This window comes from Zunongwangia sp. L-65 (assembly GCF_056859415.1).
This window is the reverse complement of record NZ_JBSXOK010000041.1, coordinates 1-57,671: the sequence shown is the minus strand read 5'-3', so window position 1 is coordinate 57,671 and position 57,671 is coordinate 1. Positions and strand designations below refer to the sequence as shown.

At 36.8% G+C, this 57,671-nt stretch carries 45 protein-coding genes, 1 tRNA gene and 4 pseudogenes (1 of these 50 running past the window's edge); 28 read left to right on the top strand and 22 right to left on the bottom strand.

Going from position 1 to position 57,671, the window contains the following annotated elements; all coding sequences use genetic code 11:
- The 7 genes from AC13DP_RS04660 to AC13DP_RS04630 all read right to left on the bottom strand — a co-directional run.
- Positions 1-501: the 5' portion of a type I restriction-modification system subunit M gene (locus AC13DP_RS04660; RefSeq protein WP_347406459.1), read on the bottom strand. 1,026 nt of this gene lie to the left of the window's left edge; 501 of the gene's 1,527 nt are visible here — the first part of the coding sequence; its start codon is at positions 499-501; the stop codon falls past the left edge of the window.
- On the bottom strand, positions 491-1,057 hold the full coding sequence (locus tag AC13DP_RS04655; protein ID WP_347406460.1) for a restriction endonuclease subunit S: 567 nt from the start codon (positions 1,055-1,057) through the stop codon (positions 491-493). Before AC13DP_RS04655 ends, AC13DP_RS04660 begins: the two co-directional genes overlap by 11 nt.
- Before the next feature lie 180 nt (positions 1,058-1,237).
- Complete coding sequence (locus AC13DP_RS04650) at positions 1,238-2,302, bottom strand: DNA polymerase beta superfamily protein (protein ID WP_347406461.1); 1,065 nt, start codon at positions 2,300-2,302, stop codon at positions 1,238-1,240.
- The gene (locus AC13DP_RS04645; RefSeq protein WP_347406462.1) at positions 2,292-3,068 is read right to left on the bottom strand and encodes a nucleotidyltransferase domain-containing protein; all 777 of its coding nucleotides are present in this window, start codon (positions 3,066-3,068) and stop codon (positions 2,292-2,294) included. The genes AC13DP_RS04650 and AC13DP_RS04645 overlap by 11 nt, the downstream gene beginning before the upstream one ends.
- Before the next feature lie 358 nt (positions 3,069-3,426).
- On the bottom strand, positions 3,427-4,158 hold the full coding sequence (locus AC13DP_RS04640) for a LytR/AlgR family response regulator transcription factor (RefSeq protein WP_347406463.1): 732 nt from the start codon (positions 4,156-4,158) through the stop codon (positions 3,427-3,429).
- Complete coding sequence (locus AC13DP_RS04635; protein ID WP_483067381.1) at positions 4,155-5,219, bottom strand: sensor histidine kinase; 1,065 nt, start codon at positions 5,217-5,219, stop codon at positions 4,155-4,157. The genes AC13DP_RS04640 and AC13DP_RS04635 overlap by 4 nt, the downstream gene beginning before the upstream one ends.
- Before the next feature lie 11 nt (positions 5,220-5,230).
- A complete protein-coding gene (locus AC13DP_RS04630; RefSeq protein ID WP_272958494.1) occupies positions 5,231-5,725 on the bottom strand; it encodes a hypothetical protein in 495 nt (164 codons plus the stop codon).
- Between the two features lie 686 nt (positions 5,726-6,411).
- On the opposite strand from AC13DP_RS04630, the gene AC13DP_RS04625 reads away from it, so the two are divergent.
- Positions 6,412-6,873: a mobile mystery protein A gene (locus AC13DP_RS04625; protein WP_347406465.1), complete on the top strand. Its 462-nt coding sequence runs from the start codon at positions 6,412-6,414 to the stop codon at positions 6,871-6,873.
- Positions 6,864-7,460 carry a mobile mystery protein B gene (locus AC13DP_RS04620; RefSeq protein ID WP_228251999.1) on the top strand — a complete coding sequence of 199 codons (597 nt, stop codon included), beginning with the start codon at positions 6,864-6,866 and terminating at the stop codon, positions 7,458-7,460. Before AC13DP_RS04625 ends, AC13DP_RS04620 begins: the two co-directional genes overlap by 10 nt.
- Before the next feature lie 13 nt (positions 7,461-7,473).
- On the opposite strand, the pseudogene AC13DP_RS04615 reads toward AC13DP_RS04620, so the two are convergent.
- Positions 7,474-7,782: pseudogene (locus tag AC13DP_RS04615) on the bottom strand (transposase); the annotation flags it as partial.
- Positions 7,783-8,315: 533 nt separating this feature from the next.
- Here AC13DP_RS04615 and AC13DP_RS04610 point away from each other — a divergent pair.
- The 3 genes from AC13DP_RS04610 (at position 8,316) to AC13DP_RS04600 (ending at position 12,176) form a co-directional block, all read left to right on the top strand.
- A complete protein-coding gene (locus AC13DP_RS04610; RefSeq protein ID WP_483067380.1) occupies positions 8,316-9,512 on the top strand; it encodes a site-specific integrase in 1,197 nt (398 codons plus the stop codon).
- A gap of 201 nt (positions 9,513-9,713) precedes the next feature.
- Positions 9,714-10,796 carry an SGNH/GDSL hydrolase family protein gene (locus AC13DP_RS04605; protein ID WP_483067379.1) on the top strand — a complete coding sequence of 361 codons (1,083 nt, stop codon included), beginning with the start codon at positions 9,714-9,716 and terminating at the stop codon, positions 10,794-10,796.
- Positions 10,797-10,799: 3 nt separating this feature from the next.
- Positions 10,800-12,176 carry a sialate O-acetylesterase gene (locus AC13DP_RS04600; RefSeq protein ID WP_483067378.1) on the top strand — a complete coding sequence of 459 codons (1,377 nt, stop codon included), beginning with the start codon at positions 10,800-10,802 and terminating at the stop codon, positions 12,174-12,176.
- Here AC13DP_RS04600 and AC13DP_RS04595 read toward each other — a convergent pair.
- The 5 genes from AC13DP_RS04595 to AC13DP_RS04575 are packed head-to-tail and all read right to left on the bottom strand — an operon-like array spanning position 12,173 to position 18,804.
- On the bottom strand, positions 12,173-13,435 hold the full coding sequence (locus tag AC13DP_RS04595; RefSeq protein WP_057482368.1) for a glycoside hydrolase family 26 protein: 1,263 nt from the start codon (positions 13,433-13,435) through the stop codon (positions 12,173-12,175). The genes AC13DP_RS04600 and AC13DP_RS04595 overlap by 4 nt on opposite strands.
- The gene (locus AC13DP_RS04590; protein WP_483067377.1) at positions 13,432-14,625 is read right to left on the bottom strand and encodes an AGE family epimerase/isomerase; all 1,194 of its coding nucleotides are present in this window, start codon (positions 14,623-14,625) and stop codon (positions 13,432-13,434) included. The genes AC13DP_RS04595 and AC13DP_RS04590 overlap by 4 nt, the downstream gene beginning before the upstream one ends.
- Positions 14,626-14,629: 4 nt before the next feature.
- The gene (locus tag AC13DP_RS04585) at positions 14,630-15,820 is read right to left on the bottom strand and encodes a glycoside hydrolase family 130 protein (protein WP_282016999.1); all 1,191 of its coding nucleotides are present in this window, start codon (positions 15,818-15,820) and stop codon (positions 14,630-14,632) included.
- A 10-nt stretch (positions 15,821-15,830) separates the two neighbouring features.
- Complete coding sequence (locus tag AC13DP_RS04580; RefSeq protein WP_483067376.1) at positions 15,831-17,669, bottom strand: sodium:solute symporter family protein; 1,839 nt, start codon at positions 17,667-17,669, stop codon at positions 15,831-15,833.
- Between the two features lie 13 nt (positions 17,670-17,682).
- A complete protein-coding gene (locus AC13DP_RS04575; protein WP_483067375.1) occupies positions 17,683-18,804 on the bottom strand; it encodes a glycoside hydrolase family 26 protein in 1,122 nt (373 codons plus the stop codon).
- A 210-nt stretch (positions 18,805-19,014) separates the two neighbouring features.
- On the opposite strand from AC13DP_RS04575, the gene AC13DP_RS04570 reads away from it, so the two are divergent.
- The 7 genes from AC13DP_RS04570 (at position 19,015) to AC13DP_RS04540 (ending at position 30,849) form a co-directional block, all read left to right on the top strand.
- A complete protein-coding gene (locus tag AC13DP_RS04570; protein ID WP_208223738.1) occupies positions 19,015-19,887 on the top strand; it encodes an AraC family transcriptional regulator in 873 nt (290 codons plus the stop codon).
- A 12-nt stretch (positions 19,888-19,899) separates the two neighbouring features.
- Positions 19,900-20,868, top strand: coding sequence for a glycoside hydrolase family 5 protein (locus tag AC13DP_RS04565; protein WP_483067374.1), 969 nt, complete (start codon positions 19,900-19,902; stop codon positions 20,866-20,868).
- Positions 20,869-21,141: 273 nt separating this feature from the next.
- Positions 21,142-24,312: a SusC/RagA family TonB-linked outer membrane protein gene (locus AC13DP_RS04560; RefSeq protein WP_483067373.1), complete on the top strand. Its 3,171-nt coding sequence runs from the start codon at positions 21,142-21,144 to the stop codon at positions 24,310-24,312.
- Positions 24,313-24,320: 8 nt separating this feature from the next.
- Entirely contained in the window at positions 24,321-25,904 is a 1,584-nt protein-coding gene (locus tag AC13DP_RS04555) for a RagB/SusD family nutrient uptake outer membrane protein (RefSeq protein WP_483067372.1), read from the top strand.
- Positions 25,905-25,920: 16 nt separating this feature from the next.
- Positions 25,921-26,994: a hypothetical protein gene (locus AC13DP_RS04550; RefSeq protein ID WP_483067371.1), complete on the top strand. Its 1,074-nt coding sequence runs from the start codon at positions 25,921-25,923 to the stop codon at positions 26,992-26,994.
- A 76-nt stretch (positions 26,995-27,070) separates the two neighbouring features.
- Positions 27,071-29,560 (top strand): glycan-binding surface protein, encoded by a 2,490-nt coding sequence (locus AC13DP_RS04545; protein WP_483067370.1) that lies wholly within the window; start codon positions 27,071-27,073, stop codon positions 29,558-29,560.
- A gap of 77 nt (positions 29,561-29,637) precedes the next feature.
- Positions 29,638-30,849, top strand: a complete 1,212-nt coding sequence (locus AC13DP_RS04540) for a glycoside hydrolase family 27 protein (protein ID WP_483067369.1) — start codon at positions 29,638-29,640, stop codon at positions 30,847-30,849.
- A gap of 348 nt (positions 30,850-31,197) precedes the next feature.
- Here the strand turns inward: AC13DP_RS04540 and AC13DP_RS04535 are convergent.
- Positions 31,198-31,334, bottom strand: a pseudogene (locus AC13DP_RS04535) (IS256 family transposase); the annotation flags it as partial.
- Positions 31,335-31,427: 93 nt separating this feature from the next.
- Positions 31,428-32,801, bottom strand: coding sequence for an AGE family epimerase/isomerase (locus AC13DP_RS04530; protein ID WP_483067368.1), 1,374 nt, complete (start codon positions 32,799-32,801; stop codon positions 31,428-31,430).
- A 159-nt stretch (positions 32,802-32,960) separates the two neighbouring features.
- On the opposite strand from AC13DP_RS04530, the gene AC13DP_RS04525 reads away from it, so the two are divergent.
- The 7 genes and pseudogenes from AC13DP_RS04525 (at position 32,961) to AC13DP_RS04495 (ending at position 40,020) form a co-directional block, all read left to right on the top strand.
- Positions 32,961-35,441 carry a glycoside hydrolase family 9 protein gene (locus tag AC13DP_RS04525; RefSeq protein ID WP_347406479.1) on the top strand — a complete coding sequence of 827 codons (2,481 nt, stop codon included), beginning with the start codon at positions 32,961-32,963 and terminating at the stop codon, positions 35,439-35,441.
- A 16-nt stretch (positions 35,442-35,457) separates the two neighbouring features.
- Positions 35,458-36,447, top strand: a complete 990-nt coding sequence (locus tag AC13DP_RS04520; RefSeq protein WP_347406480.1) for a glycosyl hydrolase — start codon at positions 35,458-35,460, stop codon at positions 36,445-36,447.
- Between the two features lie 35 nt (positions 36,448-36,482).
- Positions 36,483-38,414: a glycoside hydrolase gene (locus AC13DP_RS04515; RefSeq protein ID WP_347406481.1), complete on the top strand. Its 1,932-nt coding sequence runs from the start codon at positions 36,483-36,485 to the stop codon at positions 38,412-38,414.
- A 33-nt stretch (positions 38,415-38,447) separates the two neighbouring features.
- Entirely contained in the window at positions 38,448-38,906 is a 459-nt protein-coding gene (locus AC13DP_RS04510; protein WP_347406482.1) for a family 43 glycosylhydrolase, read from the top strand.
- Positions 38,891-39,151, top strand: a complete 261-nt coding sequence (locus AC13DP_RS04505) for a family 43 glycosylhydrolase (protein WP_347406483.1) — start codon at positions 38,891-38,893, stop codon at positions 39,149-39,151. Before AC13DP_RS04510 ends, AC13DP_RS04505 begins: the two co-directional genes overlap by 16 nt.
- A pseudogene (locus AC13DP_RS04500) lies at positions 39,145-39,276 on the top strand (hypothetical protein); the annotation flags it as partial. The gene AC13DP_RS04505 and the pseudogene AC13DP_RS04500, both read left to right, overlap by 7 nt.
- A 3-nt stretch (positions 39,277-39,279) precedes the next feature.
- Complete coding sequence (locus AC13DP_RS04495) at positions 39,280-40,020, top strand: beta-xylosidase family glycoside hydrolase (RefSeq protein WP_483067367.1); 741 nt, start codon at positions 39,280-39,282, stop codon at positions 40,018-40,020.
- Positions 40,021-40,463: 443 nt separating this feature from the next.
- Here AC13DP_RS04495 and AC13DP_RS04490 read toward each other — a convergent pair whose 3' ends face one another.
- Positions 40,464-41,996, bottom strand: a complete 1,533-nt coding sequence (locus tag AC13DP_RS04490; protein ID WP_483067366.1) for a RagB/SusD family nutrient uptake outer membrane protein — start codon at positions 41,994-41,996, stop codon at positions 40,464-40,466.
- Positions 41,997-42,006: 10 nt separating this feature from the next.
- A complete protein-coding gene (locus AC13DP_RS04485) occupies positions 42,007-45,147 on the bottom strand; it encodes a SusC/RagA family TonB-linked outer membrane protein (RefSeq protein WP_483067365.1) in 3,141 nt (1,046 codons plus the stop codon).
- A 645-nt stretch (positions 45,148-45,792) separates the two neighbouring features.
- On the opposite strand from AC13DP_RS04485, the gene AC13DP_RS04480 reads away from it, so the two are divergent.
- The 7 genes and pseudogenes from AC13DP_RS04480 (at position 45,793) to AC13DP_RS04450 (ending at position 51,886) form a co-directional block, all read left to right on the top strand.
- Positions 45,793-46,998, top strand: a complete 1,206-nt coding sequence (locus tag AC13DP_RS04480) for a primase-helicase family protein (protein WP_483067364.1) — start codon at positions 45,793-45,795, stop codon at positions 46,996-46,998.
- A 309-nt stretch (positions 46,999-47,307) separates the two neighbouring features.
- A complete protein-coding gene (locus tag AC13DP_RS04475; protein WP_347406488.1) occupies positions 47,308-48,162 on the top strand; it encodes a toprim domain-containing protein in 855 nt (284 codons plus the stop codon).
- Between the two features lie 146 nt (positions 48,163-48,308).
- Positions 48,309-48,605, top strand: a complete 297-nt coding sequence (mbpA, locus tag AC13DP_RS04470; RefSeq protein ID WP_347406489.1) for a mobilization protein MbpA — start codon at positions 48,309-48,311, stop codon at positions 48,603-48,605.
- Positions 48,602-49,474, top strand: a complete 873-nt coding sequence (locus AC13DP_RS04465; RefSeq protein WP_347406490.1) for a relaxase/mobilization nuclease domain-containing protein — start codon at positions 48,602-48,604, stop codon at positions 49,472-49,474. Before mbpA ends, AC13DP_RS04465 begins: the two co-directional genes overlap by 4 nt.
- Positions 49,475-49,485: 11 nt before the next feature.
- On the top strand, positions 49,486-49,947 hold the full coding sequence (locus AC13DP_RS04460) for a DUF6730 family protein (RefSeq protein WP_347406491.1): 462 nt from the start codon (positions 49,486-49,488) through the stop codon (positions 49,945-49,947).
- Positions 49,948-50,312: 365 nt separating this feature from the next.
- Positions 50,313-51,513 (top strand): annotated as a pseudogene (locus tag AC13DP_RS04455) (IS3 family transposase).
- Positions 51,514-51,709: 196 nt separating this feature from the next.
- Entirely contained in the window at positions 51,710-51,886 is a 177-nt protein-coding gene (locus AC13DP_RS04450) for a hypothetical protein (RefSeq protein ID WP_347406492.1), read from the top strand.
- Here AC13DP_RS04450 and AC13DP_RS04445 read toward each other — a convergent pair.
- From AC13DP_RS04445 to mce, 4 genes are all read right to left on the bottom strand, one after another.
- A complete protein-coding gene (locus AC13DP_RS04445; protein ID WP_347406493.1) occupies positions 51,883-52,902 on the bottom strand; it encodes an AAA family ATPase in 1,020 nt (339 codons plus the stop codon). The genes AC13DP_RS04450 and AC13DP_RS04445 overlap by 4 nt on opposite strands.
- A gap of 382 nt (positions 52,903-53,284) precedes the next feature.
- A complete protein-coding gene (locus tag AC13DP_RS04440) occupies positions 53,285-53,806 on the bottom strand; it encodes a hypothetical protein (protein ID WP_347406494.1) in 522 nt (173 codons plus the stop codon).
- 187 nt (positions 53,807-53,993) lie between these two features.
- Positions 53,994-54,067 (bottom strand) — tRNA-Ile (locus AC13DP_RS04435).
- Between the two features lie 221 nt (positions 54,068-54,288).
- On the bottom strand, positions 54,289-54,690 hold the full coding sequence (gene mce / locus AC13DP_RS04430; protein WP_347406495.1) for a methylmalonyl-CoA epimerase: 402 nt from the start codon (positions 54,688-54,690) through the stop codon (positions 54,289-54,291).
- A gap of 102 nt (positions 54,691-54,792) precedes the next feature.
- On the opposite strand from mce, the gene rbfA reads away from it, so the two are divergent.
- Both rbfA and AC13DP_RS04420 read left to right on the top strand, forming a co-directional pair.
- Positions 54,793-55,185, top strand: coding sequence for a 30S ribosome-binding factor RbfA (gene rbfA, locus AC13DP_RS04425; RefSeq protein WP_013074048.1), 393 nt, complete (start codon positions 54,793-54,795; stop codon positions 55,183-55,185).
- A gap of 1 nt (position 55,186) precedes the next feature.
- Positions 55,187-56,383 carry an ABC transporter permease gene (locus AC13DP_RS04420; protein WP_347406496.1) on the top strand — a complete coding sequence of 399 codons (1,197 nt, stop codon included), beginning with the start codon at positions 55,187-55,189 and terminating at the stop codon, positions 56,381-56,383.
- A gap of 10 nt (positions 56,384-56,393) precedes the next feature.
- Here AC13DP_RS04420 and AC13DP_RS04415 read toward each other — a convergent pair whose 3' ends face one another.
- A complete protein-coding gene (locus AC13DP_RS04415; protein ID WP_347406497.1) occupies positions 56,394-56,837 on the bottom strand; it encodes a hypothetical protein in 444 nt (147 codons plus the stop codon).
- Positions 56,838-57,671 lie beyond the last annotated feature (834 nt).

Genomic DNA, 57,671 nt, shown 5'->3' with positions numbered 1-57,671 from the left:
ATCTCCTAAGACATCCTGACCATCTAAGGATGAAGGTTTTAAATCGAGTTTATTATAATCGGTCAACAGATTTTTAAGACGCGCGTTTTTATCTTTTTTATCTCCCAGGTTACTGCTGTTAAAACTGATATTTCTAAAAATACCCGCGCCATCACTACTGGTTAACTTTTCACGGTTGGCCTCCTCAAGATCAGCCAGAGCAATATCAATAAGTTCTCCTATATTAGATTCGTTACGTTTATCGTATAAAGATTTAAAATGACTATGTTCCGGAATGATAAAGCGTTCAGAAGACATCGCACGCTTTGCTCTTGCTTCATCACCATCATATTGCGCTAAGTACTGCTCATACTTTTCTGTATGTGTATCAGAAACATATTTTAAAAATAACATAACCAGAATATAATCTTTGTATTGACCTGGATCTATAACACCCCTAAAGGTGTCACAGGCTTGCCAAATGATACGATTGATATCTGCCGACTGTACTTTATTTTTCATTGTTTTGGATTTTAGTTTTAAGCAAGAACTCAAGTTGTGTAGTTTTTAAATCATCTAATTTTTGAATAAGCCGGGATTCTTCTTTTTTTAATCGGCTTAGGGAAACAATATCCTGCTGTATAGACAACGAAGGCATATCAATTTTTAAATCACCTAAGATAGTACGGTTGATAGCAGGTAATGCACTACCCCTGGCATAAGCTTTTAGTTGGCTTTGCGTACTTTCCAGGTTAATATACCAAACGAGATATTCTGGTAAAACCTCTGCCTGTATCTCACGTAATACCAGAAAAACAGAAGACGCTACTGCCGGTTGTAAGCTACCATTAATATAATGAGCTGTAAAACCGTGATGCCCTTTAGCCAACACCGCCACATCCCCAGCCCGTAGATAATGCTTTTCTAATTTTGAAGAAGCTAACAAACCAGGAGTCATAAATGAATCTACTGTATACGGATCTACAAAATCACTCGCTCCAAGAAAGTACACTGTACCTTGGGGATGACGCCGACTGTTAATGCCTGAAGTAATAGAACAAATCTGCTTAATTTTCATTTATTTTATTGTTATCCTTGTACAAACATAAAATAATTAAATAAATACAGCAAATTTATTTTATTGTTATCAATGTACAATAAAAATTTATGACTCCTTTTCAGACTATCTCCGATGATTTCAAAATTACAAATTTCATTACGAGTCATTTACGGAAACCCATAAACTGAAAAACTATTCTTAATGAAAACCTTCCCTATAAAACTCTTCCCGTAACTCATAAGCTAATTGATTGATATAATGAAGATCCGGTTTTTCGGGTAAGTCGGATTTTTTAAAGGCCTCTTCCAGTTGAGCTTGTAGTTCATTTGCTTGAGCCAAAAGGGTTTCATAAGCAAATTTTCCGCTTTTAATTTCCAGAAGAAAATCGCGGTTGGGACGTTGTACGTTGATTTGTTTTTCTCTGGCGATTTCCAGCGCCATTTCTAACAATCGGAAGGTATGCATCATATTTTTAGCATCGTAGTGCTTTCCGTGGTTTTGGGTGGTTTGGTAGCGGACCTCGTTTCGGTACTTTACCCAATCCCAGTATTCTTTATATTCCTTGCAATAACTGGAATAGCCGTCTTTATTAAAGTACAACAGCCCCTGCTGCTTTTCTTCTTTGGGAATAGCACTTAAACTAAGCTCGTTGGATTGCTCGTGCTGTATAATGCCTTTATAACCTAACTGCTCACTGTAAAATAAGCCGCACATATCTTTCATATGTGGAATATTGATGAGTCCGCAATGTTCCTGTTTCCAATTTTTTAAGGCTAAATAGTCGAGTAAGGGAATCGCTCCCTGTTCGTAATTTACATAACAGAAAGATAGGACGCTCTTGCGTTCTTTTTCCACCGGATTAACGATCTTTTTCTTTAGGCCTTTGGCTTTTTTTATCTGGGAAATGGCAAATTTCCCAAAGGTGTTTTTACAAAGTTTCGACAGGATACGTTTGGCATCAATCCGCTCTAATAGCGGATGTTTATAACGTACGGCAGATGGCGGCGTGTTCAGCAGTTCTAAAATATTGGGATTATTCACCGAAAGTAACTCCAGGTAACGCCCCAATTCGTAATACACGATATCATTGGTAGCATTGCTTACTTGCGGGATATACTCCAATCCATAGAAATCTTTTTTGGGCAAGATAAACACGCCTTTAATATCGGTATCAGATGCCGATGTATCTAACCCATAAGCCCTGCTTCCGCTAATACATTCTAAGATAATAAGCTTTTGTTGCTTTAAATCTTCAATCGTCATACCGGTGTACCATTGTTAGAAAGAACGCATCCAGCTCGTTAAAACTACCGTTGGAAGCCGGTAAGGATTTTCGCTGGGCTTCAGCACGTTCTACACAGGAATCCATCAATGCAAAGAGGGGCGCTTCTCCTTCGTGCAAATAGCTTTCACTTTGAGTGGCTTTTAAGGCGATTAGTTCTTCAATCCTGTTAACAAGCTGTTTTTCTAAAGATAAGCCTGCCAGCATTTTCTTAAATTCTATAGGCGGGATTTGTTCTTTTTCAACAATCCATTTACAGGCCATTGCCGAACGTAAGGCGTAAAAGAATTTTTTAAGTTTATAGCTTTCGGTACTTTCCAGCTCGTCCAGGAACTTTTTAGCCATACTCAGGTAATGATGAATCGTGAATATTCTGGAATACTGGCTACCGGCCAATTGCTGAACTTCTTTTACAAAGTCTTTATCGGCTTTATAGATAATTGGCGATTGAATCCGTTCCAACAAAGGCGGATTGGACTTTTGGAGAAGTCGTAACGACTTGCGTAAATCCCAGCCGGTGATATCAATCTCGTTATTCTCGAACATAAAATCCAGGCTATCCTTTTTCTCGGTCAGCGACAAATACCAGTCTTTGGGATGGATATAGATAATTCGGATATCAAAATCACTATCGGGCGAAGGAAATCCCCAGGCACGGGAACCGGTCTCACAGGCCAACAAGATTTTTATTTGATGTTCTTGCTCGATGCTTTCTAAATACTGACTAATTTTTTGATGCATTTCCATTATAAGTACCGGTAGTTTATTCTTACTTGTTAGCCTGATAACGAAAATAGGGAAAATCGGGGAATTTAAGGAGGGAGGATGGGACGCAGCTGCATAAAAATAAGCTCTTATCATTCAGCGCTTTATACTCATTTTGATTTTTACCGGAGTTATAAAATAATGCTGTTGAAGGTACCTGGAATACAAAACAAATATGGTTTAAGCTTATTAGCTAAGGATTTATCCGCTAATCGAGATTACATGCGCTGATGCCGATAGTTATCGGAATGTCTCGTTTTAAAAATTTCTTATTCAAATTAAATGCTTCGTGGGCCTATCCCGAAGATCCTTACTTCTTGCCCGGTAAAATTCATTTGCTTTAAAGGCTTAATTGCTCTTTAAATAAGTAGGACTGCCTTCTTGAAATTTCCACTTCGTCTCCGGAATTCATTTCGATTTTTAGTTTTCCGTTAAACCAGGAGACCACTTTTTTAACGTGATTGATATTGATTAGCTGCTGCCTGTTGGCTCTAAAAAAAATATCGTTTGGTAATTTTTCTTCGATTTTACCCAGCGATTTATAGATGAGTGGTTTATTGTTTTCAAAAAAAACAAGGGTATAGTTTCCCACAATTTCAAACATAAAGATATCCTGAATTTTTACCAGCCAGCATTTTTCTCCGTCCTTTATAAAGATTTGCTTATCCAGGCGTAAAGCATTCTCATTTTTAGGATCTAAGGTTTCGTTATGCCTCCCTTTTTCGAGCACTTTTTCTATAGACAGCGCAAAACGCTTAGGGTTAATGGGTTTTAGTAAATAATCAAAGGTATTATACTCAAACGATTTGATCGCATATTCATCAAATGCGGTGGTAAAAATAGTTACGGGCACTTCATCTAACATTTCTAATAACTCAAACCCATCTTTCTCTGGCATATTGATATCCAGAAAAAGCAGATCTGGATTGATTGCTGTGATTAAACTAAACCCCTCATCTACATTTGCGGCTTCACCAATAAGTTCTATTTCTTTATGGGAATTTAGAAGTTCTTTTAGCTCGTTTCTAGCTAAACGAGAATCTTCAACAATAACTGCTTTTAAGGTTTTCATACTATTGGGATGTTAATTGAGGCTATCACTTTATGTTCTATCTCCTGTAAATTAAAGGTCGCTTTTTCACCATAGAGCAATGCCAGGCGCTGTTTTATATTTTCTAAACCCAGTTGAGTGCTCTTATGGCCGGTTCTTATTGCTCCCGTATTGGTCACTTTTATTTGTAATTGGCTATCTTTTATTAAAGTGGAAAGCACTATTAGCCCCCCTTCTTTTAAACTGGAGATTCCATGCTTAATGGCATTTTCGATAAGCATCTGTATAATCATAGGAGGGATTAATTTCGTTAAGGATGCTTTGTCTATATCTTCTTTAAAGATAAGACGATCCTCCAGCTGAATTTTGGAGATGGCAATAAAATTTCTAACCATATCTAATTCGTCTTCTAATGCTATAGCATCTACATTGCTTTTGGTTAAAGAATAGCGTAAGGTTTCTGATAGGCTGGTAAGCATATTTCTGGCTCTTGGAACATCTTCTAACATTAAACCACGAATATTATTTAGGCTGTTAAACATAAAATGCGGATTAATTTGTCCCTTAAGGGTATTTAATTGAGATTCTTTAAGATTAGATTCCAGTTTCAATCTAATCTCCCTGCTATTGTTAAGTTCCATTAGTCCTTTTATCGCCACATAGAATACCGTCCAAATCGTGAAATAGATAAAATAGTTCAGGATAAAAATCATATTGTTTTTTAAACCCTGAGAGGGATGTTCTAACACATCTGTCCTGTTATAAACATAGGTATATATAAGTTCTATATATACTTCGTAAACCAGGTAGAAAAGAACCGTCGTTGTTAACAGGAAGCCCAGGCTAATAAATAAGTGCTTTAACCGAATCGCATCAAATTGAATACATTTGTTTAAAAGCCTTTTTAACTGATGGGTGAAAAAAATGGATAACAGAATCACTACAGAAAAATCCAGAACAACCTGCCAGGCTTTTAATTGTAACTCGTTACTACCGGCCCAATAACTAAAGGCCATAACTCCCGACAGGAAGGACCAGAAAACAATCTGAATGATCCAGTAGGCTATTGTTTTTGAGTTCAAGTAAATTAATTTCAAATAATTGATGTTTCGGTGGTTGCTAAATGATTTACCTGGGATTCTATTTCCTTTACTTCATTTTTGATTTTTTGAAACAGAAAATTACCCAATACGATAAAGAGATACGTAAATACCATAAAACCAAGTAATAAAAACAGATCTATATCTTTACCATATAGATAAGAAGGTGTTACAGTAAGTATCCAAATAAAGACAATGCCTGCTTCATATTTTTGCCGCTTTGCAAGGTATAATTTATACCTTTTTAGCTGAAGTTGAATGTTTTTTTCATCAATAGTATAGTTTTTTAACCATAAATTATTGACGGTGTAGGCTATAAGCACTACAATACCTAAGGCCAGCGGAATGATATAGGTTACCTGTGCCCGCATTTGATATATTAATATTCCCGATAATACCATTAACATGATCGCGGAAATCTTTACGGATTCTGATGCCTTTAATAAATAGTTGAATTTTTCTACCGGTGTTTTTAGTGATTTTTTCATGTTGATTTTCTTTTAGTTGAATAGTGCTTGAATAATGAAATTCACGAATGCAATGATTAATACGAACATAACTGTTTGGTTTTTGATTTTGTTTAAAGGTAATCTGGCAATACTGAATAATAAGCCGAAATATGATAAATGGTCAATTCTTTATGCTCTACGGAAATAACGGCACAACGTAAATCATCCCCGGGTAATGCGCCATTTATTAGAAAATCACTTTTTGTTTTGAAGCTTCCCGATTATCGAATAAAAGGGGGGTACCTGAACATATCATGATAAGGCCTTTTTTATCAACCTATTGAAGGTGTTTCGCGAAAAATCCTAACATGGTTTTGTATAGGGCTATTTTATTTTCTTCGTGATGAAAACCGTGACCTTCATTGTATTTAACCGTATAAGGCAGCTTAATACCATTGTGGCTAAAGTATATAAAAAATAGCGGTTTAATCGCTTAAACGAAACAAAATGAACAAATTAAAGGTCTATTATAATCCGAAAAAGTAGTGCGTAAAATCCCCTACTTTTCATATACAAGACCATTGGCTTTAATTTTTTATTAAGTGTTCGTAAACTAACAAGTTTACTTTTTTTAATTTTTGTAAACAGACATGTTAACTTATTTGTATATTTGTAAATAAATACATTTACAAAATATTTTTTTGTAAAGTTAAAAGATTACAAATATGAGAAACAAACACTCACTTTTAATAGAACAGTTAGACCAAAAACTGCAACCATTTGATCAAACTAAAAAAGCCCTGGTACCAGAACGTGGATGGATTAATACAATTCGGACCACGTTAAATATGACTATGGCCCAACTTGGGACCAAATTAAATATTACAAGACAAGGCGTCAAAAATCTTGAAAAAAGTGAGGCTAATGGCTCTATAACGTTAAATTCTCTTAGGGATGTATCTAATGCAATGGACCTAAAATTGGTTTATGCAATGGTTCCAAAGGATGGTACCATAAATGATTTAGTAAATGTAAAAGCAGAGAAATTGGCCCGAAGAATTGTGATGAGGACCAATCAAAATATGAAATTAGAGGACCAAGGAATTGAAGAAAAAAAATTAGCCAAAACCATACAAGAACTTGCTAATGAGATTAAGCGCGAGATGAGAAAATCACTATGGGACTAGAATTTGATTACAAAGATGGACAAACACCTTTAGATGATGATGAAAAGGAAGGTCTAAAAATAAAGTCAATTACTACTCAAGGCGAATTGGACGAATTTGAGCAACTTAATATTGAAAAAGCAGTTGAATGGACTATTCATACAAAATTAAGACCTGAAAAAATTTTAACTGAAAAGTTTATAAAAGACTTACACAAAAGGATGTATAGTGATGTATGGAAATGGGCCGGGGAATTTCGAAAAACTGAAAAAAACATTGGAATTCCTTGGACAAAAATTGGGATTGAACTAAAGATTTTACTGGACGATTCGAAATATTGGATTGATAATAAAACCTTTCCTCCAGAAGAAATAGCAATCAGATTCAAACATCGAATAGTATCAATTCATTGCTTTCCAAACGGCAATGGAAGACATTCAAGAATGATGGCTGATATAATTATGGAATCGATATTTGGTGAAGAAATATTTTCGTGGCATCAATCAAATATGGTAAAAGCTAATGAAACTCGAAAAAAATATATAAGCTCTTTAAAAGAAGCCGATAATGGAAATTATAATAACTTAATTGAGTTTGCAAAAAACTAAAGCCAATAAAGAACTAAGCTAATTTCCAAGCATTTAATCCTAATTTTGACTCATAATTTTCATCGTATGGTAAACCTGATGTAGCCACAGCAAATGCCTGTTTTAGTAGTTTATTACATACAGCAATAAACGCAAGCTTCTTACTTTCACTCTTGGCTATTATTCGTTCATAGATATCCATACAGGCTTTATTGTGTTTGCAGGCAGTAAAGCTGCACATGAAAAGCAGATTTATAAGTTTTGGATTTCCCATTTTACTGATCCTACTCTTACCTCGTACACTAGATCCAGATTGACGGATAATTGGGGTAATGCTGACTAAATTGTACAGCTCACAATCGATTGGATGACTCCGCTAACAAATGACGGGGTGCCCCCTCACACTACAGTACGTACAGGTTTCAAATACGACAGTTCATCATCCATCTTTTCAATCGCTTTTAAAAAATAAGTGAAACTATTCCATACTTTAAGCAATAGGCTACACACTTTTTAGGAAATCGGTCACTCATTGATTACCACTCCACTCGATTTTACTTTAAAAATAAATATATCTATTTATAGGTTGATAATACTTAGTAAATGTTGTACCCGAGTAGAAACAAAAAAGCCTCACATCTCTGTAAGGCTTGATTTTACTGGTGGTCCCACCTGGGCTCGAACCAGGGACCCCTTGATTATGAGAATTTTTTTGGGGTAATCAAACGGTTCAAACAAACGCATATGTTATTGATTATGAGTATTTTAATAAATTTTGATATCAAATGAAATCAGGTGATTTCATCGAATTATGTGCAAATTATGTGCAAATTTTTTTAGTATATTTACCTGATGCAGACCAGTTTAACCCTCAGTTTGGACAAAAGAAGGAGTCGGAAAGACGGCAAATTTCCGGTTATAATTCGCCTTGGTCACTACCAAAAAACCACGTCAATAGCGACTGGACAAGCAATTCCGGAGGAATGCTGGGACGATAGAAAGAAAAAAATCAAGGGGTCCTTTAAAGGAACCGAAGCACTCTTTCATTTAAACAACCTTTTGCTTAAAGAATTAGTCCAATATCAAGATAAAATAAATCAGCTACGTGAGAGTGGAGAACTAGAATTCCTATCCATTAAACAATTAAAGAATCGTCTTGTAGGTAAAAATAAGTACGATTCTTTCTATGAATTTGGTGAAGCCAAAGTGGTTGAGTTAAAAGCTACTAATCGATTTGGAACTGCAAAAAATTATCAGCATTTAATTAACGTCCTAAGAAAATTCACTAAAGGGAGAGATGTGAAATTTAATGAAGTTAACTATGAGTTTCTAGTCGATTTTGAACGGTATCACCTATCAAAACCCGGAAATAGCATAAATGGAGTAGCTTCTTATATGCGCACCCTGAAAGCCATATTTAACAGGGGAATTAAAGCAGGAATTATAAAGCGGGAGGCATATCCTTTTTACAATTATCAGATCAAAACAGTGCCTACTGCAAAAAGAGCGATAAAGCAGGAATCTGTTAAGAAAATATTGGAGATGAAGATTGATCCTTCGGACTTTATGGTTCACTACCGCAACTACTTCATTCTTTCTTATATGTTATTTGGAATGTCTTTTATTGATATGGCATTTCTAAAAGTAGAAAACATTAGGAATGGACGTATTCGATTTCAGCGAAAGAAAACATCAAAACTTTATGATATTAAGATAACCGAACCCTTAAAGGAAATTCTTAATTTTTATACCAAAGATAAAAGTTCGGATGAGTTCATTTTACCCATTATCAAAAGGGAAAAAGTAGAATTACAATACAAAGATGTTAAGGACGCTCTCCACCGTTACAATGATGGTTTAAAACGTTTAGCAAAACGTTGTGGCATTGACGAAAAACTAACCTCTTATGTTTCAAGACATAGCTTCGCTACTCACGCTATGTTGAAGAATATTCCACTCATAGCAATATCTGAAATGTTAGGACACAGTAAATTGAATACTACCCAAATTTATCTGAAGTCTTTACCATCGAATCTAATGGATGTGTACCAGGAAGAATTGAATAGGTTTTGAAAACATTTTTTTGAGTCAACTCTAAATCCAATAAAATTTGGAGTATTTTCTCTATCATTAACATATAAAACTGCAAACTTTAAGGCAAGAAGCACCAAATATTCTTTTCAACATTGATAAATGTAAGAATGATATTAATTATTGAAAAAATCATACAAATAACTGTTGGTTAAAAGCTTTAAATTAGCTTTAAAAACCTTTATGGATAGATTTCTGCTTTTTCTTGTTTTAATTGTTTGCCTTTCAAGTTGTAATAAATCAAAAGATAAATCCCGAAATTCCTATAATGCTTCTACAGAGTTAGTTTCCACTTCTGGCAGAACTTCCGTAAAAAATGATTCTAGCCTAATTTTGATTAATTCAGCTTCAGCTATTCATTTTAAAGCAAAGGCTGATACTTTAATTGTTGATTTTGAATTAGCTGAAACAGATCACGCTTATATTAATCTTGAAATTAATGATACTTATAAAGGCCGTTTTAAGGTGGAAAAAAGTCTTCCCTTGAAATTCCCCTTACCAGATAGGACAAGTTTTCATTCCATTTCCGTATTTAAAGCTACTGAAGCCTCTACCGGCGCAATTATTGTCAATAAAATTGAAGCGTTTGAAATTGATAAATTAGACCTTCCCAAAAGGCCCGAAATTGAATTTATTGGCAACTCTATTACGTGTGGAATGGGTGCAGATACTCGGGAAATTCCTTGTGGTAATGGAGAGTGGTTCGATCAGCATAACGCCTATATGGCTTACGGACCAAGAGTAGCTCGTGCATTAAATACCAATTTCAAACTGAATTGTGTTTCGGGAATGGGGATGTACCGAAACTGGAATGATGAGGACCAGCCAGTAATGCCTGATGTGTATGAGAATCTCTATTTAAATTCTGACTCGAAGGAAAAAGCAAATTTTGAAAATGCTCCTGATGTAATTAGTATTGCCTTTGGAACTAATGATTTTTCGTTAGGAGATGGGGAGAGAAAGCGTACAGATTTTAACCGAGAGAAATTTACGATTGCTTATATTGACTTTATTGAAATGCTTTTTTCAAAATACCCAAATGTAAAAATTGCTTTACTAGATAGCCCAATGCTTAACCCCGAACAGAAATCTATTCTGTCCGGTGTTTTTAAGGAGATCAAAAATGAATTCTTAGAAAAGGAAATCAAAATTTTCCAGTTTAAAAATATATCTCCAGGAGGTTGTACAGGGCACCCTGATATAGAAAACCATGAAGCAATGGCAAAACAACTCATTCCCTTTTTTAGAAATCTTTTAAAGTCATAACTAATGCAAAAATTATTAATCCTTTTTAGCCTTTGCTTCCTATCTCAAGCGCCAGCTTTTGCAAATGTCAGTCTGCCAGGTGTTTTTGGAGATAATATGGTATTGCAACGTGAAGCCAACGTCAACATTTGGGGTTGGGCTAAACCAGGGGAAGAAATAGAAATAAGTTCTACCTGGAGTGATAAAATATACACCACCAAAGCCGATAAAAATGCTATGTGGAGCATAGAGATACAAACGAACGCAAAAAAAGGACCCCACCAATTAACTATTACCGGCTACAACCAGGTAAACCTAAAAAACCTTTTACTAGGTGAGCTGTGGCTAATTTCGGGACAGTCTAATATGGAATGGAGTGCTTCAGCAGGGATAAACAATGCCATAGCTGCTATTAGGAATTCGACAAACAAAAATATTCGGTTTTTTGGCGTTGACCACAGAACAGCCGATTCACCACAAATAGATTTAGAAGGGAATTGGGTAGAAAGTTCACCGGAAACGATGAAGTATTTTAGCGCAATAGGCTATTTTTTTGCTAAAAAATTACAGGAAGATTTAAATGTACCAATTGGAATTATAAATGCCAGTTGGGGAGGTACACCGGCCGAAGTATGGATGCCTGAAGTGTTATTTAATAAGAATGATACTTTAAAGAAGGCTGCTAAAATGCTAGAGGAAAATGAATGGGGACCAATAAAACCTGCTCTTTTATACAACGCTATGATTTACCCCATAAGTTCAATGAAAATTAAGGGAATACTTTGGTACCAGGGAGAATCTAATACCATAAATGCTGATTATTACGAAGAGATTTTTACCAGTTTGATTAAAAGCTGGAGAAGCAAATGGGAAGAAAATCTTCCTTTCTACTATGCTCAAATTGCTCCATATGATTATGGAGAGGGGTTTGCGGGGGTAAAGGTAAGAGACGCGCAACGAAAGGTTTTAAAATTATCAAAAACAGGAATGGTGATGACCAGTGATGTAGGAAATATTCACGACATCCATCCTCAAGATAAACTCACACCTGGAATAAGATTTGCCAACCTGGCTTTAGCTGAAGTTTACGGAAAAAAGATTAAAGCCCACGCCCCTCAGTTTGATTATATAACTACTGAAGGAAAAATAGTGAAAGTACATTTTAAGTATTCAGAAGGTTTAAAAATTGGTCGGGAAAATCCCGAATCTCAGTTTGAGATTGCCGGATCTGATAAAAAATTCTATCCTGCTAGAATGGAAATTAAAAACAATATAATTCATTTAAAAGCCAAAGCAGTTAAGAACCCTGTGTTTGTAAGGTACTCCTGGCAGAATACAGCAAGCTCCAATATTTTTAACGTAGCAGGCTTGCCAGCTTCAAGTTTTACAACACAAAATTAGTTTGGAAGACTGTAGAAATCGTGCATATCATTCAATAATAATGGTTCATCCTTTGCTACAAAGTCTACAAAATCTTCTTCGCCATCCATTCCCGGGAGCGGTACGGTATAAGAATCTTCGTAGTTCTGCCAAAACATCATAAAACCAATATTCACATCATTATTCGTAAGTACCCCATAGAGGTTTTCAGAATAAAACTTCTCGGCAAGGCTGGTTTGGGAAGGAGTTACAAAATAGCCCGTTTCTGTAAGGGCAGCTACTTTTACCCTCTCTTTGGCAAGATCTGAAACTACTTGTAATTTTTGGTTGGCAGCATTTAAACCAGAACCATCCTGGGCAATAAGATCGCCATAATTATCCATTCCCAAAATATCTACATATTCATCGCCGGGGTATCTCTCCAGGTAAGCAGATTTGGTTAAGTAAGAATTATCGGGAGAAAATGCATAAAGTAGATTATGAACATTTTTTTCATTCTTTAAATAATCTACCGTAAAACGCCATACAGTTTTAAATTCTTCAGGGGTACTGTAAGCAGCCCCCCACCAGAAAAAGTCTTTTTCAAACTCGTGAAATGGTCGGAAAATAATGGGAGAAAGCGTACCGTCTTCTCCTATCATATTTAGAGAAACTTCAGCAACCTTGTCCAGTTTTTGTTTATAGTAGTCGTGATTTGCACCACCGGGAAGAATACTTTTAAAAGCATTTTGCCTTTGAAATTCGGTCATTTCATCGGAATAAAAGGTCTCTCCCTCATAAGGTTCCCGAAGATGCCAGGTAAAAGCATTAATCATTCCGCTATTATAAGCGCGTAAAGCATTATTTATAATTTGTTGCTCCTGCTGATAAAACCAGTTCTGTGCAGTACCATCGTTTTGATCATCGGTTATAAACATAAAGTCTGACCCCAACAAGCCAGGATCGCTTAGTGTAGTTTTTTTCATATCAGAAAAACCATCATTTCCATCAAAGAACGAGCTGAATGCATCCTGCTGGCCTACTATAAAATGATTATCTGAAACCGATTTTAGGTTATAAAATAAAGCAACCGTTTCAGCAGTAGCCGATGCATCTACCATATAGCTTAGTGTTTCTTCCGGCGCAAAAGCATAAGTTTCTGGAGTTTCTTCTTCAGGTTCTTCCGGAATTTCTTCTTCAGGGTTTCCCTGTTCCTCGTCTGGTTCGTTAATTATCTCATCATCCTTACTACAGGCTGTTAAAAGCACAAATACCAATAAAAAATAGCTAAGTTTTTTCATCTTTTTTCTTTTAAAAGCATCATTAGCGCCCTGGAATTATGGTAAGGTGCTTTCCACATGCTTAGTTTATCTTCTTGTATATAAGGTTTATTGGCCTGGTCTATTCTAAAAAACCATTCGCCATTTTGCCTGTCTATTAAATTGTTTTGGGTAAAATCCCAGATATCCAATATCGCAGCTTGGTATTTTTTATCTCCCGAAATATTAAAAGCATATTGTAAACCCAACATAGCTTCAACTTGTGGCCACCAGTGCCTGTCTAAGTCGGTTTCCCCGGTTTCTTCATTTTTTTCATTAATAACACCCTTGTTTTTTACATAAGCTTCTTTCAGAAAAGTATCTGCTACAAGAATTGCAGCCTCAGTAGTTTCAGTGATCAACAATGAATTACCACTTGTTTTGGCAGCATCAATTAGTAACCAGGCAGCTTCAATATCGTGACCGTAAGAAATTACCGCATTTTGCAATGCCCATTTTTCATTGAAAAACAATCCGAAATGGCCGGTCTTATTATTTAAGAAAATTGATAAAAATAGGTTTATCAAATTCTCTAAAGCTTCTTTAACTCTGATATCACCTGTAATTTGCAATAAGGCGGTATAAGCTTCCAAAATATGCAAGTGGGTGTTCATTGTTTTTGGAGCGTTTTGATCCTTCTCACTAAGTCGCATATCCTCTATAGGTTTCCAATCCGCCTGAAAAGCTTCCAGGTAACCGTTATCAACAAAATCCCGCGCGTGTTTTTCAACCAACCCAAAAGTTTGCAATGCCTTTTCTTTGGCATTTTCCTCTCCTGATAACTTATAGTATTCAGCATAAGAATAAATACTAAAAGCCTGAGCATAGATTTGTTTTCGAGTATTTACGGTATTTCCCAAATAATCTAATTCCCAGAAAAATCCCTTATTTAAATGATCATAAAAATTTGCTTCTAGGTAATTGTATGCACGATAAGCCAGAACTTTTAATTCAGGATCATTATTAAAGTTACATGCTGCAGAAAAGCTCCATAACAATCGGGTATTTAGAATAACACCTTTATTTGCCTTTTCAATCAAATTATTAAAGTGGTCTCTTTTTCCAAAAAACCCGTTATGCATTTCATCTACACCATACTCCCTCCAATAAGATAGAATATTTTGAAGTTCAGCTTTTAGCTGATGTTGAAACTTTTCCGCTTCTACCTGCATTCTATTACCCTTCTGTAATTGTCTTATTACTTTCCACCTGCTGAAGAATTGCTTTAACAGATTCTAATGAAGTATATTTATCCTGCCTAGTATTCATCACATAATCCAACAATATCTCTACAGATGAAACGGCTACATGAGACCTGGTATCTGAAGAAGCATAATAAATAAATACTTTCCCATCATCGTCAGTAATCCAGCCGTTACCAAAAAGAACGTTGGGGACGTCCCCCACTGTTTCTTTATAATTCGGCGCCATAAAATAACCTGCAGGTTGGTAAATCACCTTATCAATATCCTGAAGATCAGTCATAAAAAGATATAGTGTATAGCGTAATCCTCCCGCAGTATTTCTTACACCATGGGCTAAATGCAGCCAGCCTTTTTCAGTTTTAATTGGTGCCGGACCTAAACCATTTTTCATTTCATAAACCGTATGATAAGCTTTTTGGTTAATGATCTTCTCATCTTCTAAAACCGGATTGGTAATATCGCTGATATAACCTAGTCCAATTCCACCTCCTTTTCCCACTTCAATAAAACCATCTTGCGGACGGGTATAGATTGCATATTTTCCGTTAACAAACTCAGGATGTAGCACAACATTACGTTGCTGTCCAGAGCTAGAAATAAGATCTGGTAACCTTTCCCAATGAATTAGGTCTTTTGTCCGAACTATTCCGGCATTTGCAACCGCAGCAGTAGTATCTTGAGGTGCATTGGTATCCTTTCTTTCTGTACAAAAAACACCGTAAACCCAACCATCTTCGTGTTTGGTTAAGCGCATATCATACACATTGGTATCGGGAATTTCAGTCTGTGGCAATTCAATAGGCTTTTTCCAAAACTTGAAATGATCTATTCCATTAGGACTTTCGGCAATAGCAAAGAAAGACTTGCGATCATTACCTTCTACTCTAACAGCTAAAAGATATTTTCCGCCCCATTTTATCGCACCTGGATTAAAGGTTGAATTTATCCCTATTCGCTCCAATCCAAAAGGATTGGTAGCCGCATTAAAGTCGTACCGCCATTCCAGAGGAGCATGGGCTCCTGTTAAGACAGGGTTTTGATATCTAATAAATACTCCATTTGAATCATCTACCGGCATATTTGGAGTTTCAAGTAATTCTTGATGCTTTTGCCGAATTTTATCGTAACCAGGTATTTTACAGGTTGCTTGTTTTTTCTGCATAGGTTTAAACTTATTTTCTGGTAATATTTGGTTCATTCTTAATATAATCCCACCAATTTTTCTTCAGTATTATCACACATATAATGAGAATTACAATAGACACAATCATTGAAATATTTTTGTGCATTATTAAGTATAATGGAATAATCACTAAAAGGGTTTGAGCAAGTGTGCCTATCACTACATTAAACATATCACGCTTAAATGCTGTGTTCTTCTCGAAACCGGGTTCTGAAGCCTTAATTTTACTATAAATAGGTTTCCAGAAACCCCATGGTCTTGTCTGTTTATAGAAATTAATTAAAACTTCCTCATCAGTTGGAGGTGCCGAATAGGTTCCGATTATGCTTCCTGCAACTGAAATTAAAAGGATTATGGGGAAATAATATAAATCTAGCGTATCCGTAAAAATTGGAAAAATCAGTGCGGGAATAATCCCAGAGAGCATTCCCCAAAAATATCCCTCACCGTTAAACCTCCACCAGTGCCATTTGAGAACATTAGAAACTACGTAACTACCAAATAGAGCGGAAACTATCCATTGTAGAATTGAGTTGACATCCTGTACAAAAAAGCCTAGCACTATGCTTATTAATACAACAACAATTCCGCTGCTGTAATTCATTACTTTCACTTTTGATGATGAAGCTAGCGGATTTCTGTACTTTAAATAAATATCATTTACAAGATAAGCCTGGGCTGCATTTAAGGTTCCTGCAAATGTAGACATGAAAGCAGCTAATAAACCAGCTAATAAAAGTCCCAATAAACCTACAGGAACAAATTGTTGTATTGCAGCTGGAAGTACCTTTTCAAAATCAATAATTCCAGCAGTGGTTAAGTTTAATTCTTCGTAAAACAACAAACCTAATATTGAAAAACCGCCTACCATTAAATATCGTGTAGGAATTAAAGCCGCTATTGAAAAGGCGCTCATTTTGGCCGCTTCTAAAGGTGATTTTGTAGATAAAATTTTCTGCATATCATAATTCGGGGCAGGTCCAGCAATACTCGATAGAATTCCCTTAAACAACATAAGCATGAAAAATATTCCAAAAAGCGAATATCCATCTGAAGCTATCTTAGTATTAACTTCACTGATTATTCCAGACCAATCCATATTAAGTTCCCAACCAAAAAAGGGATTTGCCCATCCTTCGGGAACATTAAGTGTATTCTCGCCCATAGCTTGCCACGCAATTACTGCAATAGCAATAGAAGAAATTGTCATTATAGAATATTGCAATAAATCGGTCCAGACGATTCCAGACATACCACCTAAAACTGAATAGAAAACTGCAAAAAGAGTGAATATAGTTCCATAAAAATGAGGTATGTAAGCCGGAGGAACATTAAATGGCACGTAGGCTGAAATAATTTCCCACGGCATAAAAATTTCTACAAATTTTCCCAATCCAATAAATCCATAGGCTAGAAAACCAAGACAACTTAAAATAGCAAAAACTACAATAATTGTATGCGACCATCTCCCGCCACGTCCACTATCAAATCGAAACAAAATCCATTCTGCACCGGTAGTTACATTAGATCTTCTGAGCCATGCTGATAGGTATACCATTAAAAAAACTTGATTAAACACAGGCCATAACCAAGGAATCCAAATACTTTTAAAACCATATACAAAGGTTAATGTAACTAACCACATAGTCCCGGAAATATCAAACATTCCAGAAGCATTAGAAAGACCCATCATGTACCAGGGCAGGTTTTTACCACCTAATAAATAATCATCTTTACTTCTTTGGGCCTTTTTTCTCAAGGCAAGGCCAATAACTATGGTACCAATTAGATATAATAGTATAATTAGGATATCAAGCTCCTGTAGCATTCTTTATTTTTTATTAGTAATCGATTTTTTTAACTTCAGGTAGAAATAATATTTCTTTCAATTCCTCGAAATCTTTAAAATCCTCTTTAGCAACATCTTCTTTAAATGAAGCAAAAAAATGATTGGGGCGCGCATTTCTCCATACTAGTACCCAAGATATTCCTGTGCCTTCAATTCCTGGATACAAAGCTTCTGTCCACCATTTTGGGTTTTCGCCGAATTTAGTATTACCAGTTTCGGTTAGCGCATAAGGCTTGTTTGAATTTCGTTCTTTATTTTTTAGTATCTCAATGTTGGAAATTAAACTTTTAGTAAAAGCTTCATCTCCATCGTGATTATAAACATCTACACCTATAATATCAACAAAATCGTCTCCCGGATAGTACGTATCAAATTCTTCCTTTGAACTCAGAGTGTTTGGTGAAAATGCGAATAATAAATTGTTAACCTTTTGTTTCTTTAGAAGACTATAAGTTTCCTTCCATAATTGCTTGTAAGCTTTTGGTGTAGTATTCTCTCCTCCCCACCAAAACCAAGAACCATTCATTTCGTGAAAAGGTCGAAAAACTATAGGTATATAGTCCCCTTTTTCATCTTGAAGCGATTTTAAAAAACTGGAAAGTTTCCCTATCCATAATTCATATTTTTTTCTTTGGTTTCCACCCTCTAGAATCGATGCTACAGCTGGAATTGAGTCCCATGAACTACCCCCAGAAAGCGGATTATTAAGATGCCAACTTATGGTAATCATACCCCCTTCTTTATGAATTTTCTTAATATGGTTTTTCATTAATTCAAAAGAAACTGTATCTAAATTGTGTGATCGTCCTAATTCAATATGTCCTACATCAAAGCCGTGTATCGCTGGAAATTTACCGGTTACTTTTTCTACATCGCTTTGTATTTTCCCGCCATCATCTTTCCAACCCACACCGTAGGCCGTTGCATCTTCGTGACCAAAAGCTATTCCTTGCTTCGAAATTTCCTCTATTTTTTTGTAGAGAATTTTGGTTCCTATCGTGGCTTTTTCATTTGCAGTATTAATATTGCTTAAATCAAGGTTTGAGGAGCTTCCGCAACTAATTACACTCAAATAAAGAAGAATAAGTATTACTGATATGAAAATTTTCTTCATTAGGATTTAATTTAAAGGCAAGAAAAATGACAAAATATTTTATTATTAAAAAAATGTTATTTTATATTTAACCTCAGTTTTTTATTAAAAACTATTTTGAAGCAGCTATTAATTATTAAAAATCAAAAATAGCACGATTGTTAATATCAAATTAATAGGATTTTGTCATTTAATGATGAAATTTTTTCCAATTCTAACAAAATCAAATTTATGACAAGAGATGTTCATCGAGAAATCACACCTTTAGCTCCAGAAGATAGTTTTCTTGTTTTCGACCGAATTAAAGATGATTTTGACTTTCCCATTCATTTTCATCCCGAATATGAGCTAAATTTTATTTTGAATGGCAGAGGAGTTAGAAGAGTTATCGGTGACAGTCTTGAGGAAATTGAAAACATAGAATTAGTACTGGTAGGCCCCAACCTTCAACACGGCTGGGAACTTTATAATTGCACCAATGACAAAATTCACGAAATTACTATTCAGTTTCACGATGACTTATTTGATACTAGGTTGTTGAGCCGAAGAATTATGAAGCCTATTAAGGATATGTTTGAAAGATCTGCTCACGGCATTTTATTTTCAGAAAAAATCGCGAATGAAATTAAACCTAAAATTCTTCAGCTATCTAAAATTGATAGTATTGATTACTTTCTCGAGCTGATTTCTATTTTGCACGATTTAGCTACTTCTAGAAATCAACGTCTCTTATCCACATATACTTCTAATAACAAAGATTTTGAAAATAGTGAGCAGATAAGGATTATTTACGATTATGTTCAGGAAAATTATCATAATAAAATCTCCCTCGCTGAAATTTCTGAATTGGTAAATATGAGCCAGGTATCTTTCAATCGCTTTATTAAAAAAAGAACTGGAAAAACTTTTATTGAATATGTAAATGATACCAGAATAGGCTATGCAGCTAGGTGGTTAATAGAAAAGGAGCTTAGCGTTGCAGAAATTGCTTTTAAATGCGGATTCAATAACATTGCAAATTTTAACCGGGTCTTTAAAAAAAATAAAAATTGTACACCAAGCCAGTACCGGGAAGAATTCCGTGGAATAAAAAGAGTCCTCTAAACTATAAATAAAATGACAAAGAAAATCATCTTTTTCCTCTGTGCTATTCTAATCTTTAGCAGTCTTCAGGCACAACAAGACCAGTCCCCAGTTAAGCTCAACGGCCAGCTAAAAATTGAAGGCACACGGCTTCTTAACGAGAAGGACGTAGTCATACAACTTAAAGGAATGTCTTTATTTTGGAGCCAATGGCAGCCTCAATATTATAATTATGAAACTATAAAAAATCTGAAAGAAGACTGGGGAATAAATGTAGTAAGAGCAGCAATGGGGATAGAACATGAAGGTTTTTTAAAAAACCCAGAACAGGAAAAACAGAAAGTCTACCGCGTAATTGATGCTGCTATTGAATTAGGCCTTTATGTTATTGTAGACTGGCACGACCATAATGCCGAAAACCATTTAGACGAAGCAAAGCGGTTTTTTAAAGAAACTGCAAAAAAATATGCAAATCACCCTAATATAATCTACGAACTATATAATGAACCTTTGGATGTTTCCTGGAATGAGGTTTTAAAACCTTATCACACAGAAATCATAAAGGAGATTAGAAAATTTGACAAAAACAATATTATCGTTTGTGGCACACCAAACTGGTCGCAGGATGTAGACTTAGCCGCAAAGAACCCAATAAAGGAAGATAATATTGCATATACCCTTCATTTTTATGCTGGTACACATCAGAAAGAATTGATGCTCAAAGCAGAAAAGGCAATAAAAGCAGGATTGCCCATTTTTGTGACTGAATTTGGCACAACAGAAGCAAATGGAGATGGTAAAGTCTATAAAGAAAATACCCAGAAATGGTTCGATTTTATGGATAGATATAACATATCTTGGTGTAACTGGTCTATCGCCGATAAAGATGAAGCCTCTGCCGCTTTAAAACCTAACTCCCTTCCAAAAGATATTGGGAAAAAAGAATCCTGGTCAGAGTCTGGTGCTTTCATTAGAACTATACTTACTACAACCGATCATTAATAGTTCAATTTTTAAGAAATTGTAATTAGATTTTAGCAATTTAATTGTTTCGAATTATTAATAACAAAATTTTAAATCGGTTTCCTTTGCACATTCATAATAAATGGAAAAATATTGTTAGCAAATGATAAAATAATATTAACACTAACTTAACTTTTAAGCTATTTTTGAGTATGCTAAAAAATTAGGTCTGATTTTATAGATGCCTCAATACAAGTCTATCAAAATCTCTAAAACCTTAATTGTTTAAACAATATTCAAACAATAGTCTTTATGTACAAAATTCTACTAAAACGATGGAGTGGTTTCATAAAATACCCTCCTCTTTTTTTAATCTTTTTTCTTGGGGTCTCATTTCAACAAATTCAAGCACAAGAAACAGTAAGCGGAACAGTTACCGATGAAAACGGTATGCCATTATTAGGCGTAAACGTTTTAGTAAAAAATACTAGTAACGGGACCACCACAGACTTTGACGGTAATTTTGAAATTAATACCGGTGAAAGTGCCACTTTAGTTTTTAGCTTTATTGGTTTTATAAGCAAAGAGGTTGAAGTTGCTGGTGGGGAACAATTAAGTGTTACTCTAAGCGAAGATTCTGAGAGTCTGGATGAAGTTCTGGTTATAGGTTATGGCTCTCAATTAAAAGAGGAAATTAGTGGTTCGGTCTCCAGGATTGATGCGGAAGCCATTAAAAATATTCCGCAAGTTGGAGTGGACCAACTTATGCAGGGAAAAGCAGCCGGTGTAATGGTTACACGAAATTCCGGGCAGCCAGGTAGCGCAGTTTCCGTAAAAATTAGGGGTGTAAATACCATTACGGGTTCAAGTGAACCTCTATATATTATAGACGGCGTACCTGTATCTGGAGATTCCAGGAATATTGCTACAAGCGGGCGTTCAACAGCTGATGGTGGTATTGGAGCAGGAACCGGAGCAACAGATGTCAGCCCCCTGGCTTCTATAAACCCTAATGATATTGAATCTATTAACATTTTAAAAGATGCCTCTGCCACTGCAATATACGGCTCCAGAGGTTCAAACGGGGTGGTTATAATTACAACTAAAAAAGGGAAAAAAGGGCAGGGAAGACTTACCTACAACACTTATGTTGGAGTTCAGGAACCTACAAATAAAATAGACGTGATGAACCTCCAGGAGTATGCTACACTACAAAATACTATTGGGGCAATCTACGGTTTGGATGAACAGATTGAGTTTTTAAATCCAGATTTATTGGGCCCGGGAACCGATTGGCAGGCAGAGATATTTGATAATGCATTTCAGATGAATCACGAGCTTTCATTTTCCGGAGGATCAGAAAATATCAATTATTTCCTATCAGCCTCCCATACTGATCAGGAAGGAACAGTGATTGGATCCTCATTTGATAGAACAACGGTTCGAGCTAATGTAAATGCTACCGTAAACGACTGGATCAAAACAGGAATTACTTTAACAGGTAGCCGCACGAACGATCAAATTACTTTGAATAATGCAAGTAATGGTATTATTTCGCTTTCCCTTTTAAACAATCCTGCCACTGCAGTTTATAATCCTGATGGTTCGTTTGCTGGACCGGTTACAGAACAGGAAATCGCCTACGGTATAAGAAACCCAATAGCAGAAGCATTAAACATAGATAACACCCTTACTAGAAACCGCTTTTTTGGTAACCTCTTCGCAGAATTCACCTTTCACGAAAACCTGACCTTCAGAACGGAATTTGGTGGAGATTTCGGCAATAATATTAGCGATAGGTTTCAACCAACATTTACCTACGGAGCTTTGAATCGTGGAGAGAATCAATTAAATGTAAGAAGGGAAAATAATGATTTCTGGATCATTAAAAACCTACTTACCTATAACAATACCTTTGGAGATAATCATGATATCACCGCATTGTTCGGGCAGGAAGTTCAGGAATCTAAATGGGAAGGTGTTATCGCCCAGGACGGGAATTTTGTAGGTAATGAAATGCCGGTCTTAGGAACAGGTAATGCTAACGATTTTACAGATCAATACCGCGGAAGTTCGGCTTTGGAGTCTTATTTCACGCGCTTTATTTATTCATTTAATAATAAATACAATGTTACTGCGTCCCTACGTGCTGACGGCTCCTCAAAATTTGCCGAAGGAAACAGATGGGGATATTTCCCTTCCATTTCAGCTTCTTGGAGATTATCCAACGAAGATTTCATGCAAGATTTTGATGCCATTCAAAACATCCGTCTTTATGGAGGTTACGGAGAAGTAGGAAACCAGGCTATCCCTAATTTTGCTTACGGCGTTAGGTTAAATACAATTAATACAGGTCTTGGCACTGGATTTGAATTCGCTAATTTTGAGAATCCGGGGCTTACTTGGGAGTCATCTACCCAAACAAACATAGGTTTGGATTTCTCACTGTTCAACCAACGATTAAATACTACGGTAGAAGTTTATAACAAAGTCTCAAGAGATTTTCTTTATCAGTTAGCGGTAACCGATTTTATTACCGGCGGAAATTCCCCCGGGGCGATTACAGCTCCATGGGTAAACCTTGGAGAGATGGTAAACAGAGGTCTTGACCTTACAATTGCCTACAGTACCGCTCCTGAAGCAGCATTGCAATGGAATTCCACCCTTACGTTCTCTCATTATAAGAATGAAGTAAACGAATTGCTAGGAGATTTAACAATAAATGGGGATATAAGCCTTAACGATTCCAACCAAAACATTACGCTAACCAGGGTTGGTGATCCTGTAGGTATGTTTTACGGCTACCAGGTAGAGGGATTATTTAGGACTACTGAAGATTTTGAAGGTGCTGCTGTACAATTTGGAAGACCATTCGAAGATGCCCTTTTTGGGACCACCTGGTTGGGGGATATAAAGTACAAGGATATCAATAACGATGGGGTAATAGATAATGATGACCGTACCGTTATAGGTAACCCGCACCCAGATTTCACTTTTGGTTTCCAGAATAGCCTTTCTTATAACAATTTTGACCTTTCTGTTTTTCTGCAGGGATCTTATGGAAATGATATTTTTAACGCAGTAGATAGGACTTTAACCGCCGCAAACCTCTACTATGTAAACCAATCTCCTTCTGTTTTGGATTATTGGTCTATAGATAACCCAGATGCTTCTGCGCCGCGTTTGGCCAGGAATGATACCCCTAACATCAATATTTCTGATCGATATATTGAAGACGGCTCCTATTTAAGGGTTCAAAATATAACCCTGGGCTACAATTTATCTTCAAATTTCGCAGAAAAAATAGGGCTAAACAACCTTAAAATTTACGGTAGTGTCCAAAACCTATACACCTTTACAAATTACTCTGGTTACGATCCCGAAGTTGGCGCCTATAATCAAAATGCCTTGTTGCAGGGATTAGACAACGGGCGTTATCCATCGCCAAGGACATATACCCTTGGATTAAATGTTGAATTATAAAATTGAAGATGATGAAGAACCTTATAAATAAAAAATTAACTGTACTTTTTTCCGCAATTATATTATTCACCGCTTGTAGTGAAGAATTCCTCGATCGGCCACCAGAAGATTCGTATAGTGCAGATACCTTTTATAATACAGAGGATCAGGTAACAAATTCTACAAATCATTTATATTCCAAACCATGGTTTAATTTTATCACAAATGTAGCCTGGGCCATTGGAGAGTTAAGTTCAGGAAATGGTCGTACCTGGGATGCCAGAAACTCAGATTTTGGCAATTTTGCCATAACAGGAGAACACGGCACCCTTACTCAATCGTGGGAGTCATTATATGCAGTAATTGGACAATCAAATACTCTAATTAATACGTTGCCGGATGCGGTAAGTCAAGATGTTTCGCAGGATGTAGTTAATAATGCACTCGGAGAAGCACGTTTTATACGAGCCACGGCATACTTTTACTTGGTAAGAATCTTTGGTTCCGTTCCTATTATTGCAGACAACAATGAGTACGTCCTGGAGCCGGTAGTACCTCGTAATCCTGTTGAAGATGTATATGAGTTTATAAAAAGGGATTACCAATTCGCCATTGAAAACTTGGATGAAAAAACAAGGGGCGCCAATTATGAAAATAATGCCCGTGTTTCAAGTGGTTCGGCTAAAGCAATGTTAGCCAAAATTTATCTTTATGAAGAAAATTATTCCGAAGCCTATAGGTTAGCAAATGAAGTAATAAACTCTGGCGAATTCAAATTATACGGAGGTGATGCAGAGGATGGTGATCCAACGGGAAGTTATTATGATTTATTCTTAACAGCAAATGATAATAATCCAGAATCAATTTTCGCACTTCAATGGTCTACCTCAGGCCAATATTCAGAAGGAAACGGATTGCAGTCCCTTTTTGCACAGGCAGGAATTACTGGTTTTTCCGATGGTTACTCAGCAATAGGCCCATCAATAGATTTACAGGAAGCTTATGAGAATCAGGAAGAAGACGAACGTTATTATGCAACCATAATGGATCCAGGTTCTTATTATCCTGATCTTAATGGTGGATACACAGTTTCCGAAAATGTAAATCACCAGGGAACTAATGTGGGAATTAAGAAATATGTAGTAGGAAACGCAGAGACTAATGGAGGTGGTGGTATGCAAAGTTATCCTAATAACACCTATATTATGCGTTATGCAGAGCTTTTGCTTATTCACGCTGAGGCAGCATTGATGGGCGGAGGTTCAGTAGCCGAAGGAACAGAATCATTAAATAAAGTAAGAAGAAGAGCTGGCCTCGAAAATATAGAAAACCCTACGATAGAAGATATCTTTCATGAAAGAAGGATTGAGCTAGCTTTTGAATTTGAGTTCTGGTATGATGTAGTTAGAAGGGGACCAGATTTCGCTCTAGATTTCTTAGCTCAAACTGAGCGAGGAACTTTTAATAATGATACTACTCCGCCTACCATAACTTCTGAAATGTTTACTCCAAACATGGAAGATTTAACATTTCCATACCCAAGTAATGAGACTCAAAATAATCCAGCTTTACTTGAGGCACCGGTACCATATGATTTTGATGACGAACAATAATTTTAAAGACTAGATTATGTATATAAGAAATATAAAAATCGGTTCGATTTCTTTCTTGCTATTAATTTTACTTTTAGCTGTTAGCTCTTGTAGTGACGAATTCGATACGCAAGATATTGAGAATAATAATGAGCCCCCAGTAATTACTAGTGTGAGTGAAGCTCGTGAAGATGTTCCAGTTACCCAGGGTGTACTTGAGAACACGTATATTATAAGAGGAGAAAACCTGGCTACATTAACGGCAATTTACTTTAATGGCGAGCGGGCAGGCTTTAACCCCGCACTAACCACAAATGAGTTAACCTTTGTGACAATACCTGAAACCGCACCTTATGTAGGTCAGGATAATATTTTGCGCCTGGAAAACCTTTCGGGAAGCACAGAATATGATTTTTCACTGTTAACCATAACCGATTTCACGGAGAGCACTACGGAGGAGGGTATAAAGACCGTAACACTTTTGGGGGGCGATTTTTCGGAAACTTCCAATGTTATTTTCACATCAGGAACAGAAGAAGCTGGTAACCTTGTAGAAAGAGAAGCCGAAATTCTCTCAGTAACTGAAACCGAAGTTACCGTTGCCGTTCCATCTGGAATTGAACAGGCATTTATTAACATAGAAACTTCAAGGGGGGCTTCCGCACAATCAGATTCTTATGGGTTTAATTATTCAATTTACATAGACGATCTAAATCCAGATTGGGAAATGAGCCAATGGGGAGGTACTTTTGAACTTCAATCCGAAGAACAAGCTCTCGGACAGTATTCTATAAAAAGTGTTAGAGAAGCGTGGGCCGGATTAACATTCCTATCGCCTAGCATAGCCTTTGATGAATACGAATCTATCACAGTTTCCTTGTACGGAACAGGAGACCCCGGAGACTCAGTTAATATTGCAATCAACGATTTTGCAGGACAGGTTACAGTAGAACTAATTCCCGGAGAATGGACTAAATACGTTATTCCGCTTTCGGAATTCTTCCCTAATGGAGGAGCACCTGCGGTAATTAATCGCATAGACTTTCAGGAATCTTCAGGCACTGGTAAAGCTCAGTATATTTTCTATATAGATGACTTTGGCTTCCTGTAGCCTTTAAAAAATGGGCTTTACTGAAATTAAATCTCTGTAAAGCCTATTAATGCTTTTGAATTTAAAACACATAGAAATGATAAAAAAATACTACCTGGTTATTCTAGCTGTTGTTGCAGGGTTGGCTTCCTGCGATAAGGACGATGAGATATACCCGCAACTCGGTGATGATCCAAGAAATTTAAGTGAAATTATAAGTGAGACACAGAACCTCTCAAGCCTTTACGGAGCTTTAGAAAGTTCTGGACTGGACTCCACACTTAGGAGTACGACGACCTACACAGTATTTGCTCCTAATAACAGTGCTTTTGATGAGGTTGATATCTCAGGATTAAGTGAAACCGAATTAGAAAATATTTTACTAAATCATATTTTAAGTACTACTACTGCCGATTTCTCTTCCACTTTATCAACAGGCTATACTGCAACAATGGCTACAGGACCGGAAGAGAACAATCTAAGTTTATTTTTAAATACAGAGGGTGGTATATCCCTTAATGGAACTGCTTCGGTAATAGCAAACTCCTCAGATATAGGGTCTACGAATGGTGTTTTACATCAAATAGATGGTGTTCTTCTACCCCCCACTGTTTATGATCATACCCAGGCGAACCCTAATTTCTCAATGCTTTCGGAAGCAATTGAACTAGCTGGCCTTGATGAAGCTTTATCAACCACAGCTACTGATAATGAACTTTATCCATTTACGGTCTTTGCCCCTACAAATGCAGCTTTTGAAAATTTCATGATGCAGCTTAACGGAGCTTTTGGTTGGGAAAACCTTAGCGATATCCCTGCTGACATCCTGCAGGAGGTTTTAGAACATCATGTGGTTTCAGGAGCTAATACCTTATCAGCGGTAATCGCCGAAACCGAGCAAACAACCCTTCAAGGAGAAATTCTAACAATTAGTGCTGATGCAGTGATATCTGATGCTAGTTACACTAATACCAATTTTACCACGACCGATATCCAGGGAATAAATGGCGTTGTACACGGTGTAGATAAGGTGCTATTGCCAGAAGATGTGTTTCAACAAATTTTAGGAGCTACGCTTAACCTTAAAGAACGTAGTGAAGACAGGGGATATTCTTTCTTTCTAGCTGCCGTTGAAAAAGCTGGTTTAACCAGTATTTTAGAAGATGAAGAACAGGAATTAACAGCTTTTGTTCCAAATAACGATGCGTTTACAGTCTTGTTTGCACAAATTACAAATTTTGAAAGCTTGAATGATTTTGAATCTGAAGAAGAATTGGAAGCGCTTTCAAACCTTTTAATGTACCATTTACGTGAAGGTGCTTTAATGAGCAGCCAGCTTACCGATGGCGGGGAAATAACCACCTTGTTTGAAGAAGAAATTATTACTGCCGACTTAACTGGGGAAAATGCAAGGCTAAGACCCTCTTTTGAAGACGCTATACCCTCCGGAATTGTAAATTCCAACATAGGTGCAACAAATGGCTTAATTCACGAAATAAATAGAGTGCTTATTCCAAATAGCCTTGTTCCTGTTTTAGGAATACCTTCAGACGAAGGAGGAAAGTGCCCTGTTGGAGATGAAGAACTTGTTTTCTTCAACTGGGATGATAAAGGTATTTATTGGGGCAACGTAACCTCTGAAAATGACGCGTCTCTCAGCCCAGATGGAAGTAGCTATGGAAGAGCCAATTTTCAAACCGGTGGAACCGGTTGGCAGGATCTGTTCTGGAGAAATGATGATACTTTTTACGGCGCCGATGTGGTAAGCAATAACCTGGAGGATTATGTATTAAAGTTTGATATTAATGTAATAGAGCCTATTAGTGAAGGAATGTTTAGAATTAGGTTTAATGATTCAGACGGAGTAGATGCATTTTATGATTGGCAGCCTTGGAACGATACCGGGGAACCTTATACCACAGATGGTTGGGAAACTGTTGAAATCCCTCTTTCAGTGTTAGGTGTCCCAGATTTTAGTTTGGTAGATGCCGAATTTGGGATGGCTTTTGAAGGTGCCGATGTTTTACTGAATTTCGCTATAGATAATGTGCGTTTCGATACCCCGGGTTGTGGCGGGCCCGAGCCGGTAGCAAATAGTGAAGCTGTCTTTTTTGACTGGGATGGTAAGGATCCATACTGGGGAAATACAACTGTAGAGAATGATCCATCCATTAGCTTGGACGGAAGCAACTACGGAAGAACTAATTTCCAGACTGGGGGAACCGGCTGGCAAGATCTCTTTTGGAGAAATGATGATACCTTTTATGGGGCAAATATGGTAGGTGCAAATTTAGAGAATTACAACCTTAAGTTTGATATTTATACTTTGGAACCAATAAGTGAGGGAATATTTAGGATAAGGTTTAATGCAACATCAGGAGTTGACGCGTTTTACGATTGGCAGCCATGGAACGATACCGGAGAAGCTTTTGATACCGATGGAAGCTGGACAACAGTAAGCATTCCCGCATCTGTATTAAACCAGCCTGATTTCAGCCTGGTAGATGCTGAATTTGGGATGGCCTTTGAAGGCGCCGATACACTTCTAAATTTTGCCATAGATAATGTGCGCTTTGAAGAACGCTAAACCATACAAATTTAATTAGCCATATTCCCTGGGATCTTTTTTTCAGGGATTTTTTTTAATCAAAAAAATCAATAATAATGATAAGAACAAACACTTATATTTTTTTAGCATTACTTTTAAGTTTAAACAGCATTGCTCAAAAAGCTGAAGACCTGGCAGATACCCCACCAATGGGATGGAATACTTGGAATACCTTTGCCTGCGACATTAATGAAAACCTCATAAAAGAAACAGCCGATGCCATGGTGGCAAGCGGAATGAAAGATGCCGGGTACGAATATGTAATTATTGACGATTGCTGGCATGGAGAAAGGGATGAAAAAGGCTTTATTCAAGTGGATCCTGAACGCTTTCCCTCGGGAATGAAAGCACTAGCTGATTATGTTCACTCTAAAGGACTAAAATTAGGTATATATTCTGATGCCGGAACAGAAACCTGTGCGGGGGAACCAGGAAGTCGCGGTTACGAATACCAGGATGCCATTACTTATGCTGAATGGGGAATAGACTATTTAAAATATGACTGGTGTAATACTGAAAATATTAACCCAATTGGCGCCTATAGTACCATGAGGGATGCTTTATATTCTGCAGGAAGACCAATTCTTTTTGCGATGTGCGAGTGGGGCGATAATCAGCCCTGGGAATGGGCAGAAGATGTTGCACATACATGGAGAACAACTGGAGATATCTACAATTGCTGGGATTGTGAAGAAGATCATGGAGACTGGTCATCCTGGGGAGTCCTAAAAATTCTAGATATGCAGGAGGGACTGAGAAAATATGCCGGCCCCGGGCATTGGAATGATCCAGATATGATGGAGGTTGGTAATGGGATGACCACTAGTGAAGACCGTGCGCATTTCACTATGTGGAGCATGCTTGCAGCTCCTTTAATTGCAGGAAATGATTTGCGCGAAATGTCTCCTGAAACAGTAGATATTCTGACCAATGAAAAAATGATTGCTATCAACCAGGACTCTCTTGGAGTGCAGGCATTCAAATACAATACTGAAGATGGTCTGGAAACCTGGTTCAAGCCACTCTCCAACGGGGAATGGGCAGTAACTTTCCTGAATCGTGCTGATGAAGAAAAGAACGTTGAATTTGACTGGGAAAAACACAAAATTGAAGACCCTGATTTTGATTATGCTGTAGATTTCAACGAAACAACTTTTAAAGTTGAAGATATCTGGAGAGATAAAAATCTGAAGGATACAGACAAAAAATTAAAAGCACGAATTTCCGCACACGATGTTCTCACTTTTAGGCTTAGCCCAAAGGAATAGAATAAATATTATCAGTAAACTAGTTCGTAGCAAGTTCACGAAGCATTAAGATTGGAAAATATAATTTAATTCTATCTAAAGGCAAGCCTCGGAGCACTTTATCTCGATTATCGAGTAAAAAAGAAGGGCACTTTCCCGTAAAGTATGTAAAATTAAAATAACAGGGGTTAGACTTTTTTAAAGTCTGACCCTTTTTTCATAGAACCTAAGGAACTGATTTAAGATTATACCCCAACTCCTGATAGGGTTTGACCGAATTATAGTGGCTTCCTTTAGGCACGTAACTTTTTTAATCAAAACAATAGAGGCTATTGGAAGTATTGGACTTATGGCTAATATCTTAGAGTCTAAATAACCATCGAATTCCGCTTCACACATTTTCTGTATGCCACGCTTCTGCAATTGTTTTAAAAAACCATGGCGCTCATCACCACTTTTTTGAACTACTTCATAAATTCAACACTGAATAAATCTTCTTTATTCAAACTGTGTAACATTTAAAATTATACAAAAAATAACAGGGACGGCGCCCCCTGTTATTTTTCTATTTACACAGCTTATGAGATAGTCTAGGTAATTTATCTCATTTCCCTCAACCTATCCGCCACGTGACTTAAAGCTCTGTAATTATGGTACGTTGCTTTCCAAATATGACCTTTTAAAGCCATTTTGGCATCTGGGGTTTTATCTATTCCCCATTCATACCAGCCTCCTTGCTCCTGGTCTATCATATATGTTTTAGTATAGCTCCACAATTCGTTAAAATATTTGCGATAATTAGTCTCGTCTTCAGGAAATTTTTCAGCCATAATCAATAAAGTGTTTAAGCCTTCTGCCTGTGCCCACCAATTCTTTTTATCATTCACAGTAGTAATTTCATCTTCTCCTTCAAAATAATAACCGCCATCATAAAAGCCACCTACTTCTTTATCCCAACCGGTTTCTAAACTATGATCAACCATTTTTTTCGCGGTTTGCAAGGTAAGGCTATCATTTTTCAGTCCTAAAGCTTCAGAAGCATCTAACATTAAAAAAGCAGTTTCCACATCGTGACCCGGAGAAATGTGATCTAAATAGTAATGCTTCTTAATTTCTTCTTTAGAGTTTTCTTTAAAGGATACTGGAGTCCAGTCCCGCTCAAAAAATAGGTTCATGTAATCATCGTCATTCACGATAGTATCCCGAATGATCAAAAGTAATTCTTCTAAACGCTCACCCACAAGATCATTAGGCCACACCCTGTACAATTCAGTAAATGCTTCCAATAAATGAATGGAACTGTTCTGATCTTTATACCCAATATCTGATGTCGAAGCCATTTCGGCAGTTCTTATAACTGGTGTACCATTCATTTCTAAATGCTGAAAATACCCTTTGAATTTCTTATCATGACTATGTTCTTCAAGCCACCTAAAGGTTTTCTTCGCTAAATCAAGTGCTTCTTCATTTCCAGAAGCGTCATAGTATGCTGCCAGACCGTAAATGGCAAAGGAATTTCCGTAGGCGGTTTTAGCTTCTCCTTTTTTAATAATAGGCTCTCCGCTTTTATTCACTAGGTTATGAAACCCGCCATTTTCTTCATCCCACATTATATCTCTCATAAACTCAAACCCATGGGCCGCATTCTTTAGATAAGAAGAATCTTCTTGATTTCGTTTTGAAGCTTTAGCGTTTGTCCAAATATGGCGCGCCTGAGTAACAACCATTTTATTATGCTCTTCACCTAGTTTAAAATCGTGCGTTACCTGACTGTAATACCCCCCGTCTTCTTTATCTATTACCAATGGATACCATTTTTTTAATAAATCTTTATCTGCAGCAGTTTCAAATTCAGCAATTAACGCCTGGTTTGAATTTTCTGTTTCTACTTCATTATTATCTTTTTTCGACTTATTTGAATTGCAGGCATACAAAAGACTAAAACAACTCACTAATAGGATAATTTTTTTCATTGTTAACTTTTAATATCGTTAAATTTCATTTTTGATAATTTAAAGATAAAAGAAAACCATTGCCTTATACACTTTTGAAAAATTCATATAATGAATTGATAAAATAGTATAAATCCTTATTAACCTATCTCCATAGTTTTATAGCTAAATCTTATAAGAATGAAATTAAAAATATACACCTTTATAATGTGCTGCTTTTTAACGAAAGTTGGTATTGCACAAAACCAGGGCGAAAGTTTAAGGATTAACGATGAGGAATACCTTGAAATGCGCGGATTAAATGTGATGCTTGCGCACGATTTTTATCCTGAAAGCCATCAGGGCGGGGTTGGAATTATTCAAAATGGAATTAGAGTCGCCACCAACGGAGATTTACGTCTGGAACCCACTCCCGGGCAATGGCAACCGGTACCAAAAGTTGGAGAACGGGTCGTGGACAGAGAAAAAAATATAATTAGCGTAAAAATGGCTTATCCCGATGAAGCCAAAAATCGAAAAGGATTTAATCCTATTGAATATCCCGACCTGGAGTTTTCTTATAATCTAAAAATTATCCCTCAGGGAAAATCCTTTAAGATTGTAGTCGATCTTGATGAAGCTTTGCCCCAAGAATGGATCGGCAAAGTAGGTATGAATATCGAATTCTTCCCCGGCTACCTTTTCGGAAAATCCTATTATATGGATAATGAATTTGGTCTTTTTAACCGGCAGGCAAATGGCCCGGGATCTTATGATGAAGACGATGAATACCAAATAAAGCCTATGGCTGCGGGAAAAGAATTGGTGATTGCCCCCGGGACGCCCAGGCAAACTTTAAAAATTGAAAACTTAAAAGAAAATAATTTAGAGTTAATAGATGGCCGTGCACAGCATAGTAATGGCTGGTTTGTGGTTAGGTCACTTGTGCCTTCAGGAGCCACCAAAAATGCTATTGAATGGCTTATTACACCAAACACCCTGGAAGATTATACATACGATCCCGTAGTTCAAATTTCCCAGGTTGGTTATCACCCCGCTCAGGAAAAAATTGCCGTGATAGAAACCGATAAAAATGATACTAACCTGAAAGAGGCGAAATTATTACGGATAAATAATGAAGGTGGTTTTACCGAAGTTCTTTCAGAAAATCCTTCAAATTGGGGGGAATTTCTCAGGTATAAATATTATCAGCTGGATTTTACCAAAATCGAAGAACCCGGAATGTATGTTGTAAAATACGGCGATTATACTACAGAAGCTTTTCAAATTAGCAAAGATGTTTATAAACGTGAGGTTTGGCAACCCACTTTAGAATATTTCTTACCGGTGCAAATGTGCCATATGTTGGTAAACGATAGATATAAAATATGGCATGGCCGTTGTCATTTAGACGATGCGAGAATGGCGCCGGTAGATACCAATCATTTTGATGGTTACCTGCAAGGCCCTGGAACCCTTACCAATTTTCAACCTGGCGAACACGTACCGGGGCTAGATGCCGGTGGTTGGCACGATGCCGGAGATTACGATCTTAGAATAGAATCCCAGGCTTCTACCATCCACGGACTTTCGCATATTTATGAGATTTTTCAGGAAGATTATGATAATACCACCATAAACCAGGAAACAAAAACCGTAGATATTTTGCAACCCGATGGAAAGCCAGATTTTCTTCAGCAAATAGAACACGGCACCATACATATTGTAAATGGCTATAAATCTTTGGGTCGGTTTTATCGTGGGGTGATTGTGCCTACTTTAGACCAATATGTTTTGTTGGGCGACCCGGTAAACCATTCTGATGGCGAGATTTATAAAGAAACCAGTACTTCAAAAGAAATTCCGTTAGGCCGGGAAGGCGCGCCAGATGATCGCTGGGTGTTTACCGAAGAAAATCCGCGTAGGGAATTACAAAGTGCAGCGGCCCTGGCTGCCACTTACAGGTCTCTAAAAGATTTTAATCCTGAACTTGCTGAAGATGCCCTGGAAATTGCTAAAAAAACCTGGGAAACTACCTCTACAGATAATCCCGTGCACAAACTCAGCTTAAGTGTAGAACTTTTTAGAAGTACTTCTAACGCGAAATATGAAGATTTCATAAAAGAAAATGCTAAAATTTTTGCTGACAATATTGCGCAAACCGGCTGGGTTCTCGCACCCGTTTTTGATGAGATTCAAGATGAAAATTTCAGAAATAAAATAAAAGCTTCTGTAGAAGATTATTACCAGGAAGTAGAAAAATTAGGAGCGCAAACTCCCTACGGAATGCCTTATGAACCCGATATTTGGGGTGCAGGATGGGGAATTCAGAATTTTGGGATGAAACAGTATTTTTTACATACCGCTTTTCCTGAAATCTTTCCGAAGAAATATATGCTAAACGCACTCAATTTTGTTTTAGGGACGCATCCCGGTGTAAATACGTCTTCTTTCGCATCAGGGGTTGGTTCTCGCTCCTTAACCCAGGCTTATGGAATGAACCGGGGCGATTTCTCTTTTACTCCTGGCGGAATTGGCTCGGGAACAGCATTAATTCGTCCCGATTTTCCGGAATTGCTGGAATGGCCTTTTTTATGGCAACAAACCGAATATGTTTTGGGAGGAGGTACTACAGATTACCTATTCTTAGTACTGGCGGCAGACAAGCTATTGAATAAATAAACTAAAAATAAATTACATGAAATTCGCTGTTACGCTTATCAGTCTTATCTTTTTTAGCAATGTATTTAGCCAAAAAGCACCGGTGAACAAAAATGCCACCCAGGAAGCTAAGGAATTATTGCATTATATATATTCTTTAGACGATAATATACTATCCGGACAGCACAGCTATAATGAGGAACCTGATAAGTTTTATAATCAAGTTGAAGCCATTACCGGAAAATTCCCTGCGGTTTGGGGAACTGATTTTTACTGGAATGGAGAAAACGATCCAGGAGAAAGGATTGTAGAGGCGGCTATCAAAAAACACCGGGAAGGAGCTATAATAACACTAATGTGGCATGTAGGAAGACCTCAGGATACTCCTCCATATGGCTGGGCTAATAGTGTACAAAACGAGATTAGCGATGCCGATTGGGAAGAGTTAGTAACTCCAGGCACTACACTTCACGAAAAGTGGTTGGATCAAATTGATAATGTTGCAGACCATCTAAAGAAACTTAAGGAAGCTAATGTTCCGGTTTTGTGGAGACCATACCATGAAATGAATGGTGTATGGTTTTGGTGGGGAAATAAAAGAGGTCCCGAAGGTTATCAAAAATTATGGAAACTAATGTACGAACGTTATACGAATCACCACAACCTAAATAATCTTATCTGGGTGTGGAATGCTAATGGTCCAAGGGATATACCACAAGACGAGGCTTTTGAATATCAGGAATTTTATCCTGGTCATGAATATGTTGACATCCTTGCCACTGATATTTATCACTTTGATTATGAGCAAAAAGATTATAAAGAGCTTTTAAAACTTTCAGACGGGAAGCCAATTGCTCTTGGCGAAGTGGGTCAATTACCAAAACCAAATATACTGGAAGCTCAACCGCAATGGAGTTGGTTTATGGTATGGTCAAATTGGTTACAGACCGCAAACTCAGAAGAAAACGTAAAAGCTATTTATAATTTCGAAAAGACTATTTCAAGAGAAACAGATAAAAGGAAATAAAATCAAACAGCAATTCAAAAAACTCAAATGAAAAAATGAAAAATCTATTTACCATCTTATTTATATTAATTGGGGCGCCTTCTATTCTTGCACAGGCCGAATTTACAACCTGGGGAAATATGACAGGCATCAGGGTCGACAATCAATTAATGGAATTTAATTCCAGCCTTGTATTAATGAAATCTAATTGGGATAATGCTTGGATTACCAGAAAAGAAGGCCAAGATATAGATTTTAAAAGGAATCAGGGTATCAAAACATTCAGCTATCAAATGGATAGCATCAACTGGAAACAAACAATTAGCGATGTTAAAGAAGGAAAAGCTAATATAAAAGTTGAGTTCAGTTCTCCCGATTCTCTATATCTCAATGGGGCGTTTTTTCGAATAGAATTGCCTGAAGAGTTTGGAAAGGAAACTCAATTTGACTTTAGAACTCCATCATCACTTTCAAGTAATGATCTTTCTGGAAATTTGGATGGTTTATATAATGCACCAACCGAAGGTTTAGTGGTAAGTGTTCCTTCAAGAGAATTTGTAATTGATTTTAAACATCAAACTAAGGTTATAATCAGAAAAAATTCAGAAGGTTTTTATCAGTTAAATTTTGAGATTGCCTCGGGTGAAATTTCGCCAAAGAAAAACTACAGCAATACCTTTAGCATTAAAGCTACTGGAGAAATTGATAATTCAATTGTAGAACTGAAAGTTTTCCCTCAACAGGAAGGGAAGAAATTCGATGGAATTGGTGGTAATTTCAGGTTGCAAAACCCTGAGACAGATCCTCAGGTAATCGACTATAGCCTGAAAAATCTTAGAGTTGCCTGGTCACGAGTTGAAATGCCCTGGAGAGAATGGCATCCTGATGCAAGTAAAGATCCTATTGAAGAAGCCAGAAAAGGTAACCTTGATCCAAAGGTAGAAGCTGCTATGGAAATGGCGCAACGCCTGGATAAAAAAGGAATCCCAGTAATTCTCGCTGCCTGGTTTGCTCCCCGTTGGGCAATAATCGGAGAACCTTCAAGCGGATTAGATATGAATGGAAATCGGGGTAATTTGCTCAACCTTCAAAAAAAGGAGAAAATTTATAATTCTCTTACATCCTATATTAAATATCTTAAGCAAGAATATGGTGTAGAAACGGTTATGTTCTCTTTTAATGAAGCCGATTTAGGCATTGATGTTCGCCAAACAGAGGAAGATCACAATGAAATGATTAAAGAATTGGGAGCCTATTTTCGGGAAAATGGACTGAAAACTGAATTTTTACTGGGAGACACTGCTGATGCCAATGGCTGGGATTTTACAACCACGGCTTCTACCGATCCTCAAAGCCGACCTTATATTGGTGGGGTTTCATTTCATTCCTGGCGTGGATGGACGGATGAGAACCTTCTAAAATGGTATGATATTTCAAACCGTGTAGATAAGCCACTCTTTATTGGGGAAGGGAGCATAGATGCTGGAGCATGGCGTTATCCTCAAATTTTGGAAGAACCTACCTATGCTTTAGATGAAATTGATGTCTATTTAAAGATATTAAACAAAGCCCAACCTTTAACAATACTACAATGGCAGCTTACCGCCGATTATTCACCGATGTCGGGCGGTGGTATTTTCGGGAATACTGAAGAAGAATTACATCCAACTCAAAGATTTTTTAATCTTCAGCAATTAGGTAATACGCCAAAAGGCCTTTACGCACTTCCCATCACCACTAGCAATGATGCTATAACTGCTGCTGCATACGGTGATAAGGAAAAAGGCGTTTATGCTATTCACCTGGTAAATAAAGGTGCTACCCGAAAAGTAACAATAACAGGTTTACCTAAAGAAGTGAGCAAAATGAAGGTGTTCCTTACTAACAAAGAAAAATCAAACGAACTAACGGACACATTATCGGTGCGAAATGGTTCGATTACATTGCAATTACAGGGAGCAGGATTTACAAGTTTGGTTACTGAGTAATTATATCTAAAAGTTTAAAGATTTCACATACCGATGAGCAGACTACTTCCTTTTCTTCTTTGCTTCTTTTTTGCGATAGCCCTTTGCAACGCACAGGACTTTAAAAATCCCATTATTGAGAGGTTTCATCCAGATCCCAGTGTTTGTAAAGGTGATGATTTTTATTTGGTAAATAGTAGTTTCGCCTATTTTCCAGGGGTACCAATTTTTCATAGCAAAGATTTAGTAAACTGGGAGCAAATAGGTCATTGTTTAATAAGGGAATCACAGCTTAATTTACAAAATGCAGGTATCTCAGAAGGTATATATGCTCCAACCATCCGTTACCACAAGGATTTCTTCTATATGGTTTCTACAAATGTTTCCCATAAAGGTAATTTTTTAGTTTATACTGAAGACCCAAAAGGTGAATGGTCAGAACCAATATGGCTAGAACAAAAGGGAATAGACCCATCCCTGTTTTTCGAGGATGGAAAATGTTATTTTACCTAAACCCAGATAATCAAATATACCTCTCTGAAATAAATCCTAAAACAATTGAGCAACTTTCAGAACCTGTACCAATTTGGAGTGGTACCGGAGGAAGATATCCCGAAGCCCCTCATATCTATAAAAAAGATGATTGGTATTACCTTTTATTATCGGAAGGAGGTACAGAGTATGGACATACCGTAACCATAGCCCGCAGCAGAAATATTGAAGGACCATATGAATCTAATCCTAAAATCCAATCTTAACCCATATCGGTGTAGAAACCCAAACAAGTCCAATTCAGGGCACCGGACACGGAGATTTTGTTCAGGTAGAGGACGGAAGCTGGTGGGTAGTTTTTTTGGGATTCAGACCTAAATCAGGGAACCACCATATGCTAGGTAGGGAAACTTTTTTAGCTCCGGCATCTTGGAATAATGACAACTGGCCGGTAATTAATAAAAGCGGAACAGTTAGCCTTGATATGGACGTTCCAACTTTAGCATTACAACCATTTGAAGATTCAAAGGAGCCAGTAGATTTCACTAAAAAAGAACTCGGGCATAAATGGAATTACATTAGAAACCCTATTATGAATAATTATAGTATCAACGATAAGGAAGGATCTATAAACCTAAAAGTATCTCCCGTTTCTTTAAACGATAACGGCTCACCAACTTTAATTGCACGACGCCAGGAACACATTAATTTCAATTCTATTGTAAAGTTGAATCTATTAGATGCAAGTGAAAAAGATGAAGCAGGAGTAACAGTTTTTATGGATCATCAATCACACTACGACCCTTTTCTGAGACAAAAAAATAATTCTAAACAACAGTTAGTGCTACGCTATATTTTGGGAGAATTAACCCATGAGAAATTTATAACTGAGCTTTCTAACGAAGAAGTTGTTTACCTCAATATTGAAGGTAGTAATGATTATTATGATTTTTCGTATTCTCTTGATGGAGAAAACTATAATTTCATTGAAAAAATGGATGTAAGATACTTAAGTTCTGAAACTGCAGGAGGATTTACAGGTATAATGCTAGGGATGTTTGCAGTCTCTGATGAGCATAAATCTAAAGGATTTGGGAAATTTTATGAATTTGATTATTCATCTTCCAAAGAGTAAATCAAAAAAATACTGAATATGACCTATTGTCTCTATAATTAAACTAATGCTCCATTTTGATTCTACAATTTTTATAATCATAAGAATAAATCAGTAATTACTACTGATTTCTCAAGTTAAATATTACTTTTCCTAATGCTTCCGAAAAGTAATAAAGCCGAACACGGCTATGAAACCTAGCAAAAAAACCAGTTCTCCTCTCCCCTCTTTTCTGTTTTTAAACAATGGGTAAGAACGAGGTTGAAATGCAATGTATTTATTCATTTTCTATTCTTAGCATCAGTACCTTCTATGGTCAACCTGAAATGGACCCCGTAGCTATTTGGTTCTAATTATTAATCTAAGACTAGTACCTTAAGGTTAACGTCACTTTATGATCCTATGCATAAAAAAGGCTCCATTTTAGCTGGAGCCTTTACCCTGAATTTAACTTAATGGTTTAATTAATATCCTGGGTTTTGAGATAAATTTGGATTTATGTCAATTTGTTGTTGCGGAATGGGCATTAAATCCTTTCCCTCTGGAATGGCAATATCAAAACGATCTTGAATATACTCAATATGGTCACCAGAGCGTCTTAGAACCCACCAGAGTGAAAATTCACCGGCTAATTCGTGCCTATACTCTTCAAGTATTGAATTCATAAGTTCACCTTGGGGTGGTTGTTCCAATCCAGCTCGGTTTCGAACTCTCATTAAATATTCCATAGATTTTGAATCGTTGCCTATTTTATGGTAAGACTCAGCAAGGCTTAAAAGCACTTCCCCATATCTCAAAAATATTAAGTTTTGACCTCCAAAAATATTAGGTCCTGACCAACCGTCTACAATAGGGTTTCTCCATAATTTGACTGCATAATACCCTTCTCTCCCCGGAAGGCCGTCAATACCCGTCCAAGGATCTTCTTCTGTACCTAAGGTATTAATACCTCCAAAATTTTGCTGTACATTTTCATACATAGCAATATCTATAATGGGATCTGGATGTTCCTCCCCAGGTCCAATGAGAGTAGCAGGCCTTCTTTCGTCCCCATCTTCAAAGGAATTGTATAAAGCTTCAGTTGGAACTGCGTATCCCCCACCATTTCCAATTTCATTAGGCATCGTAAAAGATTGAATAAACGTTTTATTATCGTCACGTCCCCAACCTAGATCACCAGATTCGTCATATAGCTGAACTTCAAAAATTGATTCGTTATTATTTTGATTATCATTTGCATGAATAGCAAGAAAGTCGTCCTCAAGCGTATAATGTCCTTCTAACATTTCAAAAGCTTCAATTGCATTCTGATATTCTCCAAGCCACATATATGCACTACCCATATAGGCATAAGCCGCTCCCTTAGTAATCCGCCCAGTTTCCGATTCGGGATATTCCCAGGGTAAATATTCTGCTGCCATCTCCATATCCTCAATCACCTGACGAAAAACTTCCTCCTGTGTATTTCTGGGAGCTTCAGGGTCCTCTATCCGTTCAGCTGTTTGAGTTACAATTGGTACACCTCCAAAATTAGACGCCATAATAGAATATAGCACACCTCTTAAAGCTCTTGATTCTGAAATTAATCTATTACCGTATTCAGCTTCAATATCTCCTTCCTCAACCATTAAATTTATATTGTAAATTGCATTGTTTGCTCTACCTATACCAATATAATTTTGAGTCCACATATTATTAAATGGCACGAAGGTTACGGGAATTTGAAAGGTTTGAAAAAATGCATCAGAGCCTATATTCTTAAAATCCTGAGTTAAGAAATTAGCCGGATAAAATACCGCCTTTGTTAAATATTCTACTGGCCCACCTTGAAAGGTATCATAAACACTTGTGACGACCGCTGATGCGGTTTCAGGATCATTAAATACTATTTCATCAGTTACTCCGTCATATTGCTGATCAATTAAATAATCATCAGAACAACCTAATATTGTTAGAAAAAGACAAATACTGGTTATTTTTAGCTTTTTTAAATTCATACTTTTAATTTTAGAATTGTAAATTAACACCTACTGTGAAAGTCTGAGGAGATGGATATGCACCAAAATCTACTCCTCTTGATTGAACCCCTCCATTACCATCAATATCAGTCACACTACCTATTTCAGGATCCATTCCGCTATAGCCGGTTAACGTGAGTAAATTCTGCCCACTAACGTATACCTTAGCATTTGTTAGACCTATGTTTTCTATGACATCAGGCGATAGGTTATAGGCAAGTTGGATGTTTCTTAGTCTTAAAAAAGAACCATCTTCGACAAAATGATCAGAAACCCGGTTATTCTGGTTCACATCCTCTACCACCGCTCTAGCGTAAGTATTAGATGGGTTTTCCGGGGTCCACCTATTTTCATAATACTCCTGACTTACGTTGGTGTAAGCACTGTTTATACCATAACCTCCGGCAGTTTCTTGCTCCACTCTGGTAAAGTTTAAAATGTCATTTCCATAAGAACCATAAAGGGCTATTCCAAGTTCGAAATTTTTATAAGAGCCATTGAAATTTACACCTCCATAAAAATCTGGAAAGGGGCTCCCGATAACTTCGCGGTCTGCCGCCGTTATTTCTCCATCATTATTTAAATCTACAAAACGCCTATCTCCGGGAGCGATAGGATTTTCCCCGGTGGATTCTTGATAAGTACCATCTGGTGCTTCAGCGTTTAATTCATCAATTTCTGCCTGTGTTTGAAAAATTCCGTTTGCCCTATATCCATAAAAGGTACCTACATTACCACCGACATAAGAGCGGGTGAAACCTAACCAATTGTCCACAAAATTTGGAACAAAGTTGGTCTCAAAAATCAAAAAATCTTGGTTTCTTGTTAGTGCTGTAATTTCATTTTCAATTTTTGTGAAATTCGCAGATAGATCAAATTGAAAATCTCCTTGATTCTTGCGATATCCTACAAGTAATTCGAGACCTCTATTTTCAACATTTCCGGCGTTTACAGTTCTTGAAGTAAATCCTGTTTGCGGTGGCGTTGTTTCCCTTAGCAAAAAGTCCTCTGCAGACTTATGAAAATAATCCACAGTAAAATAAAGCTGTCTATTAAACAATTCAGCATCGATACCTACATTCGTTTGAACCTGAGATTCCCAACCTAAATTAGGATTCCCCAAAGTGGAAGGCGCCAACCCGGAAACGGGCTGTCCACCAAAAACATATCCATTATTATCATTGGTGGGTCCACCGGTATATGAAGTAAAGAACTGGAAAGGCTCAATCCCTTGACTATTCCCTGTTTCACCCCAGCTTCCTCTTAATTTTAATAAGTCAAAAGTGGAATTCTCCATAAATGCTTCCTCATCTATATTCCATCCAGCTGCTAAAGAAGGAAAAGTTCCATATAAATTATTTTCTGAAAATTTATTTCCTACCCCATCCCTACGCAGCGTTGCCGTAAGGGTGTATCTGTCTTTAAAAGTATAGTTGAATCTCCCGAAGGTACTTGCAAAAGTAGCCGTTCCCCAAGTACCAGACCTATTAGTTACTTCTTCGGCAGCAGCAAGATCTCGAATATCATCACTTAAAAACCCTCTTGATTCTACATATACATTCTTAAACTTATTCTTTTGTGCAGAAACTCCAAGCAAGACTTCAATTCTATGGTCTTCAAATGTCTTTTTGTATTCTAATAAACCTTCAGCGAGATATTCATTAAAGGTGCTTTGGTTTATGGTATAGGTTGCTGAAGGATTATTATCAGCATTAGAATTACCACGATTATATCTTGGAAGGAAAGACCATCCAGCATAATTCTGAGTTTGGAAACCAAATTTACCCGTCGCCTTAAATCCATCAAGGAAGCTATATTCCAAAGCGAGGTTACCTAAAAGATTATTGGTACCATTATCATTGTCGTTTTGCAAGGCACTGGCCAAAACATTATTTGTGGTTGAAAGTAAACCGGTATCAGGAAAAGCTCCATAATTACCATTCCCGTCATAAGGTTGGTTAGTACCTGTTCGGTCATCAAGATAAGGCACGTTTGTGAGCAATTTTGTAAATCCATAATAACCCTGAGATAGATTCTGATAACTCTCAGAATATGCATATTTCATATCTGCTCTGGCGGTTAAATTATCCAGAATATCATAATCAGCATTTAACCCAATATTGTAACGTTTGTAAGAAGAGGTTAAAATGACGCCTTCTTCATCCACCATTCCAACACTCAGAGCAGCTCTAGCTTTTTCACCTCCACCACGAATACTAATATTATGACCTTGCCTAAAACCTGTATCAAAAGCATAATCCTGCCAATTGATATTACGCAAGTCTCCCGGATTTCTCCATTCATCTAAAACTTGCTTATCTTGATTTTCGGCTATTTCGAGTGCAAAATCTGTAAATTGATTAACGTCTAACATATCAATTTGCTCCGGTTCCAACTGAAACCCGGCCCAGGAATCGATACTAACCGTAACTCTATCCCTAAGACCTTTTTTGGTTTCAATAATAACCACTCCGGCATTTGCCCTAACTCCATATATTGCGGCAGCCGAAGCATCCTTTAATATCGACATGGACTTTATATCATTAGGATTTAAGAATGAAATATCCTGGGTAGGAAAACCATCTACAACATATAATGGGTCGTTATTTCCAAAAGAACCTACACCTCTAATATTTACCGAAAGCCCAGCTCCTGGTCCCCCTGAATTTTGAGTTATTTGAACACCTGCAGCTTTCCCTTGAAGTGCCTGACTAACCGAGGTTGCAGGAAACTTTTCTATATCTTCACTGGATACGGAACCCACAGCTCCTGTTAAATCTCTTTGGGTGGAACTCCCGTAAGCTACTAATACAACTTCTTCCAGACCATTGGCATCATTTTCAAGAACAACATTAATAGTAGTTTGCTCATTTACCTCAACTACTTTTTCCTTCATTCCAACATAAGAAAAAATCAGTTTATCGTTAGAATTGACATTATCGATACTATAATTACCATCAAAATCTGTGGTTACACCCGTTGTGGTTCCTTGAATCAAAATTGACACACTTGGCAAAGGCATACCATTATCATCGGTGACCGTCCCAGTAATAGTTTTAGTTTGAGCCATTACAATCTGTGTACAAAACAACAATAATAATAACCCAAGAAGGCCCTTGAATTTACTCATAATTTCACTTTTTATCTTATTATTTCTAAAATCAGAGCCAAAATTAGAGCACTTAATAGGCTTTAGTTAATATTATTTTATCAATTACTAATCAAATAATTTAAAAATTGATAAATTTTATCAAACAGAAAAGTAATATTGAAACAAAACCTGATAATGTTTTGGACAGTACGCAATACAAGACCATGTAAAATCAAACCTTGATATTTTAAATCGGTTAGAATTACAAACAATTATTTATCATTTTAAAGCATAATTTCATTACTCGAGTTGTCCTTTATTAAAATCTAAAATGATGAATGCTTTAAATTGGAAATGAAAAAATTTTACATAAACTTTTGTAAACTGTAGTCAAATCGTATTTCTAATTTTTGGATAAATATTATGTCTTCTTTCCAAAATCTGCCGAAATTTTCCAAATTTCCATATTTTTCATAAAAATAACCAGTTTAAGAAATTTCTTTCCAGTATGTCATTTGACTATAAATGATAGCTCTTGGTTTTAGGTTTAAAAATTTACCTACATCAAATTACACTATTCGCAATCAAAATAATTTTTTTATATTTTTTATTCAATTATTATCAGTTTTAATTAAATTTAAATGATGTTTTATCACTGAAGTAAACATTGTTTAAAAACAAGAAATGAAACGGGAAGGCTCTTATATTAGAGTGGGGACTCAATATTACAAACTGGTAAAAACACCTAGTATTTCAGGCCAGGTTAATGAATCCCTTGTTCCCTGGAATATTGAAACCATTAGGCAGGACCACGGAAAAACTTATCTCGCCGGGATTCCAAAATTCGATGGCTTTACCTGTATCCCTGATCATATCAATTTCAAATATTCCCACTTTAATTTCTACAACACCTATGCCCCACTTAGCCATAAGTTATTTGAGGATCAATGCCCGATATCACTGGAATTTGTCCGGCATATTTTTGGAGGTCATTACGACCTCGGCCTGGATTACCTGCAACTTCTATTTATAAAGCCGACCCAGATCCTACCTATTCTTTGCCTGGTTTCCAAGGATCGATCTACCGGAAAAAGTACTTTTTTGAAATGGTTGAAAAAAATATTCGAAAACAACCTTACCTATCTTACCAATGATAATTTTACCAGCCAGTTTAATTCTGATTGGGCGAATAAACTGCTAATTTGTATCGATGAAGTCTTATTCAACAAGGAGGAGCTCACCGAACGGATCAAATATTTAAGTACCACCAATATTAATAAGCTGGAAGCTAAAGGGAAAGATAAACGGGAAGTAGAATTTTTCGGAAAGTTTGTACTAAGCAGCAACAACGAAGAGAATTTTATCAAGATAGACCATCACGAAACCCGGTTCTGGGTGCTAAAAGTTCCCGGTATTAAAAAAGAACAGACTTCATATTTAGAAAAACTTACTGAAGAAATTCCGGCATTCCTTTACTATCTGAAACATCGAGAACTTCATTCTACTCATCAAACCAGGATGTGGTTTAGCCCTGCACAAATTGAAACCCCGGCATTGCGCAAACTGGTGCAGCATAATAAAAACCGGATCGAAAAAGAACTGGCCAATATTCTAATGATGGTGATGGAAAACCACGACCTGGAAACAATTGACTTTTGTCCGATGGATATTTTTAATGCGATCAGTAAAACCAGGCTCCGCACCGATCTTACCCAAATCCGGAAAATCCTGAAAAAGGACTGGAAACTTTCAAGCCAGCCTAATTCGAATAAATATCAAAAGTTTATTATTTGGGGAGATGGTAGCACTAACCTTACAGGTGCCAAGGGACGCTATTTTACTATAAATAAAATGTTCCTGCTTGAAAATTTTCCAGAGCAAACAACATAGTCAAAAGACGGGTTTTAGTAAAAAACGATGAATTGATGAGGAAATGATGATAGTCGATCACTAGTATTTGCTGGGGGGTTCCGACTGCTGTCATCGTTTCATCAAAATGAAAGCTGCTTTTGAAAGAAAAAGATTTTGAATACTTCTTTTTTTTGATGAATGATGACAGAACAAAATGAACCCAGCGAGAGTAAGGGTTTTGGCTATCATCAAATTGTCATCAAACTGTCATCAAAAAATAATGATGACAGAAGTTAGGCTTAAAATCCAGAACTATAAACAGGATCAATACAAACTAACTAAATGCTGATGAAAACAGGAAGATTAAGCTGTGAAAAAGCCCGCAACATTTGCATCGTCAAAAGCCTCGCAAAGTTGGGGCACTTTCCCAGCAGAAGAACGGAAAAAGAAGCCTGGTTTCTGAGTCCCTTGCGGTCAGAAACACAGGCCTCTTTTAAGGTTTCTAAAGAACTCAATAGGTGGTACGACTTTGGAATAGGCGAAGGAGGTAATGTAATTGACCTTATATGTATCATCCAAGATTGTGGGGTTAAAGAAGCTTTGCGGTTTTTAGATCAAGAAACCATCATACCTATTTACAGTTCACCAAATAACCAAAGGCCTAAAGAAAGTAAAATTCAAATTGCGGCTGTAAACCCATTAGATCATCCAGCCCTACTCCACTATTTGAAAACTCGAAAGATCACGGAAAAATTAGCCGGGCATTTTTGTTACGAGGTATGGTATCACTGGAAGGAGAAACAGTATTATGCAATTGGACTTCAAAATTGCAAAGGAGGCTGGGAACTTAGAAACAAATACTTCAAAAATTCCAGTAGCCCCAAAACCTATTCTTTTATTAAAAACGATTCCAGGCAGTTGGTGATTACGGAAGGGATGTTTGATTTTCTATCCCTGGCTACCATTGATGAAGATCTAGTACAAAGTTCAGACTGTCTCATTTTAAACTCCCTGGCTTTTATAAAAGGAATCGAGACTTTGATCCCGAAATATGAAAGAGTTTTACTCTACCTCGATAATGATCCTGCTGGAAAAAAAGCAACAGCTTCACTTTTAAACCAGTTCGATAACGTAAACGATTGTAGCGATTTCTATTCTGGCTATGGCGATCTCAATGAAAAATTGATCAATGAAGGAAGTTGAAAAAAAAGAAAACGTAATAAGAAAGCTAAGTGGGTAAGTAATAAATGCCTATCGGTAAATTTCAGTTGAAAGGGAAAAGCAAGATGTGTCATTGTAATGACAATCTTGCTTTGCGCCCGGTGGTTGCAAAGTCTTAAAAAGAAAAAATGAAAAGGGAATATATCCAGGTTCGATGCTCGATCTACGAGAAGAAGCTGCTTCAAAGAAGAGCAGCCAGGGCAGGAATTTCCCTTTCAGAATATATAAGAAATACAGCCTTTAATAAAAATATTGTAGAACGGATCACCCCAGAACAAGTGGAAACTTATCAAATGCTGGTACAGTACAAAAACAACTTTACTCGCATCGGCAATATGTTTAGAAAACGGGATCCAAAGCTGGCCAGGGAAGTGGAGGATCTTGCCAGGGAGATCAGAACGCACTTAAAAAACTTTAAAAAATGATTGGGAAAGGACATGCCATTTCCGGCACCAGGGTATCGATCTCCTATGGCTGGAACCAGGAGAAAGAAGCTGAAGTCGTGCTCAGAGAACACGTAGCCGGAGAAACCCCCGCGGAGATCGCTGAAGAGTTTAGGATTATCCAGACGCAAAATGAACGCTGCATTAATAACACCTTAAGCTTTATCGTAAGCCCCACCATTGAGGACGGGAAGGATTTAAGCAAAAATGAACTGGAAGATCTCGCTAAAAAGTTTTTAAAGGAAATGAAGCTGCAAAACAATCAATCCATTGGTTTTGTTCATCGGGATAAAGCACATACCCATGTTCATATCTATACCAACAGAATTGGTTTTGATGGTAAAGTTTATAATGACAGCTTTATCGGTAAACGAAGCCAAATAGCAGCCGATAACGTCGCCAAAGAATTAGGGCTTACCAGGGTTCGGGAAGTACAGCAGGAAAAGCTTAATGAATTGAAACATCTACGACAGGCAATCAAAAATATACATGACAGGGTACTGCAATCGAGACCAAAATCCCTGGATGAATATATAAACAAAATGAAAGCCCAGAAGGTGGAAGTGATCCCCACTATCAATAAAGCGAATCACCTGCAGGGCTTCCGGGTGGAATACAAAGGAGTTAACCTTAAGGCCAGTGAGGTCCACCGGTCGATGAGTGGTAATCGGTTAATTCCCCAGATCGCCCAACACAGGAGTTTCAGAATGATAAAAGAAGTACCTAAAACCTTCCAGGTGTTGGATAAGACAGTGCGGCTAAGCGGTAACCTGTCGACCAAAATAGCTAAAGAGCTTGTAAAAGGAACAATAAAAATTATAAGGGATACCGGAATAGGTATGGGATATTAAAATTATAAGCAATGAAAAAACTTGATGAAATTATGGAACTGATGGCCGATGAGATGGCTGATTTCAAAACTGCTGTGCTGGAACTTCAGAAACTTTCGGGGCACCTGGCTGAAATGAGCATCCCTATTAGTACAGAAGCTTTGGAAAAGAACCTGAATGCATTCTTACAAAAGCAGGAAGCAGAAAAAGAAAGAACAGATGAAATTCTAAAGGAAATTGACCGGAAGTTAAGACACGCCAGGATCATACCCAATTATCTTTTGATCCTTTTCGGAATACTCGGAATTCTGGCCCTGGGCTTGTTAGGGTACTTTGGATATTCCAATAATAATACCCAGCAGGAAAACTTTGAAGTTTACCGGACGATCATGGAATCACAGAATATGTCCTATGAAGATTATTTTGCAGCATATCCTGAAACCTACCAGGCATACTGTGAGTGGATATCGGATGGATACCAAGGATTCAAATAGTGGCTACAGGCTGAACACTAGGATTTGTAATGACAAATGCTTTCCTTGAAAAAACCAGTAAATTTGCGTCAAATGCCCTGAAATCCGCAATAAACCCATTGAAATTTGCGGCAAAAATTTAGTAAAAAATAAAAGTAAGTTTAGATCAGTGGATAGTGAGTGGATATTCCGGGAAATGGGCTCTATGTCCCTGATAATAGGCTCAAATTTACTGGTTTCGTAAAAATAAGTAGGTAGCGCCCTATGCTGTTTTTACTTTACGCTTAACTTCCCGTACACTATAAAAACAGTATAGGATCTGGACTTACTATATTAGCCTGGACGGTAAGTTGAGTTAAAATTTGCTGGTTATTATCTTTACCAAGATGAAACGAAAACCAAAACATTACACCTTAGCATTTAAACAAAAAGCAGTAGAATTAAGCTACGCTAAAGGTAGTGTGGCACAAGTCTGTGAGGACTTGGATATATTACCCGCAGTACTTTACCGTTGGCGTAAAGAACAAAAGGACTATGGGAAGAACAGTTTTCCCGGTCGGGGGAATCCCAAGATGACCGATGAACAAAAGGAGATCGCGCTTTTGAAAAAACAGCTAAAGGATACTGAAATGGAACGGGATATCTTAAAAAAGGCGATTTGCATCCCAGCCTGCCGGCTGGCAGGTTCTCCAAGAGCGACAGCAAAAATACCGGTTCATAAAACAGCACCTTATGAAATTTCCTGTTGAGAAGATGTGCAACGTATTAGGGGTAAGTAAAAGTGGTTATTACCATTGGTTAAAGTCAGGCCCCAGTAAGCGCTGGAACGAGAATCAGAAACTTTCCACCCTGATCACCTACATATTCGAGCAGAGTTATCAAAGCTATGGAGCCCCAAGGATAAAAGCGGAACTGAAAGCCATGGGGTTTAAAATATCCAGGTCAAGGGTAGCCCGTATTATGAAAGCAAACTGTTTATACGCCAAACGAAAACGAAAGTTTAAAGCAACTACTGAGAGTAACCATAATTATCCGATAGCCCCTAATTTACTGAATCAATATTTTGAAGTAGATAGGGCAAACCAGGTATGGGTAAGTGATCTAACCTATATCCAGACCGGACAGGGCTGGCACTACCTAACGGTAATTATCGATCTGTTCAACAGAAAGGTTATTGGGTGGGCCTTAAGTGACAATCTCACTACTGAAGCAACCATTGTAAAAGCTTGGGATATGGCCGTAAAGAACACAGTACTGGAAAAACCGCTGATATTCCATTCCGATAGGGGTGTCCAATATGCAAGCCATAGGTTTACCGGTATCCTCAAAAACCATAAGGGTTTGATAAGACAGTCCATGAGCCGGAAAGGGAACTGCTGGGACAATGCCGTGGCAGAATCATTCTTTAAATCCTTAAAAGTGGAATGGGTGTACTGGCATAAATATAACCTTAGGTCCCAGGCAGAACTATCCATCTTTCAATGGATCGAGACATGGTACAATACCAGAAGAAGACATTCCTATTTAGGAAACAGGACTATTAAAGAATTTGAATTAGATATGTATAATCACAAACTGGCAGCATAGTCACTCAACTTAAAGTCCACATTTTTGTTGCAAGTCCACGTTTTCTTGGAGTGAAGATCATTACGGTTTAGAGAATGCTTTATTTTCTAATGTTCAAAAAAAAGAATATCGTTTACAGCCAGCAGATATTGAAAGACTGGAAGGTGAACTGGCTATCGCTGTTAGATGTATCAGTAAGTCTAACATTGATACCCAATTGTTACAGCATTATAAAAATGCAGATCATCCTTTTTCCCTCATAATTACAGTAACCGAAGAAATAAATAATGAGACAGATCATAGTCTCTATGATGAAATGCTGGTTAGTAACGAATTAACAATAATACCAGAAGCTGAAGTTATGGGTGATGCTGATTTAGAAGCAGAAAATTAATCTTTTTTTAGCGCTTTTTTCTCCTGTTGGATCAGATCCAGCCAAATATTGGTATCAACTACTTTACTGATGTTCTTATCATCCATCTGGTTAAATAATGTTCGTTTAATAGCATTAATTAGAGTTTTTTGAATACTATAGAAACTTAAACTGGAACAAGCTTTGAGTATAGTACTCATATGAATGTCTTTCGGTAGACGAAACTGTCCGTTCCGTAGGGTCAGCTCAATCAATTCTTCTATTTGTTTACCGTTGGGCAATTCGAATTCCAAGTTTAGATCAAACCTTCTTACCAATGCTTCATCAATCATTTTCTCTTGATTCGTCGCCGCAATAATAATGGAATCGGGTGGTAAATAATCAAATAACTGAAGTATAGTATTCACCACTCTTTTCATCTCGCCATGATCCTGATTATAGTCTCTTATCTTCCCAATAGAATCGAATTCATCTATGAATATAATACAGCTTTCCTGAGTAGCTTTTTTAAAAACTTTCATTAGGTTTTTACTTGTCTCTCCTAATTTTGAAGAAACAATCGCACCAAGACTTACAATATACATGGGCTTTTCCAACTCACCAGCTATAACATAGGAAGCTAAAGTTTTACCGCATCCAGAAGGTCCATGTAATAGCAACTTGTTAGATATCGATAAATTGAATTGTTGTAAAAACTCAACTGATAAATTCTCTCGGATAAAATGATTTAATTTCTCTTTGACATCGTCAGAAACCACCAAGTCTTTTAATCTGTATTCAGAGCGTAGTTTATCAATTACTAAATCATCAATTTCTCTTTGAGTCTGCTGATTGAAATAATGATCGGATCCAACCCTGGTTAATTGACCAGATTGTCGTTTAGCATCTTTTACCAATGACTGTAACTGCAAAGCCATATTGACACGCTTACTATCTCTATAATAGGAAATGATTTTTTGAAGAGAATCTAATAAGTTCTTTTGATCATTTTCTAGACCATATTTAGCAATTTCTTTTATGTAATCAATCTGTCCCATTTGTTTGATAAAAGTGATGCAAAAATAGAAGAAACTAGAATATAGCGATGACAATTACTCATCAATTCTTTCTGTCTGACCGTTAAGTATAGCTCTCTTGTAAATTTAAAAGAATTCTATTGACTAAACTAATGTTTAACTTTTAAAAAGACGGATACAAACATATTCCAATTGGAAACCTATTTGGCTGCTGACTATGGCAAGCTCATGAAATTCAATTATAGAGTCAAAAATTTTATTAGTATCATTTAGGGTAAAAACCAAAAATGAGGTAAAATAGAACTTAATTTTATTAGCAATCTGTCATAAGAAATGGGTGTTCTTCCTAAGCAAAATCATAATCAACTGAATAAATATAAAATGATTGATCATCTATTTCTATCTAACTAAAAAAACCATCCTGGAAATGGTTAAGAAGTTCCTCTCCGTTTTCGATAATATATTCAACTAAATCACTTTTAAGAATATCTAAATTAAAGAATTTAGCCGCTGTAACTACAGTAAAACCAAATACTTCAGGAGAACAATAAGTATTAATTGCATTCCAAAAGTCAATTTCAGTTAATTTATGAAGATTAAGCGCCATATTCAAATCCGGCCAATCTTCTTTTTCTATATAAGTAAACAGCTTATCATAAAATTCAATTTTGTAATGAACCTCTTCAAAAGCTTCACTAGCGGCAAGATCATCCAGATACATTGCCATATCATTGTCTGTTAGGTAAGTTTCAGCCAATTCATAAAGATCTTCAAGGCTGCTTATTATAAAAACACCATTATCCGATTGAACCAAACAAGATTGATTCTTATCATTCTTAAATCTTCTTTTAATTTGAAATTCTTTCGAATCCAAATGCATTGCATTTGAAAATGCTCTTTCGTAATTTTTTACACTCCGTGGCATAAATAGATCTCTCAAATAATTCCAAGATAGGATTTTATAGAAACAATCTCATTAAGGTTTAGAATAATTCTTGGCTCTAAATGGAACGTTTTGACGTTAAAATAAAGTTAAAGAAACTGTATGTGCAAATTATGTGCAAATGAAAAAGGCTTCACGGGGAAAACCTCGTGAAGCCTTTGTTTATCAGTGGTCCCACCTGGGCTCGAACCAGGGACCCCTTGATTATGAGTCAAGTGCTCTAACCAGCTGAGCTATAGGACCAGTCCATAAATTAATTATGGGTGCGCAAATTTAGATAAATCCCCGTTATACGCCAAACATTTTTTTAATTTACTCACCAATAAATATTTAATGTTTTGATACTAAATAACCTAGACGCAATCCCTCACGCTATAAAACCTAAAAACTTTTTCCAATATCCAGACAAGCCTCAGGAGATTATCGCCTTTTGTAGGTGTCAGGAAATGAGTTCAGCTAAAAAATTAGCGGATTTCCTGGCAAAGTTCGATTAAAACTCCATTGGCATCCTTAGGATGCATAAAGACCACCAGCTTGCTATCTGCTCCCTGTTTTGGTTGTTCATTTAAAAGCCGAAAGCCTTCTTTTTTTAATCTGTTGATCTCTGCTTCGATATCATCTACCGCAAAAGCAATATGATGTATGCCCTCCCCTCTTTTCAGAATAGATTTTGCAATGGCACTATCGGCTGATGTTGCTGCAAGTAATTCGATCTTACTTTCCCCTATTTCAAAAAAAGAAGTATTTACCCCTTCGCTAAGTACGGCTTCGGTTTTATAATGTGGTTTTCCCATTACTGCTGCGTAGGTTTTATTGGCAGCTTCAAGATCACTCACGGCAATGCCTATATGTTCAATCTTTTTCATTTCAGTATATTTAATCTCGATTATCGAGCAAAGATGATACTAAAATAATTATTCTTATCTTCAATAAATCTACAGCTAAGTTTAAAGTACTATTTTTGCAACATGGAAACAAACAGACAGAAAAAAATAGGAGGCGTTTTGCAGAAAGATCTGGCAGAAATCTTAAATAACAATTTAAGGGATGCCGGGATCAATGGAATTTTAATTTCTGTTTCTAAAGTTAAAGTAACTACAGATCTTAGCATTGCCAAAGCCTATCTAAGCGTATTTCCGCAGAAACACGCCGGTGATATTTTAACAGAATTAAACGAAGTTAAATCTAAAATAAAACATCAAATGGCATTACGTACCAAAAATCAGCTACGTAAAATGCCCGATCTTAGCTTTTTTATCGACGACTCTTTAGAATATATCGAGAACATCGAAAAATCGATGAAAGGCGATGAGAACCCAATTAGCAATCCAGATCTATTAGACCGCAGGAAAAAGTCATAGCTTGAAATTCCCTTTTTACATCGCCAAACGCTACCTGTTTTCTAAAAGCAGTAATAATGCGATTAATATTATCACCATAATCGCTGCTATTGGCGTTTTTGCCGGTGCTTTTTCTTTATTTATAGTACTATCCGGATTCTCTGGACTTCGGGAATTTAGTCTTGCTTTTGCCAATGAGTTTGATCCCGACTTAAAAGTGATTCCTAAAACAGGGAAAACCATCACTTTTTCTAAAAATATGGAAGAAGAATTCTCTAAAATCGAGGGCATTGCAAACTATAGCAAAACAATCGAAGAACGGGTTTTCCTGGAATATAAAGAAAAAACAGCCTGGGCGTTTATAAAAGGCGTAGATGAAAGGTATCAACAGGTTACGGTTATCGACAGCTCGGTAGACGGTACCTGGTTTACCTCTTCTGAACCACAGGTGGTAATTGGTGCGGATATTTCCCGAAAACTAAATCCCGGGATTTTTAATTATAACCGACCTATGCGGTTAATAGTTCCTAAACCTGGAAAAGGACAGGTAACCAATCCTGCCGATGCTTTTAACCAAAAAAGTGTGGTGGTAAGTGGGATTTATAATATCAATTCAGACCTTAACGATAAATACGTTTTCTCGAATATCGCTTTTGCACAAAGCCTTTTAGATTTAGATAAAAACACCTACAGCGCCATAGAGATTAAATTAACCGCGGAAGCTGACGCCGAAAAAGTAAAAGCCGCGATCTTGAAATTGTTTGGCAATTCGGTTGAAATACGAACCCGTGCGCAGCTTAACGATGTGCTCTACAAAATGCTAAATACCGAAAACCTTGCGGTGTACCTTATTTTTACACTGGTTCTAATTATCGCATTGTTCAATGTGGTAGGATCGATTATTATGGTTATTCTCGATAAAAAAGAGAACATTAAAACCCTGCAAAGTCTGGGCGCGTCGCCAGGCCAAATCAAAAATATCTTCTTTACCCAGGGCATGTTAATGTGTAGTATTGGTGGGGCTATCGGACTTTTATGTGCGATCTTTCTTATCTACCTGCAGATGCAGTTTGATCTGGTAATGATTACCCCAAGCTTAGCTTATCCCGTAACTATTGAAATCAGTAATATTCTAACCGTCATCCTTACTATTGGTATACTTGGTTTATTTGCCTCTTTCCTCGCCGCAGGTCGCAGTAAAAAAGCTTTAGAAGAATAGTAATGAATGTTTATTCTCCTTCGTACATAGCAGGAGTAACATCTATATTAGTTATAAATTCACCATTTTTATCGAAATAGTTATAACTCATCGTGATTTTATGCTTTCTAAATTCTTTTAAATCAGAAGAAGTTTTTACACTTTTCGTAAGATTTGGTTTCATGTAGTTATTAAATTCTTCAGAATTTATTTCGCTTTTTTCCAAATTCAATAAAGTATAGTGGTACTTAAAAATTTTATCTGAAACCGTCGAAGCACTATCCAGGCGGGTATCCTGATCTATTTGCTGTGGAGAAATTTCATTAAGTTCTTGGGCAGCATCCTTAAGTTTATCCTCTAAATTAGCATCAAAAAATAAATATTGCACTGCAAAATAAGCCACAATAAAGGAAATCCCAAAGGTAATTCCTTTAATCACTTTTTGTTTGGTAGTTGTTTCTTCTCCTGTTTTCATATTATCCAATACTAACGGGTGGTTTAAATTTAAAAACTTCCTTCCTGTTTATTCCTGATTCTCTCGTATATTTTCTAGATTCTTCACTAAAAAAAGATTTCTCCATTTCGCTACGCTTCAGTCGAAATGACAACCTTTAGAATGCAATGTTTAAGGTTTAAAGTTCAAGGTTTTAAAGTTTTATCCAGCGTCTTGTAGATTCTAGATTCTAACAGTCTAGCAGGTCTATATTTAGAACTTTACAGTTTACGGTATACAGCAATCAGATTTCAGAAGTACATTCAAAATTCAGCATTTAAAATTCAACATTTTAATCTTGACTCCTGGTTCTTGCGTATTGTCTCTTTTGGTCTATTTTCCCTATTCTAATAGCGGAGCATCTAAATTTAGGATACAAATTATCAATTCCTAAGATTTTGTCATTTCGAGCGCAATGAAATGAAGTCGAGAAATCTAAATCAACTAGATTTCTCCATTTCGCTTCGCTTCAGTCGAAATGACAACCTTTAGAATGCAATGTTTAAGGTTTAAAAGTTGTTGTATTGAGAAGTCTGTTTTCAATATACAGTTTACATTGTACAGCCATTCATAATTCAGCATTTAAAATTCAAAATTTTAATCTTGTCTCCTGATTCTCTTGTCTATTCTCTCTTTTCTAGGTTCTAACTTTGATACTTTCAACTTCTATTGATGTTTTTTCTTTTTTCCATTGACGAAAAAAGAAACAAAAAAGTCTAGGCTTACGAACCTTGCTCTAAATTGTACATTCGGAAGCTAAATTTTAGGAACTCGCTTCGCTCAAACAGCCTAAAATTTTAACGCTTCTCTCATTTT

What these genes read in the sequence shown, in the direction of transcription:
- AC13DP_RS04555 (WP_483067372.1), top strand. Translation starts at nt 24,321, where the DNA reads ATGATGAAGAACCTTATAAATAAAAAATTAACTGTACTTTTTTCCGCA.
- AC13DP_RS04545 (WP_483067370.1), top strand. Translation starts at nt 27,071, where the DNA reads ATGATAAAAAAATACTACCTGGTTATTCTAGCTGTTGTTGCAGGGTTG.
- mbpA (WP_347406489.1), top strand. Translation starts at nt 48,309, where the DNA reads ATGAAAAGGGAATATATCCAGGTTCGATGCTCGATCTACGAGAAGAAG.
- AC13DP_RS04630 (WP_272958494.1), bottom strand. Translation starts at nt 5,725, where the DNA reads ATGAAAAAATCACTAAAAACACCGGTAGAAAAATTCAACTATTTATTA.
- AC13DP_RS04645 (WP_347406462.1), bottom strand. Translation starts at nt 3,068, where the DNA reads ATGGAAATGCATCAAAAAATTAGTCAGTATTTAGAAAGCATCGAGCAA.
- AC13DP_RS04530 (WP_483067368.1), bottom strand. Translation starts at nt 32,801, where the DNA reads ATGAAAAAAATTATCCTATTAGTGAGTTGTTTTAGTCTTTTGTATGCC.
- AC13DP_RS04600 (WP_483067378.1), top strand. Translation starts at nt 10,800, where the DNA reads ATGCAAAAATTATTAATCCTTTTTAGCCTTTGCTTCCTATCTCAAGCG.
- AC13DP_RS04495 (WP_483067367.1), top strand. Translation starts at nt 39,280, where the DNA reads ATGCTAGGTAGGGAAACTTTTTTAGCTCCGGCATCTTGGAATAATGAC.
- AC13DP_RS04485 (WP_483067365.1), bottom strand. Translation starts at nt 45,147, where the DNA reads ATGAGTAAATTCAAGGGCCTTCTTGGGTTATTATTATTGTTGTTTTGT.
- AC13DP_RS04585 (WP_282016999.1), bottom strand. Translation starts at nt 15,820, where the DNA reads ATGCAGAAAAAACAAGCAACCTGTAAAATACCTGGTTACGATAAAATT.
- AC13DP_RS04505 (WP_347406483.1), top strand. Translation starts at nt 38,891, where the DNA reads ATGTTATTTTACCTAAACCCAGATAATCAAATATACCTCTCTGAAATA.
- AC13DP_RS04520 (WP_347406480.1), top strand. Translation starts at nt 35,458, where the DNA reads ATGAAATTCGCTGTTACGCTTATCAGTCTTATCTTTTTTAGCAATGTA.
- AC13DP_RS04595 (WP_057482368.1), bottom strand. Translation starts at nt 13,435, where the DNA reads ATGAAAAAACTTAGCTATTTTTTATTGGTATTTGTGCTTTTAACAGCC.
- AC13DP_RS04650 (WP_347406461.1), bottom strand. Translation starts at nt 2,302, where the DNA reads ATGACGATTGAAGATTTAAAGCAACAAAAGCTTATTATCTTAGAATGT.
- AC13DP_RS04480 (WP_483067364.1), top strand. Translation starts at nt 45,793, where the DNA reads ATGAAACGGGAAGGCTCTTATATTAGAGTGGGGACTCAATATTACAAA.
- AC13DP_RS04640 (WP_347406463.1), bottom strand. Translation starts at nt 4,158, where the DNA reads ATGAAAACCTTAAAAGCAGTTATTGTTGAAGATTCTCGTTTAGCTAGA.
- AC13DP_RS04475 (WP_347406488.1), top strand. Translation starts at nt 47,308, where the DNA reads ATGAAAACAGGAAGATTAAGCTGTGAAAAAGCCCGCAACATTTGCATC.
- AC13DP_RS04490 (WP_483067366.1), bottom strand. Translation starts at nt 41,996, where the DNA reads ATGAATTTAAAAAAGCTAAAAATAACCAGTATTTGTCTTTTTCTAACA.
- AC13DP_RS04620 (WP_228251999.1), top strand. Translation starts at nt 6,864, where the DNA reads ATGGGACTAGAATTTGATTACAAAGATGGACAAACACCTTTAGATGAT.
- AC13DP_RS04510 (WP_347406482.1), top strand. Translation starts at nt 38,448, where the DNA reads ATGAGCAGACTACTTCCTTTTCTTCTTTGCTTCTTTTTTGCGATAGCC.
- rbfA (WP_013074048.1), top strand. Translation starts at nt 54,793, where the DNA reads ATGGAAACAAACAGACAGAAAAAAATAGGAGGCGTTTTGCAGAAAGAT.
- AC13DP_RS04415 (WP_347406497.1), bottom strand. Translation starts at nt 56,837, where the DNA reads ATGAAAACAGGAGAAGAAACAACTACCAAACAAAAAGTGATTAAAGGA.
- AC13DP_RS04580 (WP_483067376.1), bottom strand. Translation starts at nt 17,669, where the DNA reads ATGCTACAGGAGCTTGATATCCTAATTATACTATTATATCTAATTGGT.
- AC13DP_RS04565 (WP_483067374.1), top strand. Translation starts at nt 19,900, where the DNA reads ATGACAAAGAAAATCATCTTTTTCCTCTGTGCTATTCTAATCTTTAGC.
- AC13DP_RS04465 (WP_347406490.1), top strand. Translation starts at nt 48,602, where the DNA reads ATGATTGGGAAAGGACATGCCATTTCCGGCACCAGGGTATCGATCTCC.
- mce (WP_347406495.1), bottom strand. Translation starts at nt 54,690, where the DNA reads ATGAAAAAGATTGAACATATAGGCATTGCCGTGAGTGATCTTGAAGCT.
- AC13DP_RS04625 (WP_347406465.1), top strand. Translation starts at nt 6,412, where the DNA reads ATGAGAAACAAACACTCACTTTTAATAGAACAGTTAGACCAAAAACTG.
- AC13DP_RS04525 (WP_347406479.1), top strand. Translation starts at nt 32,961, where the DNA reads ATGAAATTAAAAATATACACCTTTATAATGTGCTGCTTTTTAACGAAA.
- AC13DP_RS04655 (WP_347406460.1), bottom strand. Translation starts at nt 1,057, where the DNA reads ATGAAAATTAAGCAGATTTGTTCTATTACTTCAGGCATTAACAGTCGG.
- AC13DP_RS04540 (WP_483067369.1), top strand. Translation starts at nt 29,638, where the DNA reads ATGATAAGAACAAACACTTATATTTTTTTAGCATTACTTTTAAGTTTA.
- AC13DP_RS04570 (WP_208223738.1), top strand. Translation starts at nt 19,015, where the DNA reads ATGACAAGAGATGTTCATCGAGAAATCACACCTTTAGCTCCAGAAGAT.
- AC13DP_RS04590 (WP_483067377.1), bottom strand. Translation starts at nt 14,625, where the DNA reads ATGCAGGTAGAAGCGGAAAAGTTTCAACATCAGCTAAAAGCTGAACTT.
- AC13DP_RS04445 (WP_347406493.1), bottom strand. Translation starts at nt 52,902, where the DNA reads ATGGGACAGATTGATTACATAAAAGAAATTGCTAAATATGGTCTAGAA.
- AC13DP_RS04575 (WP_483067375.1), bottom strand. Translation starts at nt 18,804, where the DNA reads ATGAAGAAAATTTTCATATCAGTAATACTTATTCTTCTTTATTTGAGT.
- AC13DP_RS04550 (WP_483067371.1), top strand. Translation starts at nt 25,921, where the DNA reads ATGTATATAAGAAATATAAAAATCGGTTCGATTTCTTTCTTGCTATTA.
- AC13DP_RS04440 (WP_347406494.1), bottom strand. Translation starts at nt 53,806, where the DNA reads ATGCCACGGAGTGTAAAAAATTACGAAAGAGCATTTTCAAATGCAATG.
- AC13DP_RS04460 (WP_347406491.1), top strand. Translation starts at nt 49,486, where the DNA reads ATGAAAAAACTTGATGAAATTATGGAACTGATGGCCGATGAGATGGCT.
- AC13DP_RS04515 (WP_347406481.1), top strand. Translation starts at nt 36,483, where the DNA reads ATGAAAAATCTATTTACCATCTTATTTATATTAATTGGGGCGCCTTCT.
- AC13DP_RS04560 (WP_483067373.1), top strand. Translation starts at nt 21,142, where the DNA reads ATGTACAAAATTCTACTAAAACGATGGAGTGGTTTCATAAAATACCCT.
- AC13DP_RS04605 (WP_483067379.1), top strand. Translation starts at nt 9,714, where the DNA reads ATGGATAGATTTCTGCTTTTTCTTGTTTTAATTGTTTGCCTTTCAAGT.